The organism is Ideonella livida, assembly GCF_010499455.1.
GTDB classification, from domain to species: domain Bacteria; phylum Pseudomonadota; class Gammaproteobacteria; order Burkholderiales; family Burkholderiaceae_C; genus Ideonella; species Ideonella livida.
Genome location: NZ_JAAGOH010000012.1, coordinates 1 through 57,671 on the forward strand (window position 1 = coordinate 1; position 57,671 = coordinate 57,671).

At 69.3% G+C, this 57,671-nt stretch carries 46 protein-coding genes and 2 pseudogenes (1 of these 48 running past the window's edge); 22 read left to right on the top strand and 26 right to left on the bottom strand.

The window, feature by feature from the left end; genetic code table 11:
• The 7 genes and pseudogenes from G3A44_RS11245 to glyA form a co-directional block, all read right to left on the bottom strand.
• Positions 1-555 (bottom strand): annotated as a pseudogene (locus tag G3A44_RS11245) (hypothetical protein); the annotation flags it as partial.
• 2 nt (positions 556-557) lie between these two features.
• A complete protein-coding gene (locus tag G3A44_RS11250) occupies positions 558-1,784 on the bottom strand; it encodes an electron transfer flavoprotein subunit alpha/FixB family protein (RefSeq protein ID WP_163457621.1) in 1,227 nt (408 codons plus the stop codon).
• Positions 1,781-3,805 (bottom strand): (Fe-S)-binding protein, encoded by a 2,025-nt coding sequence (locus G3A44_RS11255; protein WP_163457622.1) that lies wholly within the window; start codon positions 3,803-3,805, stop codon positions 1,781-1,783. The genes G3A44_RS11250 and G3A44_RS11255 overlap by 4 nt, the downstream gene beginning before the upstream one ends.
• 2 nt (positions 3,806-3,807) lie before the next feature.
• Entirely contained in the window at positions 3,808-5,880 is a 2,073-nt protein-coding gene (locus tag G3A44_RS11260; protein WP_163457623.1) for an oxidoreductase, read from the bottom strand.
• 43 nt (positions 5,881-5,923) lie between these two features.
• Complete coding sequence (locus G3A44_RS11265; protein ID WP_163457624.1) at positions 5,924-6,463, bottom strand: DUF5943 domain-containing protein; 540 nt, start codon at positions 6,461-6,463, stop codon at positions 5,924-5,926.
• 24 nt (positions 6,464-6,487) lie between these two features.
• Positions 6,488-7,459: a dipeptidase gene (locus G3A44_RS11270; RefSeq protein WP_163457625.1), complete on the bottom strand. Its 972-nt coding sequence runs from the start codon at positions 7,457-7,459 to the stop codon at positions 6,488-6,490.
• Between the two features lie 29 nt (positions 7,460-7,488).
• Positions 7,489-8,769, bottom strand: coding sequence for a serine hydroxymethyltransferase (glyA, locus tag G3A44_RS11275; RefSeq protein ID WP_163457626.1), 1,281 nt, complete (start codon positions 8,767-8,769; stop codon positions 7,489-7,491).
• Positions 8,770-9,293: 524 nt separating this feature from the next.
• Between glyA and G3A44_RS11280 the strand changes: the two genes are divergently transcribed.
• From G3A44_RS11280 to G3A44_RS11310, 7 genes are all read left to right on the top strand, one after another.
• On the top strand, positions 9,294-10,592 hold the full coding sequence (locus tag G3A44_RS11280; RefSeq protein WP_163457627.1) for an aromatic ring-hydroxylating oxygenase subunit alpha: 1,299 nt from the start codon (positions 9,294-9,296) through the stop codon (positions 10,590-10,592).
• A gap of 65 nt (positions 10,593-10,657) precedes the next feature.
• On the top strand, positions 10,658-11,824 hold the full coding sequence (locus G3A44_RS11285; protein ID WP_163457628.1) for an FAD-binding oxidoreductase: 1,167 nt from the start codon (positions 10,658-10,660) through the stop codon (positions 11,822-11,824).
• 58 nt (positions 11,825-11,882) lie between these two features.
• Positions 11,883-12,932: a quaternary amine ABC transporter ATP-binding protein gene (locus G3A44_RS11290; protein ID WP_163457629.1), complete on the top strand. Its 1,050-nt coding sequence runs from the start codon at positions 11,883-11,885 to the stop codon at positions 12,930-12,932.
• Complete coding sequence (locus G3A44_RS11295; protein WP_375138651.1) at positions 12,922-13,794, top strand: ABC transporter permease; 873 nt, start codon at positions 12,922-12,924, stop codon at positions 13,792-13,794. Before G3A44_RS11290 ends, G3A44_RS11295 begins: the two co-directional genes overlap by 11 nt.
• A gap of 195 nt (positions 13,795-13,989) precedes the next feature.
• Positions 13,990-14,331 (top strand): CBU_0592 family membrane protein, encoded by a 342-nt coding sequence (locus tag G3A44_RS11300; protein WP_203561375.1) that lies wholly within the window; start codon positions 13,990-13,992, stop codon positions 14,329-14,331.
• A gap of 22 nt (positions 14,332-14,353) precedes the next feature.
• The gene (locus tag G3A44_RS11305; protein ID WP_239061822.1) at positions 14,354-15,247 is read left to right on the top strand and encodes a glycine betaine ABC transporter substrate-binding protein; all 894 of its coding nucleotides are present in this window, start codon (positions 14,354-14,356) and stop codon (positions 15,245-15,247) included.
• A 172-nt stretch (positions 15,248-15,419) separates the two neighbouring features.
• Positions 15,420-16,385: a porin gene (locus G3A44_RS11310; RefSeq protein ID WP_163457630.1), complete on the top strand. Its 966-nt coding sequence runs from the start codon at positions 15,420-15,422 to the stop codon at positions 16,383-16,385.
• Positions 16,386-16,404: 19 nt separating this feature from the next.
• Here the strand turns inward: G3A44_RS11310 and G3A44_RS11315 are convergent, their stop codons facing one another.
• The 3 genes from G3A44_RS11315 to G3A44_RS11325 form a co-directional block, all read right to left on the bottom strand.
• Positions 16,405-17,505 carry a GlxA family transcriptional regulator gene (locus tag G3A44_RS11315; RefSeq protein WP_163457631.1) on the bottom strand — a complete coding sequence of 367 codons (1,101 nt, stop codon included), beginning with the start codon at positions 17,503-17,505 and terminating at the stop codon, positions 16,405-16,407.
• A 137-nt stretch (positions 17,506-17,642) separates the two neighbouring features.
• Positions 17,643-18,170: a prolyl-tRNA synthetase associated domain-containing protein gene (locus G3A44_RS11320; protein WP_163457632.1), complete on the bottom strand. Its 528-nt coding sequence runs from the start codon at positions 18,168-18,170 to the stop codon at positions 17,643-17,645.
• A 95-nt stretch (positions 18,171-18,265) separates the two neighbouring features.
• Entirely contained in the window at positions 18,266-19,396 is a 1,131-nt protein-coding gene (locus G3A44_RS11325; RefSeq protein ID WP_163457633.1) for an ABC transporter substrate-binding protein, read from the bottom strand.
• A 372-nt stretch (positions 19,397-19,768) separates the two neighbouring features.
• Here G3A44_RS11325 and G3A44_RS11330 point away from each other — a divergent pair, with 372 nt between their 5' ends.
• The 9 genes from G3A44_RS11330 to G3A44_RS11370 all read left to right on the top strand — a co-directional run bounded on the left by G3A44_RS11330 (position 19,769) and on the right by G3A44_RS11370 (position 30,029).
• Positions 19,769-20,665: a formyltetrahydrofolate deformylase gene (locus G3A44_RS11330; protein WP_163457634.1), complete on the top strand. Its 897-nt coding sequence runs from the start codon at positions 19,769-19,771 to the stop codon at positions 20,663-20,665.
• Complete coding sequence (locus G3A44_RS11335; protein WP_163457635.1) at positions 20,662-21,108, top strand: dihydroneopterin aldolase; 447 nt, start codon at positions 20,662-20,664, stop codon at positions 21,106-21,108. Before G3A44_RS11330 ends, G3A44_RS11335 begins: the two co-directional genes overlap by 4 nt.
• The gene (locus G3A44_RS11340; RefSeq protein WP_163457636.1) at positions 21,105-22,496 is read left to right on the top strand and encodes an L-serine ammonia-lyase; all 1,392 of its coding nucleotides are present in this window, start codon (positions 21,105-21,107) and stop codon (positions 22,494-22,496) included. The genes G3A44_RS11335 and G3A44_RS11340 overlap by 4 nt, the downstream gene beginning before the upstream one ends.
• Positions 22,497-22,633: 137 nt before the next feature.
• Positions 22,634-23,890 carry a sarcosine oxidase subunit beta family protein gene (locus G3A44_RS11345; RefSeq protein ID WP_163457637.1) on the top strand — a complete coding sequence of 419 codons (1,257 nt, stop codon included), beginning with the start codon at positions 22,634-22,636 and terminating at the stop codon, positions 23,888-23,890.
• 31 nt (positions 23,891-23,921) lie between these two features.
• The gene (locus tag G3A44_RS11350; RefSeq protein ID WP_163457638.1) at positions 23,922-24,233 is read left to right on the top strand and encodes a sarcosine oxidase subunit delta; all 312 of its coding nucleotides are present in this window, start codon (positions 23,922-23,924) and stop codon (positions 24,231-24,233) included.
• Positions 24,230-27,235, top strand: a complete 3,006-nt coding sequence (locus tag G3A44_RS11355) for a sarcosine oxidase subunit alpha family protein (RefSeq protein ID WP_163457639.1) — start codon at positions 24,230-24,232, stop codon at positions 27,233-27,235. Before G3A44_RS11350 ends, G3A44_RS11355 begins: the two co-directional genes overlap by 4 nt.
• Complete coding sequence (locus tag G3A44_RS11360; protein WP_163457640.1) at positions 27,228-27,893, top strand: sarcosine oxidase subunit gamma; 666 nt, start codon at positions 27,228-27,230, stop codon at positions 27,891-27,893. The genes G3A44_RS11355 and G3A44_RS11360 overlap by 8 nt, the downstream gene beginning before the upstream one ends.
• A gap of 417 nt (positions 27,894-28,310) precedes the next feature.
• Entirely contained in the window at positions 28,311-29,018 is a 708-nt protein-coding gene (locus G3A44_RS11365) for a hypothetical protein (protein ID WP_163457641.1), read from the top strand.
• A 117-nt stretch (positions 29,019-29,135) separates the two neighbouring features.
• The gene (locus tag G3A44_RS11370; RefSeq protein WP_163457642.1) at positions 29,136-30,029 is read left to right on the top strand and encodes a serine/threonine protein kinase; all 894 of its coding nucleotides are present in this window, start codon (positions 29,136-29,138) and stop codon (positions 30,027-30,029) included.
• Between the two features lie 307 nt (positions 30,030-30,336).
• Here G3A44_RS11370 and G3A44_RS11375 read toward each other — a convergent pair.
• A pseudogene (locus tag G3A44_RS11375) lies at positions 30,337-31,307 on the bottom strand (IS110 family RNA-guided transposase).
• Between the two features lie 993 nt (positions 31,308-32,300).
• Here G3A44_RS11375 and G3A44_RS11380 point away from each other — a divergent pair.
• Both G3A44_RS11380 and G3A44_RS11385 read left to right on the top strand, forming a co-directional pair.
• Positions 32,301-32,594: a DUF1801 domain-containing protein gene (locus G3A44_RS11380; protein ID WP_163457643.1), complete on the top strand. Its 294-nt coding sequence runs from the start codon at positions 32,301-32,303 to the stop codon at positions 32,592-32,594.
• A gap of 155 nt (positions 32,595-32,749) precedes the next feature.
• Positions 32,750-33,157 (top strand): VOC family protein, encoded by a 408-nt coding sequence (locus G3A44_RS11385; protein ID WP_163457644.1) that lies wholly within the window; start codon positions 32,750-32,752, stop codon positions 33,155-33,157.
• A gap of 457 nt (positions 33,158-33,614) precedes the next feature.
• Here G3A44_RS11385 and G3A44_RS11390 read toward each other — a convergent pair whose 3' ends face one another.
• The 4 genes from G3A44_RS11390 to G3A44_RS11405 form a co-directional block, all read right to left on the bottom strand.
• Entirely contained in the window at positions 33,615-34,499 is an 885-nt protein-coding gene (locus tag G3A44_RS11390) for a glycine betaine ABC transporter substrate-binding protein (RefSeq protein WP_375138652.1), read from the bottom strand.
• Between the two features lie 181 nt (positions 34,500-34,680).
• Positions 34,681-35,538, bottom strand: coding sequence for an ABC transporter permease (locus G3A44_RS11395; RefSeq protein WP_163457645.1), 858 nt, complete (start codon positions 35,536-35,538; stop codon positions 34,681-34,683).
• Positions 35,535-36,815 (bottom strand): quaternary amine ABC transporter ATP-binding protein, encoded by a 1,281-nt coding sequence (locus tag G3A44_RS11400; protein WP_163457646.1) that lies wholly within the window; start codon positions 36,813-36,815, stop codon positions 35,535-35,537. Before G3A44_RS11400 ends, G3A44_RS11395 begins: the two co-directional genes overlap by 4 nt.
• 55 nt (positions 36,816-36,870) lie before the next feature.
• Positions 36,871-38,370 (bottom strand): aldehyde dehydrogenase family protein, encoded by a 1,500-nt coding sequence (locus G3A44_RS11405; RefSeq protein WP_163457647.1) that lies wholly within the window; start codon positions 38,368-38,370, stop codon positions 36,871-36,873.
• Positions 38,371-38,893: 523 nt separating this feature from the next.
• Between G3A44_RS11405 and G3A44_RS11410 the strand changes: the two genes are divergently transcribed.
• Together G3A44_RS11410 and G3A44_RS11415 are read left to right on the top strand one after the other, a co-directional pair.
• Complete coding sequence (locus tag G3A44_RS11410; protein ID WP_163457648.1) at positions 38,894-39,619, top strand: GntR family transcriptional regulator; 726 nt, start codon at positions 38,894-38,896, stop codon at positions 39,617-39,619.
• Positions 39,620-39,655: 36 nt separating this feature from the next.
• On the top strand, positions 39,656-40,780 hold the full coding sequence (locus G3A44_RS11415) for a hypothetical protein (protein WP_163457649.1): 1,125 nt from the start codon (positions 39,656-39,658) through the stop codon (positions 40,778-40,780).
• 78 nt (positions 40,781-40,858) lie between these two features.
• Here G3A44_RS11415 and G3A44_RS11420 read toward each other — a convergent pair whose 3' ends face one another.
• The 6 genes from G3A44_RS11420 to G3A44_RS11445 all read right to left on the bottom strand — a co-directional run bounded on the left by G3A44_RS11420 (position 40,859) and on the right by G3A44_RS11445 (position 50,577).
• Positions 40,859-41,917 carry a formylglycine-generating enzyme family protein gene (locus G3A44_RS11420; protein ID WP_163457650.1) on the bottom strand — a complete coding sequence of 353 codons (1,059 nt, stop codon included), beginning with the start codon at positions 41,915-41,917 and terminating at the stop codon, positions 40,859-40,861.
• A 61-nt stretch (positions 41,918-41,978) separates the two neighbouring features.
• Positions 41,979-43,661, bottom strand: coding sequence for an arylsulfatase (locus tag G3A44_RS11425; RefSeq protein ID WP_163457651.1), 1,683 nt, complete (start codon positions 43,659-43,661; stop codon positions 41,979-41,981).
• Between the two features lie 219 nt (positions 43,662-43,880).
• Positions 43,881-46,385 (bottom strand): efflux RND transporter permease subunit, encoded by a 2,505-nt coding sequence (locus tag G3A44_RS11430; protein ID WP_163457652.1) that lies wholly within the window; start codon positions 46,383-46,385, stop codon positions 43,881-43,883.
• On the bottom strand, positions 46,382-47,392 hold the full coding sequence (locus G3A44_RS11435; protein WP_163457653.1) for a WD40/YVTN/BNR-like repeat-containing protein: 1,011 nt from the start codon (positions 47,390-47,392) through the stop codon (positions 46,382-46,384). The genes G3A44_RS11430 and G3A44_RS11435 overlap by 4 nt, the downstream gene beginning before the upstream one ends.
• A gap of 113 nt (positions 47,393-47,505) precedes the next feature.
• A complete protein-coding gene (locus G3A44_RS11440; protein WP_239061825.1) occupies positions 47,506-48,876 on the bottom strand; it encodes a DUF1329 domain-containing protein in 1,371 nt (456 codons plus the stop codon).
• A 48-nt stretch (positions 48,877-48,924) separates the two neighbouring features.
• The gene (locus G3A44_RS11445; RefSeq protein ID WP_163457654.1) at positions 48,925-50,577 is read right to left on the bottom strand and encodes a DUF1302 domain-containing protein; all 1,653 of its coding nucleotides are present in this window, start codon (positions 50,575-50,577) and stop codon (positions 48,925-48,927) included.
• A gap of 291 nt (positions 50,578-50,868) precedes the next feature.
• Between G3A44_RS11445 and G3A44_RS24080 the strand changes: the two genes are divergently transcribed.
• On the top strand, positions 50,869-52,767 hold the full coding sequence (locus G3A44_RS24080; RefSeq protein WP_163457655.1) for a sensor histidine kinase: 1,899 nt from the start codon (positions 50,869-50,871) through the stop codon (positions 52,765-52,767).
• Complete coding sequence (locus G3A44_RS11455; RefSeq protein ID WP_163457656.1) at positions 52,751-53,380, top strand: response regulator transcription factor; 630 nt, start codon at positions 52,751-52,753, stop codon at positions 53,378-53,380. Before G3A44_RS24080 ends, G3A44_RS11455 begins: the two co-directional genes overlap by 17 nt.
• 66 nt (positions 53,381-53,446) lie before the next feature.
• Here G3A44_RS11455 and G3A44_RS11460 read toward each other — a convergent pair whose 3' ends face one another.
• The 5 genes in view from G3A44_RS11460 to G3A44_RS11480 are tightly spaced (at most 41 nt apart) and all read right to left on the bottom strand, a layout consistent with a single transcriptional unit that may run on beyond the window.
• Positions 53,447-54,661, bottom strand: coding sequence for an ABC transporter substrate-binding protein (locus G3A44_RS11460; protein ID WP_163457657.1), 1,215 nt, complete (start codon positions 54,659-54,661; stop codon positions 53,447-53,449).
• Complete coding sequence (locus G3A44_RS11465; RefSeq protein WP_163457658.1) at positions 54,658-55,365, bottom strand: ABC transporter ATP-binding protein; 708 nt, start codon at positions 55,363-55,365, stop codon at positions 54,658-54,660. The genes G3A44_RS11460 and G3A44_RS11465 overlap by 4 nt, the downstream gene beginning before the upstream one ends.
• A 41-nt stretch (positions 55,366-55,406) precedes the next feature.
• The gene (locus tag G3A44_RS11470; RefSeq protein WP_163457659.1) at positions 55,407-56,207 is read right to left on the bottom strand and encodes an ABC transporter ATP-binding protein; all 801 of its coding nucleotides are present in this window, start codon (positions 56,205-56,207) and stop codon (positions 55,407-55,409) included.
• Positions 56,204-57,280: a branched-chain amino acid ABC transporter permease gene (locus tag G3A44_RS11475; protein WP_163457660.1), complete on the bottom strand. Its 1,077-nt coding sequence runs from the start codon at positions 57,278-57,280 to the stop codon at positions 56,204-56,206. Before G3A44_RS11475 ends, G3A44_RS11470 begins: the two co-directional genes overlap by 4 nt.
• Positions 57,281-57,316: 36 nt before the next feature.
• A protein-coding gene (locus G3A44_RS11480) for a branched-chain amino acid ABC transporter permease (protein WP_163457661.1) crosses the window boundary here: on the bottom strand, positions 57,317-57,671 show its end. Its footprint extends 503 nt past the window's final position; the window shows 355 of its 858 coding nt (coding positions 504-858); the start codon falls outside the window, past its right edge; the stop codon is at positions 57,317-57,319.

Consider the following 57,671-nt stretch of genomic DNA (forward strand, 5'->3'; position numbering starts at 1 on the left):
GGCGAGCCAGGCGTGGCGCAGGGGCAAGTCCTCACGCTGGACCAGGCGGGGGCTGGTGACCAGCACCGCCGGCGCCCCGGGCGCCAGCTGCCAGGCGCGGCGCGCGCCGCGCGGCAGCGCCTGCACCACGCGCCAGCCGCCGTCGGGCAGCGCCTGCAGATCGATCACGTCGGCCAGCAGCGGGCGCTGCAGCTGCTCGGCCAGCACATGGGGCAGCAGGCCGGTGGCCAGCCCGGACTCCGCCCGGGCCGAGGTCAGCACCAGGGCCTGGCCACGGCAGTGGGCGGCCAGTGCGGCCGCCACCGCGGCCAGGGTGTCGGCCGGCACCGCCAGGCGCTGCAGGGTGTCCACGCCCTGGGCCAGGTAGTCGCGGGCCACGGCGTCGGGCATGGGCCCGGCGGTGCAGACCTGGGGCGGGGCGCCGCCGTCCAGGGCCCGGCAGGCCAGGGCCAGGGTGGCGGCATCGGCCCGGCTGCGGGTGGCCCGGGCGCTGACGGGGTCCATGCGCACGCTGACCAGCACGGCCAGGCCGCAGGGGGAAGGAGTCTTTCGCATGCTCAGGCCGCCTTCAGGGGAGTGGCTGGGGGAAGGGTGGAGGGCGTGGCGACGGAGAGGGCCGGCCGTGACGCCGGCGCCGCTGGGCGCGCGTCCGGCGCGGCCTCGGCCTGCAGCTGCTCCAGCAGGGCCTGCATCAGCGCCTGCACATCGGCCACCAGGGTCAGCTCGGCGCGCTGCACCATGGGCGCGGCGGGGTCGGTGTTGACGGCCATGACATGGCGGCATTCGCGGATGCCCTGCAGGTGCTGCACCGCGCCGGAGATGCCCAGGGCCAGGTAGCCCCGGGCCTGCACCGTGCGCCCGGTGGCGCCGATCTGCTGGCTGCGGGGAAAGTGCCCCGCATCCACCGCCACCCGCGAGGCGCCCACCGCCGCGCCCAGGGCCTGGGCCAGACGGTGGAACAGCGCCACGTCGCGCACGCCCTGCCCGGCAGCCAGGATGAACTCGGCCTCTTCCAGGGCCACCTGCTGGGCCTGGCCGGCGCTCACGCCCAGGTCCTGCAGCCCCGGCAGGGCCTGTGGGGCGGGCCGCGGCAGGCCCAAGGCCTGGCCCAGACCGGTGAAGGGCAGCTCGGTGCGGGCCACCTGCCGGGCCAGCAGCAGCAGTTGCAGGTCCGCCAGGGCGGCGGTGGCGTCGCCGGCGGGCCGCCCAGGACCGCCCAGGTCACGCACCCGAACCTGCTGGGCGTTGATCTCGACCACCTCGGTGGCGCAGGCCAGACCCAGGCGCACGGCCAGGCGCCGGCCCAGCAGGGCGTCCTCGCCACGGTCGGCGGCCAGCACCAAGCGCGGGGCCAGGGCCTGCCAGCGCTGGGCCACGGCCTGCAGCAGGGCCGGGGCGGCGGTGTCGGCGGTCAGGGGCAGCAGCTCCAGCCGGTCCACGCCCAGGGCCGCGGCGGCCAGGCCGCTGGCCACGGCCGCCACCGCCTCGGCGTCCGGCAGCGGCGCGCTCCAGGGCATCAGCAGCACCACGGCCTCGTCGGCGCGGGCCAGCAGGGCGGCGGCGGCCACGGCCTCGCGGGCATGCTCGTCCAGGCCACCGCCGTCGGGATGGGCCAGCACCAGCAGGCAACCGCGCGGCTCGCCTTGCAGACGCGGGGTCTTGGGGGCGCTGGCGTGGGCCACGGCGCGCAGGCCGCGCTCGCCTTCGGTGCCGCCCAGCACGATGCGGCGCAGGCCCTGGGGGGTGATGAGCACCGGGCGGCGGGGGTCGACTCGTCGGGTCATGCTTGCTTCTCCACGGCGGGGGTCTGGGGGCGCGCGCCCGGGGCCTGCACCGCGCGGGCCACCAGCTCGGCCACGTCCAGCACCTCAGGGCGCTTGCCGGTGACGCCTTCGAGCATGGCGGTGCACTGCGGGCAGGCCACGGCCACCACGTCGGCGCCGGTGGCGCGGGCGTCGTCCATGCGCAGGTCGGGGATGCGGCGCTGGCCGGGGATGTCGGTCATCGGCGCGCCGCCGCCTCCGCCGCAGCAGCGGGCGTTCTGGCCGCAGCGCTCCATCTCCACGATGGGGATGCCAATGGCCTTGAGCGCACGGCGCGGGGCCTCGGTCTGGCCGTTGTAGCGGCCCAGGTAGCAGGGGTCGTGCAGGGTGACGCGGGGCGGCGTGCGGCCATCGGCCGGCCGGGGCTGGAGGCGGCCGCGCTCCAGCAGGTCGGCCAGCAGCTCGGTGTGGTGCCACACGCGGGTCTGGCCGCTGGCCAGGCGCCGGGCCCAGGCCTCATCCAGCAGCGGGTACTCGTTGCGCAGGGCGTGCAGCAGGTGCGGGTCGGCCGTGACCAGGTGCGCGGCCGGATGCGCCTGCAGCGTGGCGATGAGCTGGCGGGCCAGGCGCTGGTAGCCGGCTTCGTCGCCCAGGCGGCGGGCCACGTCGCCGCAGTCGGTCTCCAGGGCCCCCAGCAAGGCGGGCACCACACCGCCGGCCTTCAGCGCGCTCACCAAGGCGCGCAACGTCTTCTGGCCGCGCAGGTCAAACCCCGCCTCGCCCGCCAGCAGCAGCCATTCGGTGCGGGTGGCGGTGGAGGGGCTCGCGTCCAGCACCGGCAGGCCCAGGTCGCTGGCCCAGTGGTGGCGGGCGGCCAGCGGGTAGCGGCCTTGGGTGTCGGTCTCGCGCAGGGCGGCCAGCACCTCGTTGCCCTTGTTGGGTACGGTGCCGCCCACCAGGGTGAGGTGGCGGCGCAGGTCCACCACCAGGTCCACATGCTCGATGAGCATGGGGCAGGCCTGCACGCAGGCGCGGCAGGTGGTGCAGCTCCACAGGGTCTCGGCCTCGATCAGGCCGGGCACCACCGCCTGGTCGGGGGCGCCGGCATGGCGGCCAATCTCGCGGCCGGGATAGGGGTTGCCGGCGTACTGGGCGTCGCCGGTGCCGGCCATGCCGCTCACCAGGTCCTGCACCAACTTCTTGGGGTTGAGCGGCTGGCCGGCGGCAAAGGCCGGGCAGGCGGCCTCGCACTTGCCGCACTGCACGCAGGCGTCAAAGGACAGCAGGCGGTTCCAGGGCAGGTCAGCCGGCTTGGCGGCGCCGGGCAGGTCCTGGCCCAGGGCCACGGGCTGGAGGGCGCTGGCGCTGCGCTGGGCGGCCGGGCCCACCGGCTGATCGCCAAAACGCTCGGGGCGCGGGTGCAGGCCCAGGTGCAGCAGGCCGGCCACGGCGTGTTTCATGGGGCCGGCCAGGCCAATGCCCAGGGCCAGTTCGGCCGCGCCCACACCCAGCGCCAGCACGCACAGGGCGGCCCACCAGGGGGCGATGCTGTCGTGCCACAGCGCGGCAGCCGCCAGGGCCAGCAGGCCCACCGCGCCCAGGCCCAGCGTCCAGGGCAGGCGCTGCCAGGGGCCGCGCGACACCCGTGCCGCCACCTGCGGCTGGCGGCGGCGCTGGGCCATCAGCACCGCGCCCACCAGCATCACGCCGGCACAGGCCACCAGCGCCATGTCCAGCACCGGCCAGCGCAGGCGCAGGCCGTCATTGAGGGCCACCAGCAGCAGGCAGGCGATGGCCCCACCGCCCACGGCCACGTGGGCCCGCGCCACGGCGGGCTCACGCGCCACCACATGGTGCAGGTCCACAAAGTAGCGCTTGGGGATGGCCAGCAGGCCGCTCCAGGCCACGGTGGCGGCACGCCCGGTGCGCCACAGCGCGGCGCGCCGCGCCGTGCCGATCACCAGCGCGGCCACGGCCAGCCAGAACACGGCCGTGATGGCGTCACGCCAGATCCAGGTGGAGGAAGACAGGACGGCGTCCATGCTCAAAAGTCCTTGCAAAGGCGCAGCGCGTCGTAGATCGCGGCGTGAATGTTGTGCATCGACACGCCGTCGCCAATGCGGAACAGCGCGAAGCGGCCATCCCCCAGCGCCTGCGACAGCACCGGCTGCGGCTGGTTGTCGTAGAGCGCGTCGATGTCGGTCTGGCCGTGGTTGAGCGAGCGGGCCTTGAGCTGCCAGTACAGCGCCTCGTTGGGCAGGATGCCGTTCTCGATGACCACCTGGTCGACCACCCGCTCCTCCAGCGCCTCGGTGTACTCGTGGCGCAGCACGGCCACCAGCTTGTCGCCCTCGGGGGTGCTCTCACGGTAGACGCGGTCCAGCCAGTGGTTGGGCGTGAGGACCACGCCGTTGGCGCAGAGCTGGCGGTAGAGGATGGGGAAGGTGGTGCCGCCGGTGTCGTCGGCCACCTTCACGTCGGGGGTGACGATTTCCACCAGGTGGCCGCGGCTGGCGATGAAGTCGGCCACGCCCGCGCCGGCGTGGGTGCTGATGGCGTCATACACCAGCACATTGCCCTGGGGCGCCACCTTGCCGCTGAGGATGTCCCAGCCCGACACGGACAGGCCTTCGGCCACGCCCCAAGCGGGGTTCTGGCCGGTGTGCGGCAGGCCGCCGGTGGCCAGCACCACGATGTCGGGCCGCTCGTCCAGGATCATGGACACGTCGGCCTCGGTGCCCAGGCGGCGGTCCACGCCCAGGCGCACCGTCTCCAGGTCAAACCAACGGATGATGCCGGCCATCTGCTCGCGCTTGGGCGCCTTGGCCGCCAGGTTCACCTGGCCGCCCACCTGGGGCTGCTTCTCGAACAGCACCACGTCGTGGCCCCGCTCACGGGCCACGCGGGCGGCTTCCAGGCCGGCGGGGCCGGCGCCCACCACCACCACCTTGCGCTTGGGCCCGGTGGTCTTGGCGATGGTGTGCGGCATGGTGCGCTCACGGCTGGTGGCGGCGTTTTGCACGCACAGCACATCCAGGCCGTTGTATTGCCGGTCGATGCAGTAGTTGGCGCCCACGCACTGCTTGATCTGGTCTTCGCGCCCGTCGCGGATCTTGATGACCATGTGCGGGTCGGCGATCTGCGCGCGGGTCATGCCCACCATGTCCACCGTGCCGCTGGCCAGCAGGCGCTCGGCCTGTTGCGCGTCACGGATGCTCTGCGCGTGCATCACCGGAATCTTCACCACGCTCTTGATGCCACCGGCCAGGTGCACAAAGGGCTCGGGCGGCAAGGCCATGGGTGGCATGCAGTTGGCCAGGGTGTTGTGGGTGTCGGCGCCGGAGCCGATGACACTCAGGTAGTCGATCAGCCCGGTCTCGCTCATGGCCTGGGCGATTTCCTTGAGCATCTCGTGGCTCAGGCCGTCTTCGTGGAACTCGTCGCCACACATGCGCAGGCCCACCACAAAGTCCTTGCCCACTTCGGCGCGCACCGCTTGCAGCACTTCCAGGCCAAAGCGCAGGCGGTTTTGCAGGCTGCCGCCCCATTCATCGGTGCGGAAGTTGCTGCGCGGGCTCCAGAACTGGTCGATCAGGTGCTGGTGCGCGGCAGAGATTTCGATGCCATCCAGCCCCGAAGCCTTCACCCGGCGCGCCGCCTTGGCGTAGTCCTGGATGATGCGGCGGATCTCCTCGATCTCGATGGTCTTGGCATTGCCACGGTGCACCGGCTCCCGCACGCCCGAGGGGCTGACCAGGTGCGGCCAGTCAAAGCCGTGCCAGGCGTTGCGCCGGCCCATGTGGGTGGCCTGGATCATGATCTTGGCGCCATGCTTGTGCATGGTGTCGGCCAGTTTGGCCAGGCCGTCCATGGTCTCGTCGCGCGAGAGGTTGACCGAGCTCCACCAGCTGCTCGGGCTGTCGCGCGAGACGGGGCTGGAGCCGCCGCAGATCGCCAGGCCGACGCCGCCCTTGGCCTTTTCCTCGTAGTAGCGGATGTAACGCTCGCCGGGGATGCCGTCGTCGGCGTACACCTCCGCGTGGGCGGTGCTGACGATGCGGTTGCGGATCTTCAGCTGGTTGAGCTGGATGGGTTCGAAGAGGTGCGGGTAGCGCATGGTCGGACGGCGTGAGGGTGCTGCGGGGCGGCGCGGGAAGGCGTCAGTCCGCCAGGGGCGTGACGGTGAAGACGCAGTGCGCATGGCCCTGGGCCGCGCACTGGGTCTCTTCGCTGTGGGTCTTCCAGGTCTGGCCGGTGGCCTGGCCCACCCAGTCCATGGCGCCAGAGAACCAGCCCGCAAACAGGTAGCAGACCTTGTCGGCGCTCACCGGCACGCCGGCAATGCCCTGGGCCAGCACAAAGACCGAGTGCTCCAGGCGGATGCGGGCGTGGCCGGTGGTGGCGTCCACCTCGTCAAACGAGAACAGGCCCCAGCCCCGCTGCGACAGGCGCTTGAGGTAGTGCTCGTAGACGGCCAGGCCCTGCAGGCCGTGGGTCTTGCTCTCCTGCTCGCACCAGAAGTAGGCCGAGCGGTGGCCGGCGGTGTAGAGGCTGGCGGCGTAGGTCTCGCGGCCGATGGCGGCCTCGGCCTCCACGTGGTTGTTGACGAAGAAGTGCCGCGGCACGTAGATCATCGGCAGACCGTCGGTGGTCCAGATGCCGGTGTCCGGGGCGACGTCGATGGGCAGTTGCGGTTGCATGTTGTGCTCTCCTTGTGGGCGGCCTCAGGCGCCCCAGACTTCACCGAAGACCCGCAGCCAGTTGCCGCCGATGACCTTGACGATGCGCTCGGGCTTCCAGCCGGCGCGCGCCATGGCGTCGGTCAGGTTGGGCATCTCGCCGATGGTGCGGATGCCCTCCGGGTTGAGCACGGTGCCGAAGTTGGTCAGACGGCGGCCGCGGCCCTTGTCGTGGGTGATGTGGTCGAAGAAGTCTTGGCCGTAGCCCTGGGTGTGGTCGGTGCCCACGCCCACGCAGTCCTCGCCGACCAGGTTGATCACGTAGTCCAGCGCCTCCACATAGTCGGCCACGGTGGACTCGACGCCGCGCTTGAGGAAGGGCGGGAACATGGTCACGCCGATGAAGCCGCCACGGTCGGCGATGAACTTCAGCTGCTCGTCGCTCTTGTTGCGCGGGTGCTCTTTCAGGCCAGCGGGCAGGCAGTGGCTGTAGGTCACCGGCTTCTTGCTGGCCAGGATGGCCTCCTCGCTGGTCTTGGCGCCGACGTGCGAGAGGTCCACCATGATGCCCACACGGTTCATCTCGGCGATGACCTCGTGGCCGTAGCCCGACAGGCCCCCGTCGCGCTCGTAGCAGCCGGTGCCGATCAGGTTCTGGGTGTTGTAGCAGAGCTGCACCACGCGCACGCCCATGTCGGCGAAGGCCTCGATGTGGCCCAGGTGGTCCTCAAAGGCGTGGGCGTTCTGGAAGCCCAGGATGATGCCGGTCTTGCCTTCGGCCTTGGCGCGGCGGATGTCGTCCGTCGTGCGCACCAGCGTGAGCAGGTCGGCGTTGGCGCGGATGTGCGACTTCATCTCAGCGATGTTGTGCACGGTGGCCTTGAAGTCGTCCCAGACCGAGACGGTGCAGTTGGCGGCGGTCAGGCCACCGCGGCGCATGTCCTCAAAGACCGGGCGGTTCCACTTGGAGATGATGAGTCCGTCGATGACGATGGATTCGGCGTGCAGGGCGTTCATGGGCGTGTGCTCCTGGGGTCGGGCGGACATCAGAGGTCGGGGTAGATGGGAAAGCGGCTGGTCAGGCTTTGCACCTGCTCGCGCACCAGCATCTCGACGCGGGCGTCGCCTTCGGGCTGGCGGCGCAGGGCCTGCATCACGTCCAGGATCAGGCGGGCGACCTCTCGGCAGTCGTCCTCCTTCAGGCCGCGGGAGGTGATGGCGGCGGCCCCCACCCGGATGCCCGACGTGATGGTGGGCTTCTCGGTGTCAAACGGAATGCCGTTCTTGTTGCAGGTGATGCCGGCGCGCTCCAACGCCACCTCGGTCTGGTTGCCCTTCAGGCCCAGGGGCCGCAGGTCCACCAGCAGCAGGTGGTTGTCGGTGCCGCCCGTGACCAGATCCAGACCGCCTGCGCGCAGGGCCTCACCCATGGCGCGGGCGTTGGCCACCACCTGGCCGGCATAGGCCTGGAACTCCGGGGTCAGCGCCTCGCCAAAGGCCACCGCCTTGGCGGCGATGACGTGCATCAGCGGGCCGCCCTGCGCGCCGGGGAACACCGCCGCGTTGACCTTCTTGGCGATCTCCTCGTCGTTGGTCAGGATCACGCCGCCGCGCGGGCCGCGCAAGGTCTTGTGCGTGGTGCTGGTGGTCACATGGGCATGCGGCACCGGGCTGGGGTACACGCCCGCGGCCACCAGGCCGGCCACATGCGCCATGTCCACCATCAGCAGGGCGCCCACCTCGTCGGCAATGGCACGGAAACGCGCCCAGTCGATGACCCGCGGGTAGGCCGAGAAGCCGGCGATGAGGAGCTTGGGGCGGTGCTCGCGCGCCAGGCGCTCGACCTCGTCGTAGTCGATGAGGCTGTCGCTCTGCCGCACGCCGTACTGCACGGCGTTGAACCACTTGCCTGAGAGTGCCGGCTTGGCGCCGTGCGTCAGGTGGCCGCCGGCCGACAGGGCCATGCCCAGCACCGTGTCACCGGGCTTGACCAGGGCCAGCATCACCGCGGTGTTGGCCTGGGCGCCGGAGTGCGGCTGCACATTGGCAAAGCGGGCGCCAAACAGGGTGCACAGGCGGTCAATGGCCAGGGCCTCGACCACGTCGGCGTACTCGCAGCCGCCGTAGTAGCGCTTGCCGGGATAGCCCTCGGCGTACTTGTTGGTGAACACCGAGCCCTGCGCCTGCAGCACGGCGCGCGAGACGATGTTCTCGGAGGCGATCAGCTCGATCTGCGCTTGCTGGCGCAGCAGCTCCTGGCCCAGGGCCCGGGCCACCGGGGCGTCGGCCTGGGACAAGGGGCGGGAGAAGAAGGAAGTCGTGTTCATGGCGGGGGCGGTCGGTCGGCGGAGCGGGAGACGGGCCGGGGCGCGGAGAAGCGCCGGGTGGGGGTCAGGCCGCCGCAAGGGGCGGGCTGATGGGAGGCCATTCTTTGGGCCCAGGGGCGGGGCGGCTTGTGCACCAAGGACATGCACTTGCCCAAAACCGACATGGGCCGCCCACGCCCCAGGCCCGTCTGGCCGGCCCACCCGGCACCACCTGAGCCCCGCGCGAGGGCGTCTGGCGCCTGGGTGAGCCCGGGGGTGGGCACGGGCGTGAGCCTGACCGCCACACGCCGGACGTCTTGACGCCGCCCGCCGTGCACTTGATCAGAAGCGACACGAGGCCCCCAGCGGGACACGGCCGACGCGGTGGCGGTGGGCATGTCGCCTGCAGACAAGTCCGCGTCCGAACCACGCAAGGTCGGCCGGGGCGCTGACCGAACAATCGATTTCATCGGGCGCTGGGAGGCCGCAACCCCCACACGCCGCAGCGCCCCGATGCCTTGCAGCTCCCCCAGAGGATTACAGACATGTCCGCCACCCCCACCGCGACGGCTCCCGTCACCCTGCATCCCCGTGCCGGCGGCGCCGCCGACACCCTGGCCCTCCTGCTGGAGCGGCGCCTGCCCGGCCACAGCCTGGAGGCCCCGTTCTACATGAGCGAGGAGATCTTCCGCGCCGACTTGGCGCACATCTTCCGGCGGCACTGGATCTTCGTGGCCGTGGCCCCGCAGGTGCCCGAGCCCGGTGACTTCATCACCGTGGACGTGGGCGGCGACTCCGTGCTGATCGTGCGGGACGACGACATGGCCCTGCGCGCCTTCCACAACGTCTGCCGCCACCGTGGCTCCAAGCTGTGCGATGCGCACCAGGGCAGCCTGGGCAACATCGTCTGCCCCTACCACCAGTGGACTTATGACCTGGAAGGCAAGCTGATCCACGCCGACCACATGGGCGAGACCTTCCTGCGCGAGCAGCACCACCTGCACAAGGTGCACCTGCGGGAGCTGGAAGGCCTGATCTTCATCTGCCTGGCCGACGCGCCGCCGACCGACTTTGAAGAGGTGGCCGCCCGCATGCGCCCCTACCTGGCGCCGCACAAGCTGGCCGAGTGCAAGGTGGCCGCGCAGGTCGAGATCCTGGAGCAGGGCAACTGGAAGCTGACCATGGAGAACAACCGGGAGTGCTACCACTGCGTGGGCAATCACCCGGAGCTGACCGTCTCGCTGTACGAGCACGGCTTTGGCGCCCAGCCCGGCCCGCAGAACGCGGAAGGCATCGCCCGCTTTGAGCAGATCGTGGCCGACAGCTGCGCCCGCTGGGAAGCCATGGGCCTGCCCAGCGTCCGCATGGAAGAGCTGGACACCCGGGTGACGGGCTTTCGCACCCAGCGCCTGCCGCTGGACCGCGCCGGCGAGTCCCAGACCCTGGACACCCAGGTGGCCTGCAAAAAGTTGCTGGGCGACTTCACCGAGAAGTCGCTGGGCGGCCTGTCCTTCTGGACCCAGCCCAACTCCTGGCACCACTTCATGAGCGACCACGTGGTGAGCTTCTCGGTCATCCCGCTGTCGGCCGGCCGCACCCTGGTGCGCACCACCTGGTGCGTGCACAAGGACGCGGTGGAGGGCGTGGACTACACGGTGGAGAACCTGACCGCGGTGTGGAACGCCACCAACGACCAGGACCGCCGCCTGGTGGAGCTGTCGCAAGCCGGCGTGGCCAGCCCCGCCTACCGCCCGGGCCCCTACTCGCCCTTCACCGAAGGGTTGGTGGAAGCCTTCTGCACCTGGTATGTGGACCGCATGCGCGCCGGCCTGAGCGCCGCCTGAGCGCCGCATGCGCCCCACCTGAGCCACGGCCGTCCGCCCTGCCCGCCTCACCGTCCGCCCCTCCCATGAGCAGCCCCCACCACCCCGACCTGGCAGACGCCCCTGCCCCGGCCTGGCGTCCTGACGACGAAGGCTTTCTGTGCGTTCAGGTGATCGACGAGACCCCTGACGTGCGCACCTTCGTCCTGCGGCTGGAAGGGGCGGCGCGCAGCTTCCACTACCGGCCCGGGCAGTTCGTCACCCTGGCCCTGGAGATCGACGGCGAGCGCGTGAACCGCTGCTACACGCTCAGCTCCAGCCCCACCCGCCCGGACACCCTGGCCATCACGGTCAAGCGGGTGCCCGGCGGGCGGGTCTCCAACTGGCTGCACGACCACCTGCGGCCGGGCACGCGGCTGGACCTGACCGGGCCGGCGGGCGCCTTCTGCTTCCCGCCCGGCCCGGTCAGCGCCCCCGCACGCGGCCAGCTCTACCTCTCGGGCGGCAGCGGCATCACGCCGCTGATGTCCATGTCCCGCGCCTGGGCCGACCTGGGCCTGGACGCCGACGTGCACTTTGTGCACGCCGCGCGCACGCCGCAGGACGTGGTCTTTGCCGAGGAGCTGACCCTGCTGGCACGGCGCCTGCCGCGCTGGCGTGCCACCGTGGTGTGTGAACAACGTGGGGCCACCCCGGGCTACAGCGGCCTGACGGGGCGCCTGTCACTGGCCACGCTGCGCGCCCAGGTGCCCGACCTGCTGACACGCGAGGTGTGGTGCTGCGGGCCAGCCCCCTTCATGGCCGCGGTGCGCGCCATGCTGGGCGAGGCGGGCTTTGACATGGCCCGCTACCACGAGGAGAGCTTCAGCTTTGAGGCGTCGGCCGACCCGGTCGCGCCTGCCGCCTCCCCCGACGCCGCCTCCCCCGACGCCGCCTCCCCCGACGCCGCCAATACGCCCCCCGCCGGTGCGGGCGCCGCGGGGGCCGCCGCCCCGGCGTTTGCCGTGCGCCTGGCCAAGGGCGGCGGCTTTGACTGCGCCCCGGACGAGACCTTGCTGCAGGCCTCGCGCCGGGCCGGCCTGCGCTGGCCCTTCAGCTGCGCCAGCGGGGTGTGCGGCTCCTGCCGCACCCGCCGCCTGGCCGGCGAGGTGCTCATGCAGCAGGGCGGCGGCCTGCGCCCGCGTGAAGTGGCCCAAGGCTGGATCCTGCCCTGCTGCAGCCGGCCACTGAGCGACGTGGCGCTGGACCGCTAGCCTGCACCGCCGCCCCATGACCCCCCCTCCTTCCCCCTTGACTGCCCGGGAGCCGCGCATGTCCCAACCCAAGATCCAGATCCGGGACCTCACCAAGGTCTTCGGCACCAAGACCGACGCCGCCCTGGCCTTGCTGCGGCAGGGCCTGGGCAAGGACGAGATCTTTCAGCGCACCGGCCAGGTGGTCGGCGTCAACAAGGTCAGTTTCGACGTCCAGGCCGGCGACATCTACGTGCTGATGGGCCTCTCAGGCTCCGGCAAGTCCACCCTGATCCGGCTCATCAACCGCCTGGTGGAACCCACCGCCGGCTCCATCGTGGTCGATGGCGACGAGGTGGCGCGCATGTCGCTGCCCGAGCTGATGCTGTGGCGGCGCAAGCGCATTGCCATGGTGTTCCAGAGCTTCGCGCTCATGCCGCACCGCACGGTGCAGGACAACGTGGCCTTCGGCCTGGAAGTGGCCGGCGAGAGCCCCAAGCGCTACCGCGACAAGGTGATGCAGGCCCTGGAGCAGGTGGGCCTGAAGGCCTACGCCCAGAAGTACCCGCGCCAGCTCTCCGGCGGCATGCAGCAGCGCGTGGGCCTGGCCCGCGCCCTGGCGGTGGACCCCGACATCCTGCTGATGGACGAGGCCTTCTCGGCACTGGACCCGCTCAAGCGCACCGAGATGCAGGACCTGATGCTGGCCCTGCAGCGCGAGCACCGCCGCACCATCGTCTTCGTCTCCCACGACCTGGAGGAAGCGCTCAAGATCGGCTCGCGCATCGCCATCATGGAGGGCGGCAACCTGGTGCAGGAGGGCTCGCCGCACGAGATCGTCACCAGCCCGGCCAACGACTACGTGCGCCGCTTCTTCAAGGGCGTGGACACCTCGCGCTACCTGACGGCCGCCGACCTGGTGGACCGCGACCCCGTGCCCGCCCCCGCGCCCGACCGCCCCGCCCCGGCCAGCCGGCTGCGCGCCACCACCACCTTGCCCGAGACCCTGCAGACCGTGCTGGGCCTGGACCAACCCGTGAGCGTCTTTGACGACGCCGAACGCCTTGTGGGCCGCATCACGGCCCGCAGCCTGCTTCTCAAGATCGCGAGCACCCGCCATGCCAGCTGACCTCCTCCAGGACCTCATGACCCAGGGCCGCGGCCTGCTGCCCCTGGGCGAACTGGTCAACGACGCCGTCAAGCTCATGCTGGAGCAAGGCGGCGGCCTGTTCGACATGGTGGGCGCGCTGGTCGAGCGCTTCTCCAGCCTGATCGAGCGGGCGCTGCTGGCCATCCCCTCGTGGCTGGTGATGCTGGGCGTCACGGCCCTGGGCGTGTGGCGTCTGCACTGGCGCTTCGGCCTGTTTGCCCTGGCCAGCCTGCTCATCATCCGCATCACCGGCTTTTGGGACCAGACGGCGGTGACGCTGGCCCTGGTGTTCTCGGCCACGCTCATCAGCATCGCCGCCGGCGTGCCGCTGGGCATCCTCAGCGCCCGCAGCGACCGCTTCAACGCCCTGCTGCGGCCGGTGCTGGACTTCATGCAGACCATGCCCGCCTTCGTCTACCTGATCCCGGCGGCCATGCTCTTCGGCCTGGGCCGGGTGCCGGGCATCCTGGCAACGGTGGTGTTTGCCATGCCGCCGGTGGTGCGCCTGACGGCGCTGGGCATCCGCCAGGTCAGCAGCGAGCAGATCGAGGCGGGCCAGGCCTTTGGCTGCACCTCGATGCAGCTGCTGTGGAAGGTGCAATTGCCCATCGCCCTGCCCACCCTCATGGCCGGGGTCAACCAGACCATCATGATGGCGCTGTCCATGGTCATCATCGCCTCCATGGTGGGCGCCGGCGGGCTGGGCAACGAGGTGCTCTCCAGCATCCAGCGCCTGGACATCGGGCTGGGCTTCGAGAGCGGCCTGTCGGTGGTGCTGCTGGCCATCATCCTGGACCGGCTGACCGAGAGCTTTGGCGTGAGGCGCCAGGAGCGCAGCTGAAAGCCCTCTGATTCCCACCCTGCCCCCTGCCCCACCCGAGGCCCGCCGCGTGCGGGCCTTTGCCGTGTCTGCCACCACCATGCCCGCCCACCCGCTGCGCCACCCCCGCCCCTTGTGCCGGCCGCCCGGCACACCCCGCCCGTGCCCAGCAAGCGCCCCTAGCACCCCCAGCGCCCGCTGCGGCGCCCCCACCGCATGATCCGCCTGGGCCCGCTCGACCTCGTCGGCCTGGCCGGCGTGTGCGCCTATGTGGTGGCCCACTTCCTGGTGCAGGTGCGGCATGAGCCGCCCCTGAGCCGGCGCGTGGTGCTGCTCAACGTCATCGGCCCGCTGTGCGTGCTGGCCTCGCTGGCGGGGGCCTTCAACCTCTCGTCCTTCCTGAGCCAGTCGCTGTGGCTGCTGCTCACCCTGGCGGGCTGGTGGCGCCAACGCCGCGCCCACGCCAAGCCCGGGCCAGGTGTCGCCGGCGGACACGTCGATGTCGTTCCCGCGAAACCATCGGGCGACGCAGGAATTACCGTGGAGCCCGGCCCCTAACCCGATTCCCTGGAGGATTTCCATGACTGAGGACAAGGACTTGATGAATCGCCGCCACTTCCTGGCCGGTACCACCACCACCCTGGCGCTGGCCGGCACGCCGCTGTCGGTGCTGGCCCAGGCCAAGCCGATCCGCATCGGCTGGACCGCCTGGTCGGACGCCGAGGCGGTGACCAACATCGCCAAGCTCATCCTGGAGCAGCGCCTGGCCCAGAAGGTCGAGCTGGTGATGGCCGACGTGGCCCTGCAGTACGCCGGCCTGGAACGCGGCCAGATCGACCTGATGCTCATGGCCTGGCTGCCCGGCACCCACAAGAGCTACTGGGACAAGGTCAAGGGCTCGGTCGAAGACCTGGGCCCGCTCTACACCGACGCCAAGCTGGGCTGGGCGGTGCCTGCCGACATCCCTGAAGCCACGCTCAAGAGCATCGAGGACCTCAAGAAGCCCGAGGTGATGGAGAAGCTGGGCAGCAAGATCCAGGGCATCGACGCCGGCGCCGGCTTGATGAAGCTCTCCGAGACCGCCATCAAGGCCTACGGCCTGGACTACAAGCTGCTGACCGCTTCGGACGCGGCCATGATCTCCTCGCTGGATCGGGCCATCCAACGCAAGCAGTGGATGGTGGTGACCACCTGGTCGCCGCACTGGATGTTCTCGCAGTACAAGCTGCGCTTCCTGGAAGACCCCAAGCAGGTGCTGGGCGGCTCGGAATCCATCCACGCCCTGGCACGCAAGGGCTTCAGCGCCGACTTCCCCACCGCCGCGGCCTTCATCCGCAACCTCAAGATCTCGCTGTCCGACCTGGAAGGCGTGATGCTCAAGGCCCGCAGCAGCAACGCCGCCAAGGAGGCCGCCGCCTTCATCGGCAGCCACGGCGAGCTGGTCAACCGCTGGCTGGCCAACGTGCCCAAGTAAGGCGCTGCGGCGGCCCGCCAGCCGTCGCGTCTTGACCCCGCCCCACCCCTGGGCGGCGCTTCCTCCCCCTCAGGCAGTCTGCAGGGCCCCCCGTTTTGGGGCCGGCCCGGGCCGCCGCATGTGCTCTTGCACCACCTCGCGCTGCCTGTGCAGCCTTAGACAGGACCTCACCATGCACCCCACCTCCCTCCTGCGCTGCGGCGCCTTGCCCCTGTGCGCCGCCCTGCTGGCCGCGCCCACGGCCTTTGCCGCCCCCAGCCTGACCATCTCGGGCATGCTCGACCTGGGCGTCTACAAGAATGAAGAATGGAAGCTGGGCACCATCCAGCGCAGCAACGTGGCCATCAGCGGCTCGGAAGACCTGGGCGGCGGCATGACCGCCACCTTCAAGCTCAGCCACCGCCTGAACCTGGAAGACGGCAGCCAAGAGTCGGCCAGCAAGCCCTTCTGGCACGGTGAATCCACCGTGGGCCTGAAGGGCGCCTTCGGCTCGGTGCAGGCCGGCCGCCGCCTGGACGCCGTCAACAGCCAGGACTGGCAGTTCGACCCCTGGGGCAACTTCGACCGCGTGGCCTCGCCCGCCTGGGACACCTGGCATTACCTGTACCCGTCCGACCCCACCGGCAACAGTGGCTCGGCTGAGTACGGCCGCCTGAACAAGGGCCTGTTCTACGACTCGCCCAGCCTGGACGGCTTCACCGTGCACCTGAGCACCTCGCCCGAGAAGGCCACCGCCGACAAGGCGCGCCCGCTGGGCGTCTCGCTCAACCACAACACCGAGCGCACCGCCTTCATGCTGGCGCGCAGCCGCAACAGCGCCGACGCCACCGACACCTTCGCCGGCGCCCGCCTGAACCTGGCCCCGGTGGCGGTGATGGTGGCCTACAACGTCACCGAGTCTGGCGCCTCCAAGGCCAAGTCACTCACCACCGGCCTGGAATACAGCCTGGGCGCCACCACGCTCAAAGCCGGCTGGGGTGAAGTGAAGGTGGACGAGGTGCGCGCGGCCCGCGTGGTGGGCGCCGGCGTGTCCTACCCGCTCCACACCCGCACCACGGTCTATGGCGACGCCTCGCGCAAGACCTTTGGCGCCACCAGCACCACCCTCTACGGCCTGGGCATCACCCACAGCTTCTGAGCGGTGGCGACCGTCCGGCTCAGGCCGGCGGGGGCGCCACCGGCGCCCCCTTGAGCACCCCGCCGCCCAGGGCGTCCACCGGGGCCGCCACCTGGCCCCGGCGCAGCGCGCTGGCGGGGTAGCCGAACACCTCGCGAAAGCGGCGCGAGAAGCTCGCGCTGTCGGCAAAGCCGCACTCCAGCGCAATCTGCGAGAGCGACAAGCGGGTCTGCTGCGTCATCCAGTGCGCATGGCGCAGCCGCAGGCGCACCGAGAACTCATGCGGGCTCAGGCCGATGGCCTGACGGAAGCAGCGCTCCAGGTGCCGCAGGCTCATGTTGACGCTGCGGGCGATGTCCTGCAGCGGCAGCGGGCTGCCGATGTTCTGCTCCATCAGCCAGATGGCCTGGCGCACACGCGGGTCGTCGGTGCGCTCGGCAAAGCTGGGCTGGGGCTGGGGCGTGCGCGCCGGCAGCGCCCCCTCCTCCAGCAGGATGCGCAGGGCCTTGGAGGCCGCGGCGCGGCCGCAGTGGCGCTCGATCAGCCAGGCCGCCAGGTGCACGACGCTGGTGCCCCCGGCGCAGGTCAGCCGGTCGCGGTCAACGATGAACATCTCATGGGACTCGGCCCGCAGCTGCGGAAAGTCCTGCGCGAAATCCTGGTGGTGGAACCAGCTCACGCACACCCGCCGCCCCTGCAGCAGGCCCGCACGGGCCAGCACAAAGGAGCCGGTGCACAGGCCCACCAGCGGCACCTGGGCGGCGGCCGCCCGGCACAGGAAGGCCAGCACCTCGGGCGACGGCCGGCGCACGCCCTGCAGCAGGCCGCCCACCACCACCACATAGTCCAGCGCCGCCGGGTCGCCAAAGCGCGCGGTGGGCATCAGCTCCACCCCGTTGCTGGCGGTGACCGGGCGCAGCTCCTCGGCCAGCACGCTCCAGCGGCAATGCACCTGGCGGCTGCGGTCGCCCTCGTCGGCGGCCAGGCGCAGCGCGTCCACAAAGCCCGAGAAGGCCACCATGGTGAAGCCGGGCATGAGCACAAAGCCCACACTCAGCGGCGGTGCCCCCCCGGCAGACGCCTGGAGGCAGGGGGATGACGGCACCGGCAAAGCCGGTGCGCGGGCAAGGGTCAGGGACATGGGCCGGCCACAGGACGCAGGCCGCGACGGGCCCGGAAGACCCCACTGTCCCCAGTCCCGGCCCGGGAGGCTTGTCCGTTTGCGACGCGCCGCAACGCGCGTTCGCCGTGGCGCCTTCGGCCCCCTGGGCCGCGGTCTCAGACCGCCAGCACCCGGGCGCTGTGGCCGGTGAGATTCAGGAAACGGTCCAGCCCCGCCCGGCCCAGGGCCACGGTGGCGGTGTTGCGCAGCGGGTGGGCCTGCAAGGCGTCGGCCTGGTGCACGCGCTCGTCCAGCACCAGCTCCACCGCCCGCGCCCGGTCATGCAGCAGGGCAAAGACGCTGACGGCACCCGGCGTCACGCCCAGGTGGCGCAGCAGGCGGTCGGCAGAGCCCATGCTGAGCTTGGCCACGCCCAGCTGCGCGGCCAGGCCGGGCAGGTCCAGGCGCACGTCATGCGGCACCACCACCAGGAAGTGGCGGACGCCCTTGCCGTCGCGCAGGAACACGTTCTTGGTCTTGATGCCGCCGATCTCGGGCGTGGCCGCCAGGGCCTCGGCGATGGTGAAGACGGCCTCATGCTCCACGAGGTCGTAGGCAATGCCGTGCTCGGCCAGCAGGCGCAGCAGGTCTTCGGAGGTGGGCGCGCTGGCCAGCGCGCCGGCGGTGTCTTGGGGGGTTTGCATGCCCCTGACGATAGGCAGCGGCGCGGCCCGCACTTGGCCGCAGGCGCCAGGCTTCAGGCCGGACGCGACATAGACCGGCCGCCGGGCGGCGAGCTTCAGCGTGCCAGCCAGGTGTCAAAGCGCCGGCGCATCGCCTCGCCGTGCTGCAGCCACCAGGCCGTGTCCAGGTTCAGCGAGCGCTTGCGGTACCAGGGCGCGGTGGGCAGCAGGTGCATCATCACCGGGTCCACCAGGCGCGCAGCCGACAGGCGGGTGGGGCCGTAGGCCATCAGCGGCGCCATGGCCGCCATGGTGGCCGGCCGGGTGGCAAAGCGCAGAAAGTCACGCGCCGCCGCCGGGTGCGGCCCGCCCTTGACGATGCCCAGGCCGGTGACGCTGAGCAACTGCCCGTCCCAGATGAAGCGCAGCGAGCCCGCGCCCTTGAGCATGGCGGCATAGGCCCGGCCGTTGTAGGTGCTGCTCATCACCACCTCACCACGGGCCAGCAGCTGCAGCGGCGTGGCCGGGTCGTCCCACCAGACGATGCGCGACTTCAGGGTGTCGAGCTTGCGAAAGGCGCGCTCCACCCCGGCCGGGGTGGAGAGCACCGCGTAAACCTGCTCCACCGGCACGCCATCGGCCAGCAGCGCCCACTCCAGATTGCCCTCGGGCGTGCGGCGCAGGCCCCGCTTGCCGGGGAAACGCTCCAGGTCGAACAGGTCGGCCAGGGTGCGGGGGTCGTGGCTGGCCTGGGCCTGGCGCCGGTGCACCAGCACGATGGACCAGACGGTGGTGCCCGCCAGGCAGGGGGTGAGCGTGCCCGGGGGATAGTCGTCTTGCGGGGCCTCGCCCTGGGTGCCGGGCTCCAGGCTGGCGGGGTCGATGCGCTCCAGCAGGCCCAGGCGGCAGGCCTCCAGCGCATCGCCCATGACCAGGTCGACCACGTCCCACTCCATGCGGCCGGCCGCCTGCTGGGCACGCAGCTGGGCCAGGCCGCCGGCGTACTCCTGCACCTGCACCCGCAGCCCGGTCTGGGCGCTGAACGGGCCCACCAGCGTCTGTTGCTGGGCCTGGGCATAGCTGCCGCCCCAGGAGGTGAAGACCAGACCGGGCTCGGCGGGCGTTGCGGGGGCCGCCGCCGCCGGCACCACGCCAAGGCCCGCCCACCCGGCCGCCAGGGCCCCAACCCACAGGGTCAAGGCCCCCACCGCCCGCCGCCACCCGATGCCCGTCTGGAAGAACGCCATGCCCATCCCCTGTCCCTGCGCCGTCCGGTGGCGCACGCCACCGTTCCACCCACCCACCCGCGTGGCGGCCTGGTGCCGCCCCACGGACCCAAGGGGAAACCCCTGGTGGGACGTTAGCCAGCGGCTCGGCCAGCGCTTGGACGGGGGCGTCATGCAGGCCGCCCAAATTCGACATGGGGACCAACAGGGGCACCGCCACCGGGCGACCGGCAAGGCCCGGCCAGCGGCCCGCGGCCGCACCGGGGTCTGCCCGTAGGCGGGCGCAATCGGACAAGGCGGTGACGCCTCCAGTCAAGTGGCGCCGCCCGCGCTCACTGACAGTTCGGGCCCAAAGCGCCCCGTCCCCGACCTTGCGAGATTGCGAGAGCCCCCATGTCCACTCCCCCCCGTCCCCCCAGCCGCTACGCCCTGCAGGTGGTCTGCCGCAGCGCGGCCGGCCAGGTTGCCGCCATGGCCGCGCTGATCGAGCGCCACGGCGGTTATGTCGAGGAGTTCGCGGTGCACGACGACCGCCCCAGCGAGCGCTTCTTCCTGCGGGCGGTGTTCCGCCGGGCCGAAAGCGCCGAGAGCGCCGGCACCGCCGCCACCGCCCTGGCCACCATGCGCGCCGACCTGGACCAGGTGGCCCCGGGCATCCAGGCCCTGCACTGGCGCCTGCACGACCTGGCCCAGCGCCCCCGCGTGCTGCTGATGGTCTCGCGCCTGGAGCATTGCCTGGTGGACCTGCTGACCGGCTGGCGCCGCGGCGAGCTGGCCATGGACCCGGTGGGCGTGGTCTCCAACCACGAGGAGCTGCGCGGCCTGGCCGAGGCCGCCGGCCTGCCCTTCACCTACCTGCCGATCACGGCCGACACCAAGGCGGCGCAAGAAGCGCGGCTGCTGGAACTGGTCCGCCAGCAGGCGGTGGACTTTGTGGTGCTGGCGCGCTACATGCAGGTGCTCTCCGACGGGCTGTGCGCCCAGTTGGCCGGCCGCATCCTCAACATCCACCACGGCCTGCTGCCGGCCTTCAAAGGCGCCCGGCCCTACCACCAGGCCTTCGAGCGCGGGGTCAAGCTGATCGGCGCCACCGCCCACTTCGCCACGCCCGACCTGGACGAGGGCCCCATCATCGCCCAGGCCACCGAATCGGTGGACCATGCACAAAGCCCGGAAGACCTGCTGGACGTGGGCCGCCGGCTGGAATGCACCACCCTGTCGCGCGCACTGCGCAGCGTGCTGGAGCACCGGGTCTTCATCAACGGCCAGCGCACGGTGGTGCTCAAGTGAACGCGCCCGCCACCGGCCACACCACCCGCCGCATCGTGCTGCGCCGCGTGCCCTTGCGGGGCCGCATCGGCGTGTACGACTGGGAGCAAACCGAGCCCCAGCCCATGGTGCTGGACCTGGAGTTCGACCTGCCGCACACCGCCGCCTGCACCAGTGACGAGCTGGCCGACACGGTGGACTACGCCGAGGTGATCGACCAGCTGCGCGCCCTGGCCCTCTCGCGCCCGCACCGCCTGGTCGAGGCCATGGCCCACAGCATGTGTGAACTGCTGCGCCAGCGCTTTGGGCTGGAGCGCCTGAACCTGGGCCTGTTCAAGCTGGCGCCCTTCCCCGGGGCCGAGGTGGGCATCGTGGTGGAGCGCCACGGCCCGCTGCCGGCCTCTGCCCCCACCCTGGCCGCCCCCGGCGCGGCCCGCCCCGAGACCCTTTGGAGCTGCGCATGACCATCAGCGTGTTCGACCTCTTCAAGATCGGCATTGGCCCGTCCAGCTCGCACACCGTGGGCCCCATGAAGGCCGCGCGCCTGTTCGTGCAACGCCTGGACGGCCTGGGCCTGCTCACCCGCTGCACCCGGGTAGAGGTGCAGCTCTACGGCTCACTGGGCGCCACCGGCCGCGGCCACGGCAGCGACAAGGCGGTGCTGCTGGGCCTGCAGGGCCATGAGCCCGACACCGTGGACGTGGACGCCGTGGACAGCCTGCTGGAGGCCGTGCGCAGCACCGGCCGCCTGCGCCTGGACGGCCGCCACGACATCGCCTTTGACGAGAAGCGCGACCTGGTGATGCACCGCCGCCGCAGCCTGCCCTTCCACGCCAACGGCATGGCCTGCGCGGCCTACGACGCCGACGGCAGCCTGCTGGACCAGCACGAGTACTACTCGGTGGGCGGTGGTTTTGTGGTCAGCCACGACACCGGCGCCGACGGCGAGCCCGCCCCGCGCCTGGTGGCCGACAACCCCCCCCTGCCGGTGCCCTTTCGCACCGGCGAGGAGTTGCTGGCCCGCACCCGGGAGCACGGCTGCAGCATCGCCCAGGTGATGCGCCGCAACGAGCGCCATTGGCGCACCGATGCCGAGACCGACGCCGGCCTGGCCCGCATCTGGGAGGTGATGCAGGCCTGTGTGCAGCGCGGCTGCGCCACCGAGGGCGTGCTGCCCGGCGGCTTCAAGGTCAAGCGCCGTGCCCGCGCCCTGCACCAGCACCTGCTGGCCCGGGCCGAAGCGGCCGTGGGCGACCCGCTGCTGGTTATGGACTGGGTCAACCTCTACGCCCTGGCGGTGAATGAGGAAAACGCCGCCGGCGGCCGCGTGGTGACCGCGCCCACCAACGGCGCGGCCGGCATCGTGCCCGCCGTGCTGCATTACTACAGCCGCTTTGTGCCCGGCGCCAACGCCCAGGGGGTGCAAGACTTCCTGCTCACCGCCGCCGCCATTGGCATCCTCTACAAGGAGAACGCCAGCATCAGCGGCGCCGAGGTGGGCTGCCAGGGTGAGGTGGGCGTGGCCTGCTCCATGGCCGCCGGAGCCCTGTGCGCCGTCATGGGCGGCACCCCCGAGCAGGTGGAGAACGCCGCCGAGATCGGCATGGAGCACCACCTGGGCCTGACCTGCGACCCCGTGGGCGGCCTGGTGCAGATCCCCTGCATCGAGCGCAACGCCATCGCCTCGGTCAAGGCCATCAACGCCGCGCGCATGGCGCTGCGCGGCGACGGCACGCACCACGTCAGCCTGGACAAGGTCATCAAGACCATGCGCGAAACGGGCGCCGACATGCTGACCAAATACAAGGAAACGGCCCGCGGCGGCCTGGCGGTGAACATCGTCGAATGCTGAAGCACGCCGGCGCCCGCCCGGCGCCGGCCCCCTGGGAGCGGTGACGCAGCCGGTCAAGCGCGTGTCGCTCCAAGCCAAATCGATGCGGGCGATCCCTCGAAGAATCACCGCATCGACAACCTCTGAGGAGCCTCTCAGTGCAAGGCCAGAAATACTCGGTGTGGAGCCTGCTCAAGCACGGCCTGCGCCACCACAAGACCTGGGAGCCGGCCTGGACCCGCAACCCCCTGCAGTCCAGCTACGACGTGGTCATCATCGGCGGCGGCGGCCATGGCCTGGCCACCGCCTACTACCTGGCCAAGAACCACAAGGTCGGCCGCATCGCGGTGCTGGAGAAGGGCTACCTGGGGGGCGGCAACACGGCGCGCAACACCACCATCGTGCGCTCCAACTACCTGTGGGACGAGGCCGCGCTGCTGTATGAGCACGGCATGAAGCTCTGGGAAGGCCTGACCGAGGACCTCAACTTCAACGTCATGTTCAGCCAGCGCGGCGTGTTCAACCTGGGCCACACCCTGCAGGACATGCGCGACATCGAGCGCCGGGTCAACGCCAACCGCCTGCAGGGCATTGACGCCCATGTGCTCAGCGCCGCCGAGGTCAAGGACAAGATCCCCCAGCTCGACTGCAGCCGCAGCCGCCGCTACCCCGTGCTGGGCGCCAGCTGGCAGCCGCGCGCCGGCATTGCCCACCACGACGCGGTGGCCCGCGGCTTTGCCCGCGCCGCCAGCAAGCTGGGCGTGGACCTGATCGAGAACTGCGAAGTCACCGGCATCGACATCCAGGGCGGCCGCGTGCAGGGCGTGCAGACCAGCCAAGGCTATGTGAAGGCGGGCCGCGTGGGCTGCGTGGCCGCGGGCCATTCCTCGGTGCTGGCACGCATGGCCGGCATCCGCCTGCCCATTGAGAGCCACCCCCTGCAGGCCTTCGTCTCGGAGTCCATGCAGCGTGTCATCGACACCGTCATCATGAGCAACGCGGTGCACGGCTACCTCAGCCAGTCTGACAAGGGCGAGCTGGTGATTGGCGCGGGCATTGACAGCTACCTGGGCTACGGCCAGCGCGGCAGCCCGCACGTCATCGACCACACCGCCGCGGCCATCATCGAGCTGTTCCCGCAGTTCTCGCGCGTGCGCATGAACCGCCAGTGGGGCGGCATCGTCGACGTCTCGCCCGACGCCTGCCCCATCATCAGCAAGACCCCGGTGCAGGGCCTGTACTTCAACTGCGGCTGGGGCACCGGCGGCTTCAAGGCCACCCCGGGCTCGGGCCACGTCTTCGCCCACACCATCGCCCACGACGCGCCGCACCCGCTCAATGCCGCCTTCGCGCTGGACCGTTTCCACAGCGGCCACCTGATCGACGAGCACGGCGCCGCCGCCGTGGCGCACTGACCCCCTCTTCCTCCTGCCACAGGACATCCCCATGCTCCGACTGCACTGCCCGCACTGCCAGGCGCTCCGCGACGAAGAGGAGTTCAGCTACGCCGGCGAGGCCTACATCCCCCGGCCCGCCCGGCCCGATGAGATTGACGACGCCACCTGGGGCAACTACCTCTTCATGCGCCGCAACACCAAGGGCTGGTTCTGGGAACAGTGGCAGCACACCGCCGGCTGCCGCAAGGTGTTTGCCGTGCGCCGCCACACCGCCACCTACGAGATCTCCGGCAGCTGGACGCTGGCCGAAGGCAAGCCCCTTTTCGAGGCCGAGATGAAGGCCCAGGGAGAAACCGCATGACCGCCCGCCGAGTCGACATCGCCGGCACCCGCATTGACCGCAGCCGCGCGGTGCACTTCCAGTTCGACGGTGAGGCCCTGAGCGGCTTTGCCGGCGACACCCTGGCCTCGGCCCTGCTGGCCAGCGGCAAGCAGCGCCTGGCCCGCAGCTTCAAGTACGGCCGCCCGCGCGGCCTGCTGGGCGCCGGCCCCGAAGAGCCCAACGCCCTGGTGCAGATGGAGCAGGGCGCCCACACCGTGCCCAACATCAAGGCCACCCAGGCCGAGCTGTACGACGGCCTGCGCGCCGGCTCCACCTCGGGCTGGCCCTCGCTGGACTTTGACCTCAAGGCCGTGCTGGGCAAAGCCTCGCGCTTCATGCCCGCGGGCTTCTACAGCAAGACCTTCAAGTGGCCGCGCAGCTTCTGGCCGACCTATGAGGCGGTGATCCGCAAGTTCGCCGGCTTTGGCAGCGCCCCCACCGAGCCCGATCCCGATCACTACGACCACCTGCACCACCATGTGGACGTGGCGGTGGTGGGCGGCGGCGCCGCCGGCCTGCTGGCCGCGCTGCAGGCCGGCCGCGCCGGCCTGCGCACCGTGCTGGTGGACGAGCAAAGCGAGCTGGGCGGCTGGCTGCTGTCAGACCCCGACGCCCACCTGGACGGCCGCGACCGCGACGGCTTTCTGGCCGCCACCCTGGCCGAGCTGCGTGGCATGCCCCATGTGCAGTGCCTGCCCCGCACCACCGCCTTCGGCCTGTACCAGGACAACCTGCTGCTGGCCGTGGAGCTGCTGCAGGACCACCTGCCCCTGGGCGCGCGCCTGCCCCACCAGCCGCGCCAGCGCCAACACAAAATCCGCGCCCACCAGGTGGTGCTGGCCACCGGCGCCATTGAACGCCCGCTGGTCTTTGGCAACAACGACCTGCCCGGCGTCATGACCGTCTCGGCCGGCCAGACCTACCTGCGCCGCTACGGCGTGCGGGTGGGCGATCAGGTGGTCGTCACCGGCACCAGCGACCTGATCTATGACGCCGCCAACGCCCTGGCCCGCGCCGGCGCCCAGGTGCAGGTGGTGGACCCCCGCACCCAACGCTTTGCCCGCCGCCTGGAGGCCGGGGTGCAGGTGCACCAAGGCTTTGCCGTGGGCGAGGCCTGCGGCCGCGGCCAGGTGCGCGCGGCCAAGCTGGTGCGCCTGCATGCCGAACGCGACGAAGTCGTCGGCGCCGGGCCCACCCTGCGCTGCGACGCCCTGCTGACCTCCGGCGGCCTCTCGCCCACCGTACACCTGTTCTGCCACGACGGCCGCCGCCCCCAGTGGGACGACGCCTGCGCCGCCTTTGTGGCCCCGCGCGCCGGCCGCGAGGGCGTGGCCTGCGTGGGCGCCGTCACCGGCGCCTTTGAACTGCCCGACGCCCTGGCCCAAACCACCGAGGCCATGCGCCAGGTGCTGCAAGCCCTGGGCCGCCCCGCCAAGCTGAGCGCGCCGAACTGCCGCCACCAACCGCGCCAGCCCGCCCGCCCGCTGTTCCGCGTGCCCGATGGCCGCCCCGAGGGCGAAGGCGCCAAGGCCTTTGTGGACTACCAGAACGACGTGACCGCGGCCGACATCGAGCTGTCCATCCGCGAGAACTGGCAGCACATCGAGCACGTCAAGCGCTTCACCGCACTGGGCTTTGGCACCGACCAGGGCAAGCTGTCCAACGTCAACGGCTTTGTCATCGCCGCCCGCACCCTCAAGCGCCCGGTGGGCGAGGTCAGCACCACCACCTACCGCCCGGCCTACACCCCGGTGTCACTGGGCGTGCTGGCCGGCACCATGGAAGGCGACACCTTCGACCCGGTGCGCACCACCGCCATCCACGCCAGCCACACCGCGCGCAACGCGGCCCTGGAACCCGTGGGCAACTGGATGCGCCCCTGGTACTTCCCCAAACCGGGCGAAGACCTGCACGCCGCCGTGGCGCGCGAATGCCTGGCCGCCCGCCAGGGCGTGGCCGTCATGGACGCCTCCACCCTGGGCAAGATCCAGATCGACGGCCCGGACGCCCGCGAATTCCTCAACCGCGTGTACTCCAACGCCTGGAGCCAACTGGCCCCCGGCAAGTGCCGCTACGGCCTGATGCTTGACGAGAACGGCATGGTCATGGACGACGGCGTCACCGCCTGCGTCTCTGACACCCAGTTCTACATGACCACCACCACCGGCGGCGCCGCCAAGGTGCTCAACTGGCTGGAGCGCTGGCACCAGACCGAATGGCCTGAGCTGCGCGTGTGGATGACCTCCGTCACCGACCACTGGTCCACCGTGGCCCTGGTGGGCCCCAAGTCCCGCCAAGTGCTGGCCCGCCTGTGCCAAGACATCGACCTCTCCCCCGAGGCCTTCAAGTTCATGGACTGGCGCGCCGGCACCGTGGCCGGCCTGCCCTGCCGCGTGTTCCGCATCAGCTTCTCGGGCGAGGTGAGCTTTGAGCTGAACGTGGAGTCGGGCTACGGCCATGCCCTGTGGGAAGCGGTGATGAAGGCCGGGGCCGACTTCGGCATCACCCCCTACGGCACCGAATCCATGCACGTGCTGCGGGCCGAAAAGGGCTTCATCATCGTCGGCCAAGACACCGACGGCTCCATGACCCCGGTGGACCTGGGCATGGGCTGGGCCCTGTCCATGAAGAAGTCCTTCAGCTTCCTGGGCAAGCGCTCTTTGGCGCGCAGCGACACCACCCGCAGCGACCGCAAACAACTGGTGGGCCTGCTGCCCGAAGACCCCAACCAGGTGCTGGCCGAAGGCGCGCAAATCCTGGAGCACGAAGTGCCCGGCCCGGCGCCCGCCCCCATGCTGGGCCACGTGACCAGCAGCTACCGCAGCCCCGAGCTGGGCCGCGCCATCGCCCTGGCGGTGGTGCGCGGCGGCGCCCAGCGCCAAGGCCAGCGCCTGTTTGCCATGGCCGGCGACCGCATCACCCCGGTCAAGGTCGTCTCCACCGTGTTCATCGATCCCAAGGGAGAGCGTCAACATGCCTGAGCTCGCGTACTCCATCCCGGCCACGGCCCTGCGCTCGCCCCTGGCCCACCTGCAGCCCGGGGCCACCGGCCACACCCCCGCCGCCCTGCGCGCCGCCGAACTGCCCGACCTGGGCTACCTGGTGCTGCGCGGCCACGCCCACGACGCCGCCTTCATGGCCGCCGTGGCCGGCGTGCTGGGCGCCCCCCTGCCCACCCGCCCCCGCGCCGTGCTCAACTGCCCGGCCGGCCTGGTGCTGTGGCAATCGCCCGACGAATGGTGGCTGCTGTGCCCCCGCGCCCAGCGCGACACCCTGCTGGCCGCCCTGGGCAGCGCCCTGGCCGGCTGCTTTGCGCAGGTGGTGGACAACAGCGGCGGCTTCACCACCCTGCGCCTGAGCGGCCCCCAGCACATGCTGCTGCTGCGCCACCTCACCCCGCATGACGTGGACGCCCTGCCCCTGGGCGACTGCGTCTCCACCGTGGTCAGCAAAGCCTCCATGGTCATCCTGCGCAGCGACGCCCAGGGCGTGGCCCTGGTCTTCCGCCGCAGCTTTGCCGACTACCTCTGGCGCCTCATCGAACGCAGCGCCCGCCCCTACGGCCTGGCCCTGTGCGCCCCCGCCCAGTGCCCCGACCCCCTGGTCTCGCCCCTGCTGCCCCCAGCCGCCCGCGGCTGATCGCCCGCACGCGCGCCCCCCATCCCACTGAATGAAAACGGCAAGGCCTTGGCCTCGCCGTTTTGCTTTGTGGGCCGCACCAACCCACCCAGGCCCGGCACACCGCCAGCACCGCGGCCGCCCCATCCCAGCCTGGCCCGCTGGCCACACTTCACCCGCCCGCCCGCGCCCACCGCCATGCGGCTTGACAGCCCGCGCTCATCGCCCAGAATGGCTACATCTGGAAACTTCAGTGGCACACCCCATGTCCACATCTGGGCATCCACATCTGGCCATTTGTGCCTACCGGTGGCAATTTTTGGACAGATATGGGCATTGGGTGTGTCGTCGATAACTAGTTAGCCATAATATAAAACACCAGCACCGGAAAGTCTTTACTTATTCGTTAGCCTTACCCACAAATTTCAGTAGAACTAAGTGAATGCTACAAACTTAAAATCAAAATCTAATGCAGAAATAAGAGAATACTTTCAAGGAAAATCTTTAAAAGATCTCGATGTTTCAGAACTAGCATTTATTCATCTCAATATCAATTTAGGCAATCAACGCCTCTCAGACACAACAATTTATTCCAGTCTTTATGATTTAATGCAAACATCTCAAGCCTCTTTCAACAACGTTAGAACCAAAGCATATACTCCTTTACTATCGTGCTTTGCAATGCTAGATCAACTTGGAGGTGCATATCGTAGCACCATCAAACCAACAAAATATACAACTGGCATAAAGATCGCTCTAGATACATTCGGGACATACACTAAAGATGAAATAGAAAAATTATACTCTTTGCGAAATGGTTTATATCATGACGGAAGTCTTACCAATATCGATAAAAGAAATAAGCATCATGTAATATTCCGTCTAGCACCAGAAAGCTCAACAACTTTTATTCACCCAAAGCAAGAATGGAATGGCGTTTATTGTGACTCGTTGACTGAATTTATTACAAAAATAAATCCAAAAAAATTCAAGTTCGATTTGGAGAAAATAATTTCAAACTGTAATGAGGAACTTAAGAATGGCACTTTAGAAATTTCGATAAAAGATCCGCTTGAGTTTTTCTACAAATTTTTATTTTCATCGCAAAATTCTACAAATACAAACACTAACCAGCCTGTTCTTTAAAAGATCAGTATATAAAAGGCTAACAAGCCGGTGCACCTGCAAACCTGCAAGCTCGGCCCTTCGGGCCGTTCTTGCAGGTTTGCAGGTGATCTTTACGTTAGATTGCAAGGGGGAAGGATGCGCTTCATCGAGCTATTCCAAAACAATCGATCGCTCGGCCGACATGACGTGCCCGATCATGTACACGCCGACAACGGCTTGTCATATCGGATTTACGGCGCGACCAGAATGGGCGGAAATGGCGTCGTTTTCGATGCCGCGGAAAAATTGCATGACGTGGCCACTGGAAAGAGTTGTGCGGTCAAAGTTCTCAAGCAGCTAAATCCCGCACGAATAGATCGTTTCAACAACGAGGTCCGAGTACTCAAGGAACTTCAGTCGCCATACATTTCCGCGCACTCCGCGTCAGGTACTGTGGCAGTGGTACCGCAAGTTCAAGGCACGCAAGAGGTGGTTATTCCATGGGTCGCAATGCAGCTTGGTGGATCCAACATGCGGCAGCACGTCGAGGATCACGGACCGCTGTCAATGCAACAACTGAAGAGCATCACGTTTGGCCTCTGTTCCGCCGTCGAGCATTTGCACAGCAAGGGGTTTATTCATCGCGATATCAAGCCTGACAACTTCGTATGGCGCACAGCAGCGAACACCGCACCCATGATGATCGACTTCGGAATCGCGAAGCGTCAGTCAGAGGATGTCTCGGCAAGGCCGATGGACACGTTTACTCGAGTGACAGAGTTTGTCGGCCCTGTCTTCTTCTCTTCTCCGGAACTGATCGAGTACGCCAAAGACAAGGCCTATCCGGTGGACTATCGATCTGACATTTTTCAGTTGGGTAAGGTGCTTTGGTACCTTGGCACGGGAAAGGTTTCGGCTGGCGTCCCTTCGCGGAAAGAGTGCCCCGCCGACGGAAAGCTGAGGGAGTTGGTGCTGGCAATGATCGATGACGATCCCTCTTACCGTCCTCAGGCGTTATCCGAAGTCAGAGATGCGATGAATGCAATCTAACCTTGCATTCAAGCGGACGCCTAAAGGCGTCCGCTTAATTTGGACTACAAGGGCTTCCCCGCCCAGCGCAAGCAAATTATCCCCCCCAAGGCCCCGAACGCGGGCCTTTTTCATTTCTCTCATGTCCTGCTCCTGAGCCGGCGCACTGGCAAGCCTGAAGAAAACAACAGGGTGTGGACTGGCTAAACTACAAACGGTCACTGTCCGCGCAGGCCCAAACCTGTTGGCATCAACGCTTGCCGTCACACGGCGGTGGAGATTTTTCCTTCAATGCGGAATTTGGTCTTTGGGCACTTGAATGCCGCTCTCAGCCTGGCAATGCAAACTGCTCACCCTTTCTGAGAATGGCCCAGGCCATGCGGGCGTTCTTGGCGGCAATGGCCACCACGGCGCGCCAGTAGCCGCGTCGCTCGGCCAGCGTGGTGGCCCACAGGCTCAGGCGGTCTTTCTTGCCTGCGGCTGCAGCCAGCATGGCGCGCGCACCCATGATGAACAAGGTGCGCAAGTAGGCGTCGCCGGCTTTGGTGATGCGGCCCAGCCGGCTCTTGCCACCCGAGCTGTATTGGCCCGGTGTCAAACCCAACCAGGCGGCAAACTGCCGCCCACAGCGGAAGTCGTGGCCGTTGCCGATCATGGCGCTGGTGCAGGTGGCCGTGGTCTCGCCCACGCCCTTGAGTTGCATGAGCTGGCGCGCCTTCTCGTCGGCCTGGGCCATGACGTGGATGTGCGTGTCGTATTGGGCGATGCGCTCATCCAGGCGGGTGATCTCGTCGAGCAAATCGTTGACCACCGTGTGGGCCCAGGGCGGCAGGGCGTCCAGGTGGTCGCGTGCGCGCTGGCGCACGGTGTTGGCCTTGAGCGGCAGGACGATGCCGTATTCACTGAGCACACCCCGCACACGGTTGATGTGGGCGGTGCGCTGCTCCACAAAGCCTTGCCGGGCCACGTGCACGCTCAGCCGGCTTTGCTGGGTGAGGTTCTTGACGGGCACAAAGCGCATGTGCGGGCGCTGGATGGTCTCGCAGATGGCCGCCCCTTTGGGCAGGGCGCGTCAAGCCAGAGGCTTGACCCCTCGCTAGGCACAAGCCGTCCTCAGGACGCCTTGTGTCCGGGCTCGGCCTCCATGCCAATGATGCACGGTGGCAGCTTTGTGATCAGCTCATGCAGCTTGTCGCGCTGGACTGCCGGTCGGACCAGCTCTGGCTTGCCTGCATCGTTGACGCCATGCACGGCGAAGACGTTCTTGGCGAGATCAATCCCAACGCATACGATGGCCATGGACTTCTCCTTTGACTGAGAAACAAGGCACCGACACCATGACGGACCTGCGCCCATCCTGGCACCCCTCAACTTGCGCCGCATCGCGACCGACCCGGGGCGGGGAAGTCCCTTTCATTCGTTAGGCTGCACGGTGCTCGTCCGATACGAGCGATTTTTCTTGGAGGCGAAATTGGGAATTTTTGATAACTTGTTTAACGGTGACAGTAAGAAACCAGATGGCCGTCACGGCATCATCGAAACAGGTCGGAACAAGAATACCGGCGGCCACGACCACAGAACGAATCGGGGTGATGACCGGACGCCAGCGCAAAAAGAAGGTGATAAGAGGCGCCGGAAGCCTGAATGACCGCCTAACCTATCTACAGGGACTCCCCCACAGCACAACCCCCGCAGGCAAGGTTTTCCCCTCCAAGGCCGAATTGGCTTTTCAAATCCATAGGCAAGGCTCCCCATACCTTTGAGCTGCGCGGGTTGCCAAACACCATCGGGGACAGACTGCATATCTACGGACGGGCTTGTGGCGTCGGCGCAAATGGCCGGCCGATGCCCCAGAGGGGAACCGCGCAGCAGGGCTCCATTCGTTGCGCGTGGTCCAGGGCTTTTGAGGGCTGTGGCCACAGTCGAGTTATCGAGCTTGCCTGCTGCCGGTCTGACCTGTGGTGATCTTGGCGCACAGTGCGGGCGGGAGGAGAACGGTGGTGGAATTTAGCGCGGCGGGTTGGTTGGTTGTTTTGTTTTCTCAGCTGCTGCGGTGGCTGAGATCAATTTACCTTGAAGCGGCCCGCTGGTGTGGGGCGGCGCGCTAACATGCTCAGTTCGGTGTCCAGAATTTTGGCAGTAGCCTATTAGGCCCCACCACCGCAAAAGTCGGCCGGCTGCGCGTCGAAATTTCACCGCCAATCCACGTAATGTGCAGGTTCAGGCATGCCAACAAAGTCAGTTCAATCGCTACTTGAGGACATCAGGCTCTTAGGTGAGGACAAACACGAGATGGTCGAGGCCGTTCGGGCCCTTGTTGCCCAGTCCTTCAAGGGCCTGACGGAAGAAGTCAAGTATGGTGGCATCCTGTTCTGTGCGGATATTCAGTTCGGCGGGGTGTTCGTGTACAGAGAGCACGTGTCTATTGAGTTCAGCCACGGCGCCAGGATCACAGATCCCTTCGGCCACCTCGAAGGCGCGGGCAAGGGCCGACGTCACATCAAGCTGCGCTCGCTTGACGACATCAAGTCCAAGAAGCTGGCTCAGTACCTGCTGCTTGCTCGTGAGGCCGCGATTGGGGCCTAATCGGGTAGCCGTAGGTATTTAGCTCTCGGCCCCACTCCACCCACCGTGCGGGTCCGCAGTGAGCGGTTCAACACATCGGCTCGCTGTTCTTACCGATCTTCAAGCCCCAGCGGTGGCTTTTGGCCCGGGCTGAGCCTTTTTTTGGTAGGTCTTTTGTGACAACCCCTGGTTCACTTCATCACATCGAACTTTATGTAGCCTCCTTGGGGGATTCGTCTCGCTTCTGGTCGGGTTTCCTCGGCGCGCTGGGTTACGTCAAGTTCCAGGAGTGGAGCCAAGGGGTGAGTTTCAAGCTCGACCACACCTACATCGTCCTGGTTCAGGTTGAGCCTGAACATTTGGCGCCTGGCTATCACCGCAAGAGGGTGGGGCTGAATCATTTGGCCTTCCATGCGGCGTCTCGCCAGCAAGTGGATGACGTGACGCATTGGGCCAGGCAGGCGGGGTATGCCGTGCTTTACGAAGATCGGCACCCCTTGGCGGGCGGCCCCAATTACTATGCCCTGTACTGCGAAGATCCCAACCGAATCAAGGTCGAGCTGGTGGCCCCGGCAGAGGCGTAATCAGGCCACCGGGAGGTTCAAGATCCCGGCACGCACCCCATGCGCTCGCGCTGGAAGCGCGGCAAATTTCAACTCAGTCAACACGCTGACGCGATCGAACCAGCGCCATTTCAAATCCGTCTCGCCACGCCGGCTGATCTTGAAGCGATTGAGCGCTTTGACGAGTTTGGTGGCAGCCGGCAGCAGGAGGTTGCCGCGGGCACGTGTTAGGCGGCCTGGGGTGCCGGGGGCGCCTGGGCTGGCGCAAGATTGGCGAGTTGGCCGGGGTGAACAGGGATGGCTCCACTGAGTGGTTCTACGCCATCCGCCTCATGGGGGCCTGATGGGTTGGCGGGGCGTTGCGGCTTGCGCAGGCAAAAAAAGGCACGCCCTGGCGTGCCTTGAAAACTGACTTCACTCGCTTGCAATCCGGTGGCGGTGCCCACCCCTGGGCGCCGCCACCGGGCTCAGGCCGGGCTCACTTGGGCAGCCAGGCCTTCACCTTGTCGGGGTTGGCTTCCACAAACTTGCGGGCGGCGGCCTCGTAGTTGTTAGACGCTTGGCCCTCGTTCTGGATCAGTTCGATGTCACGCAGGTCCATCTTGAAGCTCTTGAGGAAGGCGTGGGCCTTGGGGAACTTGCCGGCCAGTTGCTTGGAGCCAAAGCCGTGCACTTGCTCTTCACCGCCCAGGCTGCCCTTGGGGTCCTTCAGGTAGCGCAGTTCCCACTTCTGGAACATCCAGTGCGGGCTCCAGGTGGTGGCCACCACCCATTGTTTGGATTGGTAGGCGCGCGACACGGCGGCCAGCATGCCGGCCTCACTGGAGGACTGCAGCTTGTAGCCGGCGGTGTTCAGGCCATAGGCCTGAATGGCAGCCTCAGAGGCGCGCATCAGGCCACCGCCGGGCTCAATGCCTTGAATGGTGCCGCCCAGCTTGGCGCGCACTTCGGGCTTGGCCAGGTCGGCAATGGTGGAGAGTTCTGACTCGGGGATGTAGGCCGGCACGGCCCAGCCGTTTTTGCCACCGGCGTAGATGACGCCCAGGTCTTCCATGTTGGCCTTGTGCTTGTCCACGTAGGCGCCATGGGTGACGGGCAGCCAGCCGCCCAGCATGGCTTCCACGTCGCCGCGGGCCACGCTTTGGTACTGGATGCCGATGTCGGCATTGACCAGCTTGACCGGCTGGGCCATCTTGGTTTCCAGCACGTACTTGGCCACGTGCACGGTGGCCAGCACGTCGGCCCAGTTGGTGTAGGCGATCTTGAGCGGTTCGGCCGCGTGGGCCGCGCCCAGGCCGGCGCCAAAGGCGGTGGTCACCATCGCCACCTTGATGGCGAAAGTTTTGAAGGTGCTGATCGTCACGGGATGCTCCTCAACGGGGACGGGATATGCCAGCACGGCTGGCGGCGGAGTGGGAAGAATTGGCGGTTGCCGGTGGCCGGCGCGCAGGGCCCGGCCTGCCCGCCCGGCGTGGGCCAGGGGGCATGCGGTGGCCAGCAAGGGATGGCGGCGGGGGGCGGGGGCGGGGCGTGCCCGCCCGGGCTCAGGCCTTGGCCTTGGCGGCGGGGGCAGCCTTGCGGGGCTTGCGCACGCCAAAGCTCTCGGTCAGGCGGTCGAGCACGATGGCCAGCAGGACCACGCCCAGGCCGCCTTCAAAGCCGATGCCGATGTCCAGGCGCTGGATGCCGCCCAGCACGTACTCGCCCAGGCCGCCGGCGCCGATCATGGAGGCGACCACCACCATGGACAGGGCCATCATGATGGTCTGGTTGACCCCGGCCATGATGGAGGGCAGCGCGTTGGGCAGCTGGATCTTCCAGAGCATCTGCAGCTCGGTGCTGCCAAAGGCGCGGCCGGCTTCCAGCAGCTCATGCGGCACCTGGCGGATGCCCAGCGTGGTCAGGCGCACCACCGGCGGCATGGCAAACACGATGGTGGCGATAACCGCCGGCACGCGGCCCAGGCCAAACAAGATGACCGCCGGGATGAGGTACACAAAGGCGGGCATGGTCTGCATGAAGTCGAGCATGGAGCGCAGGGCCACGCCCACCCGCTCACTGCGCGCGCCCCAGATGCCCAGTGGCACCCCCACGGCCAGGCTCAGCAGGGTGGCGGCCATCACCAGGGCCAGGGTGGAGACGGTCTGGCTCCACAGGCCCATGAAGTGGATGGCCCCCAGCGCCAGGCCCACGAAGACGGCGAAGAACACGCCCCGGCGCCACAGCGCCAGCGCCACGAAGGCCACCAGCATCACCGGGTAGGGCACGGCCGCCAGGGCGTTCTCCAGCAGTTCCACCGCGGCGCTGAGCGCGGCAGAGAAGGCGTCGAAGCCGCCCCGGAAGCGTTCGAACAGGAAGTTGACGATGTCCTCGACAGACTTGCCGATGATCGAGCTGTTCATGCGTGCCTCCGTTGCATGACGTGCTTGAGGATGGTGCGGCAGGAGACGATGCCCGCCAGGCGGCCGGCGGTGTCCAGCACGGGCACGTCATGGTGCTGGCGCAGGGCCATGTCGGTGAGCTGCTGCAGGTCGGTGTCCAGGTTCACGCTGGCGGCGTCGGCCAGGAAGGCCGCGCGCACCGCGCCGGCGCCGGCCAGGTGCAGCGAGGCCTGGGTCACGCAGCCTTGGTAGCGGCCGGCCTCATCGCACACGTAGGCGCATTCGATGCCACCGTCGGCCAGCGTGGCCAGCAGGCGCTCGGCCGGGCCGTCGATGTTGCAGGCCACCCGGGCCGCGGCCTCGGGTTGCTCCAGCATGTTGGCGGCCTTGAGGAAGCGCGAGACGTCCACGTGGCGGAAGAAGTCACGCACGAAGTCGTTGGCCGGCGACTGGATCAGCTCGGCAGGCGTGCCCACCTGGATCAGGCAGCCGTCCTTCATGATGCCGATGCGCCCGCCGATCTTGATGGCCTCTTCAATGTCATGCGAGATGAAGACGATGGTGCGCCGCTCCTCCTTCTGCAGGCGCAGCAGCTCGTTTTGCATCTCCGAGCGGATCAGCGGGTCCAGGGCTGAGAAGGCCTCGTCCATCAACAGCACCGACGGGTTGACCGCCAGGGCGCGGGCCAGGCCCACGCGCTGCTGCATGCCACCGGAGAGTTCACTGGGGAACATGCGGGCGTAGGCGTCCAGGCCCACCCGGGCCAAGGCCTTCTGCGCCTTTTCGTAGCGCTCGGTGCGGGGCATGCCCGCCACCTCCAGCCCGTAGGCCACGTTGTCGATCACGTTGCGGTTGGGCAGCAGCGCGAAGGACTGGAAGACCATGGACATCTTCTCGCGCCGCACCTGCTGCAACGCCCCGGCCGACATGGCCGCGATGTCCTGCCCCTCCAGGATGACCTGGCCGGCCGAGGGCTCGATCAGGCGGTTGAGCAGGCGCACCAAGGTGGACTTGCCCGAGCCCGACAGGCCCATGACGACGAAGATCTCGCCGCTGCGCACCGACAGGCTGACATCATTGACCGCCACCATGTGGCCGGTCTGCTCGAAGATCTCGTTGCGGCCTTTGCCCTCGCGCAGCATCTGCAGGGCCCGCTCGGGCTTGGGGCCAAAAATCTTGCTGAGGTTGCGGACCTGCAGCAGATCGGCGCCTGTGGCGGGCACGGCGCGGGCCACCGCGGCACTGCCCGCAGCGGGCCGCACCGCGGCGCTCTGGTTGAAGGTGAGGGTGGAGGTCATGCCGAAATCTCGGAAGTGAAGGATCCGGGGAGAGCGCCGGCGCGGCGCGCGCCACTCATGCGGCCTCGGCCTGGCTGTCGGTCAGGTCGAGCCACAGGGTCTTGAGCTGGGTGTACTGGTCGTGGGCGTGGACGGACTTGTCACGCCCGCCAAAGCCGGACTGCTTGTAGCCGCCGAAGGGCGTGGTGGCATCGCCCTCGCCAAAGGCGTTGATGGTCACCGTGCCGGCGCGCAGGGCACGGGCGGCGCGCAACGCCCGCACGCCGTGGGCGCTGAAGACCGAGGCGGTCAGTCCGTATTCGGTGTCATTGGCCATCTCGATGGCCTCCTGCAGGCTGTCGACCGTGAGCACGCAGAGGATGGGGCCGAAGATCTCCTCGCGGGCGTGGCGCACCTGGTTGTCCGTGATCTCCAACACGGTCGGGCTGACATAGCGGCCGTCCACGGTGGTGCCCCCGTAGAGTACCTTGCCAGTGCCGTCGAGGTAGCTGCTGACCTTGCCGTAGTGGGCGCCGGAGACCAGCGGGCCGATGCGGTGGGCCGGGTCCAGCGGGTCGCCCACGCGCCATTCATCGGCCAGGGCAAAGATGCGCGCCAGCAGCGGCTCGCGCACCGCGCGGTGCACGATCAGCCGCGAGATGGCCGAGCAGTTCTGGCCCATGTTCCAGAAGGTGCCGTTGACGATGTGGGCCGCCACGGCGTCCAGGTCGGCGGCATCGTCCATGACGATGCAGGGGTTCTTGCCGCCCAGCTCCAGCACGATCTTCTTGAGGTTGCTCTCGGCGGAGTACTTCAGGAAGCGGCGGCCGGTGGCGGTGGAGCCCGTGAAGGACACCGCGTCCACATCCATGTGGCGGCCGATGGGCTCGCCGGCCTCGGCCCCCGAGCCGGTGACCACGTTGAGCACCCCGGCGGGCACGCCGGCCTGCAGCGCCAGCTCGGCCACGCGCAGCGCGGTCAGCGAGGTCTCGGCCGCCGGCTTGAGCACCAGCGAGCAGCCGGCCGCCAGAGAAGGACCGATCTTCCAGGCCAGCATCAGCAGCGGGAAGTTCCAGGGCAGCACCAGACCGACCACGCCGATGGGCTCGCGCACGATCATGGCGATGTGGTTGTCCGAGGCGGGCGCCACCTGGTCATAGATCTTGTCGATGGCCTCGGCGTGCCAGCGCAGGCAGTTGACGGTCTCGGGCACGTCCACCGTCTCGCAGTCGAAGATGGTCTTGCCGCTGTCCAGGCTCTCCATCACCGCCAGCTCACGCGAGTGGGCGGCAATCAGGTCGGCCAGCTTGAGCAGCACCGCCTTGCGGGCGGCCGGGGTCTGACGGGCCCAGCGGCCGTCGCGCCAGGCCGTGCGGGCGGCGGCCACGGCCACGTCCACATCGGCCGCTGCGCAGGCCGGCAGGCGGGCCAGCACCTCACCGGTGGCAGGGTTCACCGTCTCGAACGTGGCGCCGGACAAGGCTTGCCAGGGCCGCCCGTCAATCAGGGCGTGCTGCGGCAGCTCCAGCTGCCGGGCCAGTTGGCGGTATGCGTCGGGGGTCAGAAGCTCGCTCATGTGAATTCTTTCTCCGTCCGGTCGAACGGGTGGCGTGCAGGCACGTTACTACTATCGCCCTACTTGGTGTCTACAAATGATAGACAAGAGGGGAAAATTTTTTAGTGGGGTTTGTCCTAGCGGTCAAACCACCACCCGCGCCGCCTTAAGCAGGGAGCGTGCCAGGGTCGACGTTCGGCGGGGCCGGCCGCTGCGGCACCTGCCTGCTGGCCCTCGCAGACGCCCTGCACATCATGTGACTACACACTGTCTACAAACAACCTTTAAATCCCCTACAACATGGGGAGCCGGGCGGCCGTGCCCGCCCGCCAGGGCGGGGCCAGGGCCCCTGCGCCGGGCTGCACGCCCCAGATCGGGGTTTTCCCGCAGCCCAAAGCCCCGCAGTGGTGCGCCACTGGCCTGCACATGGCGCATGCGTCTTTGCCGCCCGGCCCACGAAAGGGGCACTTGTAGAATCGTTTGACCCTGCCCGCCCTGGCCAGGCCGCGGCCCCCCAACACCGCACACCCCCCTGCCCACGCCTATGCCCCCCAAGCGCCCCAGCCCTGCCAGCCTGCCCACGGAAGAGCCCACCGACCGCAAGGCCGCCCTGGGCGAGGCCCTGCGCCGACGCATCCTGAACCTGGAGATGGCGCCGGGCTCAGTGGTCGACGAGGTGGAGTTGAGCGAGGAGTTCGGCCTGTCGCGCCCGCCGGTGCGGGAGCTGCTGCGCCAGATGGCCGCCGAGGGCTACATCGACCTGGAAGCCAACCGTGCGGCGCGGGTTTCGGCCATGAGCTTCCACACGCTGCGGGGCTTCTTCCTGGCGGCGCCGCTGATCTATGTGGCCACCACCCAGCTGGCCGCCCACAACGCCACCCGCGCCGACATCGACAACCTGAAGGTCATCCAGCAGAACTTCCGCACGGCCATCGAGACCGAGAACGTGGAAGGCCGTGTGCTGTGGAACGACGAGTTCCACCTGGAAATCGGCCGCATCGCCCGCAACCCCTACCTGATGCCCAGCCTGCGCCGGCTGCTCATCGACCACGCGCGCCTGGGCAAGACTTTCTACCGCACGCCCACCACGCCGGACCAGGCCGCCAACCTGGCCGCGGCCGAGCGCCAGCACGACCAGATCATCGACGCCATCGCCCGGCATGACGCCGAGGCCGCCGGCGCCCTGGTGCGCGAGCACCTGGACCTCTCACGCCACCGCATGGCCGAGTACGCGGCCCCCGAAGGCCTGGACGTGCCGCTGGTGTTCTGACGCCACCCACCCGTCCCTCGCCAGGAGACCGCGCCCATGCCCACTGCCCACGGCAACTGGTTCACCCAGCTCACCGGCTGGGCGGAAAGCGACTACGCCAGCACCCAGGCGCGCTTGCTCAACCAAGTGGAGGACGGCCGCTGGCTGCGCCACGCTGGCACCGGGCGGCGGGTGGACATGGGCGTGCTGCGCCTGCCCACGCTGCAGCAGTTGCGCCAAGAGATGGCCGCCGCCGGCCACCCGCCGGCGCCACGCCCCCTGCGCGTGACCGTGCAGCGCGGCGACGCCATCAGCCTGCACCAAGACCCCACGCTGGCCGGGGCGCTCATTCAGGCCGCCTCGCAGTTCAACCTGCTGGAGATGACCGGGCCAGAGCGCACCCCCGAGCACGGCATTACCGCCTATTTGCACGACCCCACCCAGGGTCCCGCCTGCGCCATGGCCTGTGGCGGCGGCACGGTCTGGCGCAACTACCTGGTACCACTAGACGACTTTGGCGACCTGCGCACGCCCGAAAGCGATGACGCGCCGCGGGGTTGCCGGGGCCAAACCCAGGCGCAGCAGCTGGACGCGCTGGCCGGCCTGCATGCCGCCTTGCAGCAGGTGCAGGACCGGCCCGGCGCGGCGCCCGGCCCGCGCTTGTGGACCCTGCGCAATGGCTACGCCCTGTTCGGCCCCGGCCAGGTGCAAGCCGTGGCTGAGTTGCTGCGGCGCTTTGACGAGCCCGCGCTGGACCGCCTGCGCGGCGCCTTGGCCATCGGATGGCACCAGCACCTGGACGTGACCGCCCTGCCCCTGCCCTGGCCCGCCACCCTGCCGCAGGTCTGCCAAGCCTATTGCAGCGCCCTGCCGGTGGCCTACAACCGCCGCGCTGACGCCACGCTAGCCGACTGGGAACCCCTGGCCCGCCTGGTGCTGGACGCCAGCTACGAGGCCACACTGCGCGCCGCCACGCTGCAGGCCCGCGCCGGCGGCAGCGCCACCGTGGTGCTCACCCTGGTGGGCGGCGGCGTCTTCGGCAACCCCCGCCCCTGGATCCTGGCCGCCATCGACCGCGCCTTGCAGGCTGTGGCCGGCGAGGGCCTGGACGTGCGGATCAACAGCTTCGGCCCCCCGCCCCAGGACCTGCTGGATCTGGTGGGCCGCTGGCAGCGGCACTGAGCGCCACGGCCCACTCCCTGCCCCGGCCTGGCTGACCGGGGAGAACCGGCCGCTCCCCCAGCCGGCCCTCCCCACGCCTCAACCGCGCAGGACGGTGCGAAAGCCCACGTGGCTCGTAGGCATGTCGGGTTCGTGCGGGTGCCGGGCCGCCGCACGGTAGCGCTGGCAGTAGCTGGCCGCGCACAGGAAAGAGCCGCCCTTGATGACCACAGTCCGCCCCGGCACCGGCGGGCGCCGCAGCGCGCTAAGGTCGCCTTGTCCATGGGGCTGATGGGGGCCCTGGTAGGCGTCACGGGTGAGCTCCCACACATTGCCGATGAGGTCATACAGGCCGTAACCGTTGGCCGCAAAACACCCGGCCGGGGCCAGAGCGGCATAACCGTCTTCCTGCGTGTTCAGGTCAGGGAACACGCCTTGCCAGTAGTTGGCCAGGGGCCGGCCCTGGGGGTCACGGGGCTCCCGCGTGAGGGTCTCGGGTTGCCCACCCGCACGGGCAGCATGTTCCCACTCGGCCTCGGTGGGCAGGTCACGGCCCAGCCAGCGGGCATAAGCCAGGGCATCGGCCAGGGTGACGTGAACCACCGGGTGCTGCGCCCGCCCTCGCAGGTCGCTGCCAGGGCCCTCGGGTTGACGCCAACTGGCACCGGCACGCCAGTGCCACCAGTTGGGCACCTGTTCACCCGCAGTCCCCGGCGCAGCTGGTGCGCCCGCGCTGCTGTGCCCGCCCTGCCCCGGCGGGCGGGCCTGAAAAACTGCGGCAGCCCCTTCCCGCTCGGCCTGGGTCCGGTAGCCCGTGGCTTGGACGAAGGCGGCGAACTGGGCATTGGTGACTTCGGTGCGGTCCATCCAAAACGTGGTCACGTCCTGTGGGGCGCCAGCGGGCCGCTCGTCGGCATAGGCGCCCTGCTGACCCAACACGATCTGTCCGGCGGGCACCCGCACCATGCCGGCGTGGGGGTCTTGGCCCCAGCCGGCCGGCAGATCTGGGCCGCTGCCGCAGGTGGCGGCAGCGGGCGCCAGGGTTGCCGCCGCAACCCAGCCGGCGCCCGGCCCGCCTGGGCCGTACAGGCCCCATTCACCCGCCACGCCACTCAGCAGCGCCACCAGGGCGACTGCGGCGCCCAGCGGTACCGCCATGGCGCGCAACCTGTTCCGAACGGCCCGACGCGCGGACCGGCCCGGCGCCGAGGCCCCGTGCTCACTGGCCATGGGCGCCTCCGGCGGCCGAGGCTGGCCGCATCACGCCCCAGCCCGAGGCGCCAAAACGTACATCGGGCATGCGCGGAGGCTGCTGATCCGTGGCGCCGGTGCGACGGGCATAGTCCTCCCACTGATCCGCCAGGCGCGCCACCACCTCAGGATGGCGAGTGGCCAGGTCCTGGGTCTCGTTGGGGTCGGCCTGCAGGTCGTAGAGCTCCCAGCGGTTGTCGGCAAAGGGCTTCCCCGTACTGGTCAACTTCCAACGGCCCTCGCGCACATAGCGACCGCCAAACAATTCGCCCGCCAGCATCCGTTCTGCCTGCGCCGGACCTGGCGCAGGCAATGCCAGATCCGCCCGCAAGTCGTGGCCGCTCATGGGCAGCAACGCCTGCCCGCCCCGGCTGGCTGCTGGCGCCACCCCTGCTGCGGCCAGCAGGGTGGGCGCCACATCAGTGACATGGGTTGGCGCATTCCACGGGCGCAGCCCGGTGGTTTGGCCAGGCAGCCGCACGATGGTGGGCACGCGCAGGCCGCCCTCGGCGGCGTAGCCCTTGAACAAGCGCAGCGGGGTGGAGCTGACCTCGGCCCAACGCACGCCGTAGCCCATGTTGGAGCGGGGCCGGCCCAGGTTCTCCAGGCGGTTGTCGGTGTGGGCGTTGTCTGGGAAGAAGCTGGGCGAGGCCTCCGCACCGTTGTCGGACTGGAAAACGATCAGGGTGTTGTCGTACTGCCCGGTGCGCTTCAGGTAGTCCACCACCCGGCCCACATTCCGGTCCAGGTTGTGCACCATGGCCGCGTACACCTCCATCTTGCGAGCCTGTTCGCGCTGTTGCGCCGGCGTGAGCTGCGCCCAGCGCGGATAGTCCTTCGATCCGGTCAGGCCAGGATGCGGCACCTCGCTCTCGGTCAGCAGCCCCAGGGCGCGCTGGCGCGCCAGGCGACGCTCGCGGATGACCTCAAAGCCCTCGTCATACCAGCCGGCAAAGCGGGCGATGTCGGCGTCGGGCGCATGCAACGGCCAGTGCGGGGCGGTGAAAGCCAGGTAGGCAAAGAAGGGTCGCGACGCGCCAGCCGGCGGTGTGCCTTCTTGCAGATAGGCCAACAGCTTATCGGTGAAGCCATCACTGGAATAGAAGCCCGGTGGCAATTGGGCTGGCCGGCCGTCTTCGGTGAAGGTCACGCGGTCGGCCTCGATGGGCTGGCCCGGGACGGGGGAAAAGTGCGAGCCGCCGCCCTCCAGCAAGGTGAACGCATGCTCAAAGCCGCGGGCCACGGGCCCGGTTTCGGGCGTGCGGCCCAGGTGCCATTTGCCGGCCATGACGGTGCGGTAGCCCGCCTGGCGCAGCAGCTCGGGCAGCCATTGCACGCGGTCGTTGAGGTAGCCCTCATAGCCTGGTCGCCCCCGCAAGCCGGGCATGGCCGGGAGCAGCTCGGCCATGGTGCCCAGGCCCGCCTGATGGTGATCAGTGCCCGACATCAGCATGGCCCGGGTGGGCGAGCAGGTGGGCGCCGCATAGTGTTGGGTCAGCAAGCGACCCTGGCTGGCCAGGGCGTCCAGATTCGGCGTGGGTATCTCGCTCCCAAACGCGCCCAAGTCGGAGTAGCCCAGGTCGTCAGCCACGATGAGCAGCAGATTCGGGCGGGATGCCACCGCAGTGGCCATGGCAGCCGGCGTGGCCATGGTCGCTGCAGTGGCGCCAGCCTCGACAGCGGGGTGGCCACAGCCACCCAGCCACAGCAACAAGGCGGTGGCGGCCAGGGACTGGCCTGGAAGCCACCGGGAAGACGACCAGGCTAGCGGCCGAGGCAGCAGCCAGGATTGGGGAAGCCGTATGGTTGGCTGCGCTGGAGAAGCAGAGGTGTCAGACATGTCACTTGCGGATGGGTGGAACATGGGGCCTCATCGGACCGGAAGGGGCTGTACCGGCGCCGGCCGGGGTGCGGCGGGCAAGTCGGGCCGTGCGGCCAGCTGCGGCGTCAGGTCGGGCAGGAGCAAACGGGCCAGGGCGGGCAGCAGCACCAGCGCCCCGACCATGTTGAGCAGGAACATGAAGGCCAGTAGCAGGCCCATGTCAGCCTGAAAGCGGATGGGCGAGCCCACCCAGGTGGCCACGCCGGCGGCCAGCGTGGCCCCCGTGAGCAGCACAACCTTGCCGGTGAACAGCAGGGCCTGGTGATAAGACTGCGACAGCGTGGCGCCCTGACGGCGGTGCGCCAGCAGGATAGACAGCACATACAGGCCGTAGTCCACCCCAATACCCACGCCCAGGGCGATGACGGGCAGCGTGGCCACCTTGACGCCCATGCCCAGACCCACCATGAGCGCCTCGGCCAGCACCGAGGTCAACACCAGGGGCAGCACCGCGCACAGTACCGCCCGCCAGCTGCGGAAAGCGACAAAACACAGCAGCACCACGGCGGCGTACACGCCCCACAGCATCTGGCGGCTGGCTTGGGCCACTTCGGCATTGGTGGCGGCCTCGATGCCGGCATTGCCGGCGGCCAGCAGGAATTTCACCTCGGCGGTGTCGTGCGCGGCGGCAAAGCCTTCAACGGTGGCCACCACCCGTTGCAGGGTGTCGGCGCCATGGTCAGCCAGGTACACCATGACCGGCAGCAGGCTGCAGGAGCGGTTGATGAGCTCGCGCGGAGCCCGGGCGCTGGCGGCATTCAGCAGGCCCTGGTTGGGCACCAGCTCGTACCACTTGAGGCTGCCCTCGCTCATGCCAGCAATGAGCCGTCGACTGAGCCCAGCCAGGGAATGGGTGGAGAGCACGCCCGGTACCTGGCGCAGCGTCCACTCCAAGTCGTCCACCGCCGCCAGGGTGGCATGGCGCGCGCATTGCCCCTTGGGGGTGGTGACCATCACGGCCAGCACATCGCTGGCGGCACCAAAGGCCTGGTTCATGTAGGCCACGTCGCGGTTGTAGCGGCTGTCGGCGCGCAGCTCGGGGGCGCCGGGATCCACATCACCAATGCGCAGGTGCAGGCTCACCGCATGACCGGCCAGACCCAGGGTGGCGGCCACACCCACCGTCCACATCGCGGTGCGGCGCTGGGTGAATCGGTCCAGCACAGCCCACAGGCCAGCCTGGGGTTTGAAGCGCCCGCTGTTTTCGCTCTGTTCACCGCTGGCGGCCCAGGCGGCGGACTCCGCGCGCAGGCTGCGCTGGGCGGCCTTCGGGCTCACGCCGGTGAAGCTCAGCAGGATGGGCAGCAGCACCAGGTTGGTGACGATGAGCGCGGCCACGCCCACGCTGGCCGACAGCGCCAGTTCCTGAATGACGCGGATGTCGATGGCCAGCAGCACGGCAAAGCCCACGGCGTCGCACAGCAGGGCGGTGAGCCCGGCCATGAACAGGCGCCGAAAGGTCAGTCGGGCGGCCACCAGGGGCGCCAGACCACGGCCCACGTCCTGCATGATGCCGTTCATCTTCTGTGCCCCGTGGCTCATGCCGATGGCGAAGACCAGGAAGGGCACCAGCAAGGAGTACGGGTCCAGGCCAAAGCCCAGCAGCGGCAGCAGGCCCAACTGCCACACCACCGCCACCATGGAGCAGGCCACCACCAGCCCCGTGCTGCGCCAGCAGCGGGTGTAGGCCCACACCATGACGGCGGCCAGCGCCACGGCCGCCGCGAAGAACATCAGCACTTGGGTCAGGCCGGCGATCATGTCGCCCATCACCTTGGCAAAGCCGGTGATGTGCAGGCTGATCCCTTTCTCCGCCTGCCGCGCGCGGATCTGCTCCAGCCGCTCTGACAGCGCCCGGTAATCCAGCGCCTGCCCGGTCTGCGGGTCGCGGCCCAGCAACGGCAGGAAGATCACGCTGGCCCGCAGGTCGGCCGAGACCATCTGGCCCAGCAGGCCGGCGCGCTCGACGTTCTGGCGCACTTCCTCCAGACTGCGGGGCGAGCCGTCGTAGCTGTCGGGGATGACCCGCCCGCCCTCCAGCCCTTCCTCGGTTACCGCCACCCAGCGGGTGTTGGGCGTCCACAGCGACTTGACATAGGCCCGGTCCACCCCGGGCAGCAGCAGCAACTCATCACTGAGCTGCTGCAGGGCGGCCAAATAGTCGGGATCGAAGACGGTACGTCCTTCAGGGGCACGCACGGCCACGCGCAGCGCATTGCCCAACTCCTTGAGGTCGGCCCGGTGGGTGGTGGCATGGACGATGAAGGGATGGTGCGCAGGCACCATCTTGTCGAAATCGGCATTCAGCCGCAGCTTGGAGGCCTGCCAGCCCAACACCACCGTGAGCAGCAGGCACAGCGCCAGCACCAGCGCACGGTGGCTGAAGAGCAAGCGCTCAGGCCAGGCGCCGGAGTGGGGATCAAAGTCTGGGGTTGCCGCGCTCGGTGCGCCGGGCACAGCGCCGCGGTCTTTGAAAGTCTGGGGGGAGATCATGACTGGACCGCCACCGGGGCGGATGAGGCTTGCAGGCGCACGCGCGACACGCCGCGCAGGCCGACAAGCAGCAGGGTTTCGGGATCGATGAGAACGGCGCCGGCCACCGGGCCTACCGCCGGCACGGGCAGACGGTGGAAGCGCTGCCCTCCGTCATCGCTGCGCAACAGGTGACCGGCTTGGCTGGCCAGCCACAGCTGGCCTTGCGGCCCGTCCAACGCCGCCACCAGGCTGGCACCCACTTGCGTCTGCACCGGCCGCCAGGTGTCGCCCCGGTCAGATGAAACGAAGGCGTGTCCGCGCAGCCCATGCAGCAGCAGACGTCCGTCTTCAGTGACGTGCAGACCAAAGTAGGTGCCGCGGTAGGGCGTAGGCAGTCGCTCAAAGCGCTGGCCCCCATCGGTGGAGCGCCAGAAGGCGCCCTGCTCACCGGCCAGGTAGACCATGGCGCCACGGCGTACCACGGCATACAGATGCAGGCCATCGGGGTTGGGCAGACGCCCCATCCACGACTGCCAACGCTGGCCATCGTCGCTGCTGGCCACCAGCAGGCCGTAGGCCCCGGCGGCGATGACCGGCCCGCCGGCCTCCGCCGAGACCGCGAGCAAGGGTTTGTCGGCACCATCGGCTACCAGCTGTTCCGCACGGGCACGCAGGTCTGGCTGGGTTTGCGCCTCTTGCGCCGCCAGCGCCGCAGCCTGCACCCCGTTCAGACGGACTTGCCAACGCTGGCCACCCTCGTCGCTGCGCAGCACCGTGCCGCCATGTCCGGTGGCCCAGGCCCGCTGCTCGCCCTGACAGGCCAGGGCGGTGAGTGACACCGTTGTGGGCGTCTGGGCCTGGCGCCAGCTGTGACCGGCGTCGTCGGACCACAAGATCAAGCCGCGCTCTCCCGCCACCAGCAGGCGGCCGTCGCGCCGCCGGGCGGCCGCCAGCAGCACCGCCCGCTCGGGCTGACGCACAGTGGGCTGAGCCCACTGAACGGCCGGCGCGGCAGGTTGCGCCACGGCCCGCACCCCGGCCAGGGCGCCGGAACAGGCGGCCAGCCCACCGGCGGCCGCTCGCAGCCAGCGGCGGCGGGCCCCGCCCTGCGGCAGGTCCCTGTGGGAAGCGCTACCGCTCACCGCACACCATCCCGCGCCATGGCTTCCGGCGTGAAGAAGGTCTCGGGCCGGTTGGGCACCATGCGGTTGACGACCTGCAGGCCGTTGGTCAGCCCCAACATGGCCCAGTTGCCCGTCACCAGCTCCACCGCGCCGCCGCCGGCGGCCAGGTAGCCCGGCATCTCCGGCACCAAGGTGCCAAGGGTGAACTGGAACTTCCAGAGTTGCCCCTGGCCATCCCAGATGTCCCCCAGCACGGCGGCCCAGGTGTCCTCGTCCAGGTACACGCGGCGCTTGGGCGCCACATGGCGCTTGCCCGGCGCCAGTTGGCCTTCCACCACCCACACGCGGTGCAGTTCCCAACGCAGATGATCAGGGTTGGGATGGCGCGGGCCCACCAGCTCCTCATCGGCCACGGCCAGCGCCTTCATGCCGTGATAGGGCACGACCATTTCCCGCTTGCCCACAATCTTCCAGTCGTAGCGATCCAGCGGACCAGAGAAGACTTGCAGCTCGTCAAAGTTCATCACGCCGGCCGTGCCTTCGTTGGGCGAGTCATAGGCCAGGCTGGGGGATTTGCGCACCCGGCGCTGGCCCACCACATAGGACCAGCCATCGCGGCTGCCCGAGGTTTGATCCACGGCGTCCTTGAGCATGAGCATCTCACCGGCCCGGTTGGCCGGGCCATCGGTCACCACCCGGTTCATGAGGAACACACCCTTGAAGCTCTCTGCACTGCCGTCCCGGCGGTAGTACGGAAACTGCTGGAACACGCGGTTCTGCGAGGTCATGGTCACCGAGCCATCGGCCACGGCGTAGGTGCGGAAGCTAACCTCGCTGGCCTCGCCCTGCCAGCGCAGCAAGTGGTTCCACATGGCCTCGTGGCCACTCTTGGGAATGGGAAAGGGCACGCCGCCATAGGCGCCTTCGAGCTTCAGGCCGCCAGCGCTCAGGCGAGCCTGGGTGGCATTGCGCAAGGTGTTGTCATAGACCCACTGTGGGGCGCCACCGGTGCGGTGGGTGGGATAGACGTCGATGCGGAAGCTGTCCGGATACTTTTTGAGCAAGGCCTTGCTGCCCTCGGACAAGCGATCCGCATACTGCTGCAGGTTGCGTGCGGTGATGGTGTACACCGGCCGCTCCTGGGCGAAGGGGTCGGCCTTGCGCTGGCCGCTGCGGTAGCCGGCGGGCATCTGGCTGTAGACGCCGTTCCAAGCGGGGATGGTGCCGTCCTTGTTGCCGGCACGTTCAGCGCCCATCGGGGTGAGCGTGGTGCGCAGGGCGGCGGCCTCCTCGGCGGAGACGGCGCACAGGGCGGGGCCGGCGCACAGGGCGCCGGCCAGCAGCAGCAGGCCGCGGCGGCCCATGGAGAGCGTGGGGGAGATCATGGGCAGAGGGACAAGAGAGGAACGCATGGAGTGGGTCCGTCCGAAGGGTCAGAACGAGCGTTGCAGCGAGAAGCTCAGGTGGTCGCGGTCCTTGAGCGCCTGCTTGAAGGTGGCCAGGCCGGCGGCGTCGGCAAAGGTGTCTTCCGGGCCGTAGAAACCGGTGTAGGTCAGCGACAGACGCCAAACCGTGTCATAGGTGCCTTGCAGCCCCAGGTTGTAGGTACCCCCGTGGTGCACCCCGAAATTACCCACGGCGGAGGAGCGGCCCTTGGGGAAGTAGCTCAGGCCCACGGGCACCGAGAGGTCCAGCCGCGGCAGCACCTGCTGGTAGCTGGGTGCCATCAGCACTCGCAGGCCCCAGGCATCGCGGTCGGCTCCTGGGTGCAGGGCGGCGGGGTTGCGGTCCACACTCAGCCGGCGGTTCCAAGCCAGCTCGCCCATGAGGAAACCGCCGTGCCAAAAGTCCCCACGCGGCAGCGGCAGGGTGCCGTTGAGCAGCAGGTGCGCGGTCCGACCCACAGCGTAGAGCGCATGGTCAGCGTTGTCGGCCTGCACCCCGGCGGCCACGGCGTTGCCCCCGCCCACCAAAGGCATGTGGTGCCGCACCGAGGCTTCACCCGCCACGGCCGCCGCCCCCACGTTGCGGGAGAAGCTCAGGCCAAAGACGTCGATCCCCTCAGGGTAGACCATGGCGTACTGGCGCACCGGTGGCACGTAGTTGTAGAGCCGCGGGGTCTTGTCGTGGTATCGCAGGTGGTAGAGACCGAAGTCGGTGTCCAGCGACTGGGCGTTGTACTTGAGCTGCACGCCGTACTGCCCGCTGTCGCTTGCCTCCAGGTCCTGGCCCCGGGTGAAGGGCACAGGCGGCTGCAGCCGCCGCTCGCCGCCCACGCCGCGGAAGTCGTCCATGGAGAAGTAGCTGCCCACCCCTGGCAGACGGCTGGCGCGCCACTCGTACTGCACATAGCCCGAGAGGGTGAACTGCTCGTCCAGCGTCACTTGGCCCGAGACCTGGCCCACCGGCATGGCCAGCTCCTTGGCGGTGGCATTGGGTACCGACATGGCCTTGACCACATCGGTCGGCGCCTGCGCGGCGGTGATGCCGTTGGCGCCAAAGAACATGGCCTCACCGAACACCAGGGTGTGGCGCCCGGCGCGCAGCAGGTAAGGGTGATCCCCCCCCAGTTCGCCCTTGACGTAGACAAAGGCGTCCAGGATCTCGGCATCACGGCCGTGGAGGCGCGCCGTGGCGTCGGTGAAGCGCCCGCTGGACACCGACACGGGGTTGAAGGTAGCGGCCGAATCATGGTCGGTGCCTTGCCGGTAGACGCTGTCGTACCAGGCTGCGCCACTCACGCGCAGGCCCACGTCGTGGTAGGCCAGGTCAAACTCCGAGAGCAAGTCCACCCGGTTGGAAATCAGGCCCCGACCGAAGTTGCGGTCTCCGTCGTCGGCGTTGGCGCACCAAGCGCAGCCCGTCAGCGCCGCCGACGGGCCACGGGTGCGCCAGGCATTGCTGTAACGCAGCGTGTTATCCCAGCGCAGGCTCAGGCCGTCGATGTCGGTGGTGATGTCGGTGGCGTGCACCGCAGTGGCCGGCAGCATGGCCGCCAGCAAGGCCAGGGTGGCCGGCCATGTGCGCGGGCAGGCCGCAGCCGGCCGGGGACGGGCACTGCGGCCCGCCGGCAAGGATCTGGTCATGGTGTGTCTCCTGCCCGGGAATCAGGGCGCCAGGCTGGCGCGGCTGCGGGCTTGTGGTTTAGGTGTGGAAGCGACTGTGCGCCATATCAATCTCCGGCGAAATGACACCTTGGTAAGGCTTGCCTACACGCCGCAGCCGTGGTAACAAGCGCGCCCCATGACCTGCACGCCATGACCCACGGCCCCTTGCTCCCACCCGATGCGGCCGCCAAAGCCCCAGCCGCTGAACACCAGGTTCGATGCGGCCAAGGGCGCCCACGACATGCGATATCGACACGACAGGCGCTGCGCGTGGCGGCGCTCGTCCTTGCCGTTGGCGTGGCCTGTGCCAGGGGCCAGGGGCTGCCAGAAGACACCGCCCCACCCCGCCTGCCGCTGGACCTGCCGGGCGACCCACCACGGACCGAGGGGCGCAAACCCCGGGTGCTGGTGGTCACCACCGGCCCGGCGGGGCAGATTGGACATGCGCTGTTCGTCGACGCCTTTCAGGTGGCGCTGACCCGCGAGCATCCCGGCGTGGTGGTGGAGGTAGACGCCCTGGACAACGGCCGGGTGACCAACGCCTTGGATGAGGCTGCGCTGCGCGGCTGGCTGGTGCGCAAGTACCGCAAGTCCCGCTATGACGCGGTGGTGATCTCGGGGGCCACGTGGACCCATTTCCTGGTGTCCGCGCTGGCGGAGATCTGGCCTGGCCAACCGGTGCTGTTCTCCGGGCCCGACCCGGCCCTGCTGCCCGTCATTCAGCACGCGGCCCAGGCCAGTGCCCTGCTGGTGCCCGAACGCACGGCCAGCACCTTGGCTCTGCTGCCGCAACTGCTGCCGGGCACCCGCCGCCTGGTGGTCTTGGGAACTGATGTGGCCGGCAGCCCCTACCACCCCAGCTTGCCCACGCTGCTGCGCAACTTGGCACCCCGGCTGCAGGTGGAAGACCTGACCGGCCTGCCGCAGACCGCCCTGGCGCCGGTGCTAGCGCGTCAGGCACCCGGCACCGCCGCTTTGTTGATCCTGGCCGCCACCGACCGCGACGGCCGACGCTACGAGGTGGCCTCTCTGGTGCGAGAGGCCGCCGCGCACCTGCCGGTGCTCTCGGACGTCACCACAGTCATGGGGCACGGAGCCCTGGGCGGGCCCATGCTCGACATCGGCGACATCGGGCGCCAGACAGCGGCCAAGGTCGGCCGCCTGCTGTCGGGCGACCAGGCGGCCTGGCGGCAACCCGAGGTGCTGCCACTGCCCCCACTGGTGCTGGACTGGCGCCAGGCGCAGCAGTGGGGCGTGGACCTGGCCCACCTGCCCGTGGGCACGCAGCTGCTGCACCGCCCGCCGTCAATGTGGGAGAGCCATGGCGGCACCATCCTGGCCGGCTTAGCCGTGCTGACGCTGCAAAGCACCATCATCGTCGTCCTCCTGGCCGAGCGCCGCCGCCGCCGCCAGGCCCAGCAGGAAGCACATACCCGCCTGCTGCAGGTGGCGCGCATGAACCGCATCGGCTCGCTGGGCGAGCTGTCGGCTTCGCTGGCGCATGAGCTCAACCAACCGCTCGCCGCCATCCAGGCCAATGCCGAGGCCGGCCAGCTGCAGCTGCGTCGGCACGGCACGGCCGCCACCGAACTGCCGGAGATCCTGCAGGCCATCGGCCACGAGAACGCACGCGCAGCCGGCATCATCCGCCGGCTGCGGGCCTTGGTGGAGAAGCGCCCCCTGGCCATGGCGCCCATGGACTTGGCCCCACTGGCCGAAGAGACCTGCGCCCTGCTGGCCGGCACGGCACGCCAGCGCAGCGTGACCCTGCTGCTGGAACGCGATACCCCATCACCCCAAGTGCTGGGCGACCCGGTGGCCCTGCAGCAGGTGTTGCTGAACCTGCTGCTCAATGCGTTGGAAGCCTGTGCCGGGCAACCCGCCGCACAGGTGCGCCTGAGCCTGGCGCGCGCGCCCGGCGGCGGCCTGCAGGTTGACGTGCAGGACAACGGCCCGGGCGTACCCGAAGCCCTGCGCGACTGCGTGCTGGAGCCCTTTTTCACCACCAAGGACCAGGGGGTCGGTGTGGGCCTGTCGGTCTGCCGTGGCATCTTGGAAGCGCACTACAGCACGTTGGTGCTGGTCCCTGCCGGGGCCAGCCCGGGCGCCCATTTCAGCTTCACCCTCCGCCCTGCCGAGAAGACCACCACCGATGACTCACAACCCTGAAGGCACTGTCCACCTGGTGGATGACGACGAGGGCACACGTACCGCCATTGCACGGCTGCTGCGCGCCTGCGGCTACACGGTGCAGGCCTACGCGGGCGCCGAAGCCGTGCTGGAGCTGGACCCTGACACGCCCAGCTGTCTGCTGCTGGACGTTCGCATGCCGGGCCTGAGCGGGCTCCAGGCGCAAACCCTGCTGCAGGATCGGCGCGAACGGCTACCCATCGTCTTCCTTACCGGACATGGCGACATTCCCATGAGCGTGACGGCCATGCGCGCCGGTGCCGAGGATTTTCTGACCAAGCCGGTGAGCGCCGAGACCTTGCAGCCGGCGCTGGACCGCGCGCTGGCACGCAGTCGACAAGCCCTGGCCAGTGGGACAGACCTGCGCGACATTGCAAGGCGGCTGGCCAGCCTGACCCCACGCGAGCGAGAAGTGTGCGAACTGCTGCGCCGCGGCCAGCTCAACAAACAGATCGCCGATGCGCTGGGCATGGCCGAGCAGACGGTGAAGATCCACCGTCGCCATGTGCTGGAAAAATTTGGCGTGCGCAGTGCCGTAGAAGCGGCCACCCTGCTGGAGCGCCTGGACGCGGGCCAGCGACCCCAGGGCTAAGGAGGGAGCAGCGCGGTGGAGGCGGCCCTATCCCCCTCCACCGATCTCACCAACCCGGCCCAGGCTTCACAGCGCCAGGCGCCCGTCTGCCATCACCACGGCCACCGAGACGTAGTCGCTACCCTCGCGCTGGTCACGGCCAAAGCGGATGGGCAGGCCGCCCAGGTCCAGGTCGGTCAGGCCTTGCAGGGCCTGGAGCACACCGGCGCGGCTGGGCGCGGGGCCGGCCCGCAGCAGGGCCTGCACGGCCACCGAGGCGGCCAGGTAGCCCTCCACGCCAAACAGCGAGAAGGCGCTGGAGCCGGCGGCCAGCAGATCGGCCTGGTAACGCCGCACCAGGCCAAATTTGGCGGCCGTGGGCGGCGGCACCACCACCGAAAAGCCCATGCCCCGGGCCCAGGGGCCCAGCGCTTGGAGTGAACCCGCGCTGGCGCCGATGGACAGGCCGTAGAGGCTGGCGCCACGGTCCAGCGCCCGGTAGGCATGCACAAAGGCCGGCGCCGTGCCCGCCAGCCCCACCAGCACGCCCTGCGGCTGGGCTGCGGCCAGGGCCTGGGCGGCGGGGGCCACCAAGGGGCTTTCGGTGCCGGGCGTGGTGGCCACGGCCACGGCCGAGAGCCCGTGGCGCTCGCAGGCCTGGTGGAAGGCCTGGCGCAGCGCGTCACCCAATGCGTCCTGCGGGTGGACCAGGGCCATGCGCCGCAGCGAAAGCGTGCGGGCGGTGTGCAGCAGGCGGTCCACCTCGCGGGCATAGCTGGCACGGGTCCAGAACACCTGGTCCCACCCGGCCTGACGCAAGGCCACGGTGCCGGTGCTGGGCCCGATGATGGGCACGCCGGGGGCGGCCTCGGCCATGGCTTGGGTGGGGCGCGTGCCCAGGGGGTGCAGCAGGGCCATCAACGCCGGGTCTTGCACCATCGCCTGGGTGTGGGCGCGGGTCTGCGTGGGGTCAAAGGCATCGTCGGCCACCAGCAGCTCCAACCGGGCGCCCAGCACGCCGCCCTCGCGGTTGACACGCTGGACCAGGGCGCGGGATCCCGCCAGCAGGTCTGCCCCGTTCACGCGGCCAATGCCGGTCTGGTCCACCACGACGCCCAGGCGCAGCAGCGGAGGGTTGGCGGCGCGCGCCGGCTGGCCAATGGGTGCAATCAGCCAGGGGGAGGTCAACCACGGCACGGTCAGGGCACCCAGCACCTGGCGCCGGGGGGCGCCGCGCTCAGGGCCCGGCTTGGCGGCGGGGGTGGCACCCCACGGCGGGGTCTCCGGGGGGGCGTCGCTCATTGCACCGCCAGGCCGATGTGCCGCTCCAGCGCGGCGCTGTCGTCGCGCAGGCGCTCGGCCTGGTCTTCGTGCACCACCTGGCCGCGGTCCAGGATGAGGGCGCGCTGGGCATACCCCAGCACCTCGTGCACCTGCTGCTCCACCACCACCACGGTCAGGTCCGGCAGCTGGGCCAGGGCGCGCAGCAGGTCTTGGCGGATGAGTGGGGCCAAGCCTTCCAGCGGCTCGTCCAGCAGCAGCAGGCGGGGCTGGCCCAGCAGGGCGCGGGCCACACTCAGCATCTGCTGCTCGCCGCCCGAGAGTTGGGTGCCGCCGTGGTGGCGGCGCTCGGCCAGGCGGGGAAACAGGGCGTAGGCCTCATCCAGCGCCCGCGCCGGGCGGCGCTTGCAGCCGGCCAGCAGGTTCTCCTCCACCGTCAGGGAGGGGAAGATGTCGCGCGTCTGGGGCACGTGGCCCAGGCCCAGGGCGGCGCGCGCATGTGGCGCCAGGCCGGTCAGGTCCTGGCCAGCAAAAGTGATGCGGCCGGCGCGCAGCGGCGTCAGGCCCATGACAGTGCGCAGCGTGGTGGTCTTGCCCACGCCGTTGCGGCCCAGCAGGGCCAGGCGCTCGCCGGGGGCCACACTCAGGCTCAGGCCATGCAGCACCGTGGTGGGGCCGTAGCCGGCCTGCACGCCGTGCAGCGCCAGCAGGGGAGAAGGGTTCATGGGACTCTCCAGAAGGGGGACCGCAAGACGGGTGCTGGGGCTCAGTGCCCCAGGTAGGCGGCACGCACGCGGGGGTCTTGGCGAATCTGCTCGGGCGGTCCTTCGGCCAGCAGGGCGCCTTCGGCCAGCACGGCAATGCGGGTGGCCAGGCGAAAGACCAGGCCCATGTCGTGCTCGATCAGCAGCACGGCCATGTCGGCCGGCAGGCGGTCCAGCGCGGCCAGCAGGCGGTGGCCTTCGGCCTGCGGCACGCCGGCCATGGGCTCGTCCAGCAGCAGCACCCGGGGGCGCAGCGCCAGGGCCAGGGCCAGCTCCACCAGGCGCTGGTCGCCGTAGGCCAGGCGGGCGGTGGGCGCGTTGGCCAGGGCGTCCAGGCCCAGCGCCAGCAGCAGGGCGCTGGCTTCTGCCGCCAGGGCGGGATAGGCGGCCAGGGGGCGCCACCAGCGGCCAGCCAGGCCCTCCCGCTCGAACAGGGCCAGCGCCAGCTGCTGTGCCACGGTGAGCGTGGGGGCCAGCGTGGTGATCTGAAAGGTGCGCGCCAGGCCGCGGCGCACCCGCTGCGCCTGCGACAGGTCGGTCACGTCCTGCCCGGCCAGGTGGATGCGGCCACTGCTGGGCGCCACCACACCCGAGAGTTGGTTGACCAGGGTGGTCTTGCCGGCGCCGTTGGGGCCAATGAGCGCCAGCCGGTCACCCGCCTGCAGGGCCAAGGACACGCTGCGCGTGACCTGCAGGCCACCGTAGTGCTTGCACAGGGTGTCCACCGCCAGCAGGGGGGTCGATGGGGAGGCAGCGGCCGGGGCCGTGGGCACCGCCGCGTTCAGATTCACGGACGGGCTCATGGGCTGACCCCAGAGGGTTGGGCGGTTGACGTGGACGTGGACGTGGGCGTGGGCGTGGAAGGGCTGGCCGACCTTGGCGCCGCCGGGGCCACGGGGGCCTCCACAGCTGGCGCCGATGCCTTGCGCGTGGGCCACACCGCCGCCAGGTGTTGGCGCAGCCAGGGGGCCCAGCGCTCAGGGGGCAACAGCACCACGGCCATGAGCACGGCGCCCACGGCAAACATCCAGTGGTACGGGTTGAAAGCGGCGGCGCTGTGGTGCAACAGGGTAAAAGCCGCCGCGCCAATGACCGCACCGCGCAGGCGCCCGGCACCGCCCAGCACCAGCATCACCAGCAGCTCGGCCGACAGGCCAAAGCCCAGGGTGTCCAGCCCCACCACGGCGTTGACCTGGGCAGACGCCGCGCCGGCCACCCCGGCCAAGGCGCCCGAGGCGGTGACCACCGCCAGCAGCCGGGCGCGCACCGGGGTGCCCAAGGCCGCCATGCGGGCGCGGTTCTGGTGGATGCCCTGGACCGACAGGCCATGGGGCGACGCCAGCCAGCGCCCGCAGACCCACAGCGCCAGGCACAGCAACGCCAGGGTGTAGCCGGCGGCCACGCGACCTTCTAGGTCAAAGGCCAGGCCGCCCGGCAGCGGCCCGATGAGGTAGCCGGACAGACCGTCGTCACCGCCGGTCCAGTCCCGCGCCTTCTGGGCCAGGCTCAGCACGATCTGCGCCACCGCCACGGTGAGCATGAGGAAGGTGAAACCTTGGTAGCGCAGCAGAAAGGCGCCGCTGAGACAGGCCAGCAGCGCGCCGGCGCTGGCGCCGGCCACCAGGCCGACCAGGGGGTCGGGGTTCAGGTGCAGCGCCAGCAGGCCGGCGGCATAGGCGCCGGTGCCAAACAGGGCGGCATGGCCCAGGGTGGCCAGGCCGGCCACGCCGACCATCAGGTCCAGCGACAGCACCAGCAGCGCGGTGGTGAACAAGCGGGTCCACAGGCCCAAGTGGCCGGGCCAAAGCCAGCAGACCAGGGCGCCAGCGACCAGCACCACAACCGGCAAGCGCCAGGCGGGAGGGGGAGCATGCATGGGGGTCGAATCCAAAAGAGAGTGTGGGGGCGGCTTTCAGCCGCGCTGCAGCAGCCCGTGTGGGCGCCAGGCCAGCAGGGCGGCCATGGCCACAAAGAAGGCCACGGGGCCCCAACCGTCGGTCAGGTATTTGCCGGCGGTGTCTACCGTGCCCAGCAGCACGGCAGCCAGCAGGCTGCCGGCCACGCTGCCCATGCCGCCCACGGCCACCACCACCAAGACCAGCACCAGGTACTTGAGCGCGTGATAGGGCTCCAGCGGCATCAGCTCGGCGCCGAGCACGCCGCCCAGGCCGGCCAAGGCCGCGCCGGCCGCAAAGGTCAGGCACTGCACGCGGCGAATGGGAATGCCCAGCGCGGCGGCGGCCTCGGGGTGGTCCACCGCTGCGCGC

Bases quoted from the DNA above. Each gene is read 5' to 3' on its own strand.
- G3A44_RS11250 (WP_163457621.1), bottom strand. From the start codon at position 1,784: ATGACCCGACGAGTCGACCCCCGCCGCCCGGTGCTCATCACCCCCCAG.
- G3A44_RS11255 (WP_163457622.1), bottom strand. From the start codon at position 3,805: ATGGACGCCGTCCTGTCTTCCTCCACCTGGATCTGGCGTGACGCCATC.
- G3A44_RS11260 (WP_163457623.1), bottom strand. From the start codon at position 5,880: ATGCGCTACCCGCACCTCTTCGAACCCATCCAGCTCAACCAGCTGAAG.
- G3A44_RS11265 (WP_163457624.1), bottom strand. From the start codon at position 6,463: ATGCAACCGCAACTGCCCATCGACGTCGCCCCGGACACCGGCATCTGG.
- G3A44_RS11270 (WP_163457625.1), bottom strand. From the start codon at position 7,459: ATGAACGCCCTGCACGCCGAATCCATCGTCATCGACGGACTCATCATC.
- glyA (WP_163457626.1), bottom strand. From the start codon at position 8,769: ATGAACACGACTTCCTTCTTCTCCCGCCCCTTGTCCCAGGCCGACGCC.
- G3A44_RS11280 (WP_163457627.1), top strand. From the start codon at position 9,294: ATGTCCGCCACCCCCACCGCGACGGCTCCCGTCACCCTGCATCCCCGT.
- G3A44_RS11285 (WP_163457628.1), top strand. From the start codon at position 10,658: ATGAGCAGCCCCCACCACCCCGACCTGGCAGACGCCCCTGCCCCGGCC.
- G3A44_RS11290 (WP_163457629.1), top strand. From the start codon at position 11,883: ATGTCCCAACCCAAGATCCAGATCCGGGACCTCACCAAGGTCTTCGGC.
- G3A44_RS11295 (WP_375138651.1), top strand. From the start codon at position 12,922: ATGCCAGCTGACCTCCTCCAGGACCTCATGACCCAGGGCCGCGGCCTG.
- G3A44_RS11300 (WP_203561375.1), top strand. From the start codon at position 13,990: ATGATCCGCCTGGGCCCGCTCGACCTCGTCGGCCTGGCCGGCGTGTGC.
- G3A44_RS11305 (WP_239061822.1), top strand. From the start codon at position 14,354: ATGACTGAGGACAAGGACTTGATGAATCGCCGCCACTTCCTGGCCGGT.
- G3A44_RS11310 (WP_163457630.1), top strand. From the start codon at position 15,420: ATGCACCCCACCTCCCTCCTGCGCTGCGGCGCCTTGCCCCTGTGCGCC.
- G3A44_RS11315 (WP_163457631.1), bottom strand. From the start codon at position 17,505: ATGTCCCTGACCCTTGCCCGCGCACCGGCTTTGCCGGTGCCGTCATCC.
- G3A44_RS11320 (WP_163457632.1), bottom strand. From the start codon at position 18,170: ATGCAAACCCCCCAAGACACCGCCGGCGCGCTGGCCAGCGCGCCCACC.
- G3A44_RS11325 (WP_163457633.1), bottom strand. From the start codon at position 19,396: ATGGCGTTCTTCCAGACGGGCATCGGGTGGCGGCGGGCGGTGGGGGCC.
- G3A44_RS11330 (WP_163457634.1), top strand. From the start codon at position 19,769: ATGTCCACTCCCCCCCGTCCCCCCAGCCGCTACGCCCTGCAGGTGGTC.
- G3A44_RS11340 (WP_163457636.1), top strand. From the start codon at position 21,105: ATGACCATCAGCGTGTTCGACCTCTTCAAGATCGGCATTGGCCCGTCC.
- G3A44_RS11350 (WP_163457638.1), top strand. From the start codon at position 23,922: ATGCTCCGACTGCACTGCCCGCACTGCCAGGCGCTCCGCGACGAAGAG.
- G3A44_RS11355 (WP_163457639.1), top strand. From the start codon at position 24,230: ATGACCGCCCGCCGAGTCGACATCGCCGGCACCCGCATTGACCGCAGC.
- G3A44_RS11360 (WP_163457640.1), top strand. From the start codon at position 27,228: ATGCCTGAGCTCGCGTACTCCATCCCGGCCACGGCCCTGCGCTCGCCC.
- G3A44_RS11370 (WP_163457642.1), top strand. From the start codon at position 29,136: ATGCGCTTCATCGAGCTATTCCAAAACAATCGATCGCTCGGCCGACAT.
- G3A44_RS11380 (WP_163457643.1), top strand. From the start codon at position 32,301: ATGGTCGAGGCCGTTCGGGCCCTTGTTGCCCAGTCCTTCAAGGGCCTG.
- G3A44_RS11395 (WP_163457645.1), bottom strand. From the start codon at position 35,538: ATGAACAGCTCGATCATCGGCAAGTCTGTCGAGGACATCGTCAACTTC.
- G3A44_RS11400 (WP_163457646.1), bottom strand. From the start codon at position 36,815: ATGACCTCCACCCTCACCTTCAACCAGAGCGCCGCGGTGCGGCCCGCT.
- G3A44_RS11405 (WP_163457647.1), bottom strand. From the start codon at position 38,370: ATGAGCGAGCTTCTGACCCCCGACGCATACCGCCAACTGGCCCGGCAG.
- G3A44_RS11410 (WP_163457648.1), top strand. From the start codon at position 38,894: ATGCCCCCCAAGCGCCCCAGCCCTGCCAGCCTGCCCACGGAAGAGCCC.
- G3A44_RS11415 (WP_163457649.1), top strand. From the start codon at position 39,656: ATGCCCACTGCCCACGGCAACTGGTTCACCCAGCTCACCGGCTGGGCG.
- G3A44_RS11420 (WP_163457650.1), bottom strand. From the start codon at position 41,917: ATGGCGGTACCGCTGGGCGCCGCAGTCGCCCTGGTGGCGCTGCTGAGT.
- G3A44_RS11425 (WP_163457651.1), bottom strand. From the start codon at position 43,661: ATGGCCACGCCGGCTGCCATGGCCACTGCGGTGGCATCCCGCCCGAAT.
- G3A44_RS11430 (WP_163457652.1), bottom strand. From the start codon at position 46,385: ATGATCTCCCCCCAGACTTTCAAAGACCGCGGCGCTGTGCCCGGCGCA.
- G3A44_RS11440 (WP_239061825.1), bottom strand. From the start codon at position 48,876: ATGATCTCCCCCACGCTCTCCATGGGCCGCCGCGGCCTGCTGCTGCTG.
- G3A44_RS11445 (WP_163457654.1), bottom strand. From the start codon at position 50,577: ATGACCAGATCCTTGCCGGCGGGCCGCAGTGCCCGTCCCCGGCCGGCT.
- G3A44_RS11455 (WP_163457656.1), top strand. From the start codon at position 52,751: ATGACTCACAACCCTGAAGGCACTGTCCACCTGGTGGATGACGACGAG.
- G3A44_RS11460 (WP_163457657.1), bottom strand. From the start codon at position 54,661: ATGAGCGACGCCCCCCCGGAGACCCCGCCGTGGGGTGCCACCCCCGCC.
- G3A44_RS11465 (WP_163457658.1), bottom strand. From the start codon at position 55,365: ATGAACCCTTCTCCCCTGCTGGCGCTGCACGGCGTGCAGGCCGGCTAC.
- G3A44_RS11470 (WP_163457659.1), bottom strand. From the start codon at position 56,207: ATGAGCCCGTCCGTGAATCTGAACGCGGCGGTGCCCACGGCCCCGGCC.
- G3A44_RS11475 (WP_163457660.1), bottom strand. From the start codon at position 57,280: ATGCATGCTCCCCCTCCCGCCTGGCGCTTGCCGGTTGTGGTGCTGGTC.